This window comes from Streptomyces sp. NPDC102514 (assembly GCF_055584525.1).
The window spans coordinates 115,343-171,170 of the sequence record NZ_JBVJLW010000012.1; the positions used below are offsets into that span (position 1 = coordinate 115,343).

Consider the following 55,828-nt stretch of genomic DNA (forward strand, 5'->3'; position numbering starts at 1 on the left):
GCTCATCGCCGTACTGGGCACGCTCGCCGGAACCGTCGTCGCCGGATTCATGCAGCACCTGACCACGACCCGCACCGCCCGTACGGCCACCGCTGAGCAGCGCCGTAAGGCGCTCGCCGAAGCGATACCGGCGCTGCTCGCCGCGCTGGTCGGCCACCGCGAACAGCAGTACCTGAAGATCGTGGCCCGCCGGGAAGGACAGGCCGACACGAGCGAGACGCGCCAAGCCCGGTACGCGGCCCGCTCGGCTGTCACCAGCGCCATGGACACCCTGTTCATGGCCACGCCGGACAGTCACCTTCTCGCCCTCGCTCAGGAAGCGGTCGACGCCGCGATGGCCCTGGGCGACGCGCCTGCCGAGGAGCTGGACGCAGCAGGCCTTCGAGCCCGCCAGGCACACACAGCGCTCCGCACCGCGGGTGCCCGACACGTCTACGCCTGACCGCACCGCACCACCGCCCCTTCTGAGCAGATCGGGATCTGAGCTGACATGACTTGCATCGACACCTTCGAGACCATCCGCTACACCGCCGATGTCGTCGTCACCACGACCGACGGGTACGTCCTGCTGATCGAGCGCGGCTGGGACCCGTTCAAGGGGCAGTGGGCGCTGCCCGGCGGTCACGTCGACCCCGGTGAGACGAGTCGCGCCGCCGCTGCCCGTGAGCTCGGCGAAGAGGCTGGCGTGTACGCGGCACCGGAAGAGCTGCACCAGGTCGGCACGTTCGACCAGCCCGATCGTGACCCGCGCGGACGGTACGTCACCGTCGCCTACCACCTGACCGTCATCCCCGGAACGATCGTCGAGGCTGGTGATGACGCGACCAACGCCCAGTGGTGGCCCCTGAGCGACCTGCCGCCGCTGGCGTTCGACCACGCCGACATCCTCGACGCGGTCGCTCTGCTCTGACGGGCAAGACCAACCCGCATCCACCTGAAACGGCGCGCGCCCCCGGAGTTACAGCTCCGGGGGCGCTGTTCGGGCCGTTCCACCTGCTAGGGAGACCACGACCCATGAAGCACATCGTCACTGTTCAGGCGGTTGTTACCGCCGATGTTTTCGACCGTGAGCCGACGGCCGCGGAGTTGGACGCGATCGACCTGGAGATGCCCGTCATCACGGCGGACATCGACCTGCTCGACGCGCAGATCATCACGATTGACCGCATCCCCACCGAGCTGGATGCGCGGCGGATCCGCCGGGCCCACCGGCGGTTGCTGGCCGCTCGCCGGACGCTGGCGAACACGGCCGCGACGCATGCGGCGGGGGTGTCCGCATGAACGCCAAGACCGTTCTTCCCGCCGTCGCGATGACGGCGGTGTCCATGGTCCTCACTCTGGCCGTGGTCGTGATGTGGCTGGGCACGGCGATGCCGTGGCCGGTCGCTCTGGTCGTCGGTCTGGGGATCGACGGCGGATGGCTGGCCACCCTCGCCTACGAACGCCGCCTGGCCGCGCAGGGCGACCACAGCAACCCCGTCACCGCCGTCGGCTGGTCCTTCGGCCTCATCGCCACCGGCGTCCTGATCGCCCACGCCCTCACGGGTGAGGAGAACACCGGCGCGTGGCTGGCCGTGGCGTGGCTGCCGATCGCGGCCAAAGCCTTGTGGCTGGTCCACGGACTGTGGGAGCGCACCGCCCTCACCTCCAACGCACTCGGTGCGATCCGGGGAATCCAGCAGGAAGCCCGTGATGAGGCAGCCGTGGCCCGCGCCCGGCTGCGGGCCGAAGCGTCCACCGAGGAGACCCGGCTGACGGCCGTGACCGAGGCTGGCGCCCGCGTCGCCCGCGTCCAGGCCAGGACCGCACAGAGCCTGTCGCGGGCATGGTCGACACTCGAAGCGGCGCGCGAGGGCGAGGAGACCGGCAGGGCGCTCACCAGCGTGACGGCCCGCGTCACACCCGACGTCACGCCCCGCTGGGACCTGCCCCTCTGGGGCCCCATCGAGCCCGTCACCGCGCTCCGGCTCGAAGCGGCATCCGCCCTCACCGATGCGGCTCTGGATGCGCTGGTGGACGAGATCCGGCACAGCGAGGTCCCCGCCCTGTCGTACCGGGAGATGGCCAGCCGCTTCCGCGCGGCCGGTCACTCCGCATCCGAGGTCCGCCTGCGGGCGGCATGGAAGCGGCTGGTCGCCTGATGTCCGGGGTCTACGGCAAGTGCTACGACCCCACCGGCGCCCGCCACGGCCTGCCCACCTACCCGTGGCGGTACGCCCCCGACGGCTACGCCACCCTCCGGCAACTGAGGGCGCGCGGCCTGCGCCCCGGCGGACAGCCGATCCAGGCGCAGGTGCTGCGCCCGCGTTACCGGCGGGGCCCGCTGGTCGCCTACCTGTACCGGCTCGACTGCGCCAAGCCCGTCCGGCCCATGACAGCGGCCCGGTGGGCGGCCCTGGCCAAGGCCAACACCGCCCGCCGCACCTGCCCCGCCTGCCGACGCAATGCCGGATACATCATCCCCACCTCGCTCGGCATGTGCGTGCCCTGCGCCTACCCCGACCCGCCCGAACCGGAAGGGACCACCTGATGGGCAACTCCGAACTGCGCCGCCTGGAACGCGAGATCGAGAAGACGAGCAAGAAGGTGGAAGCGGTCCGCCGGGGTGAGTGGTGGCCGCTGAACAGCCGAGAGCGTCGCGCCATCGCGGGCGCCCTGGTCGGCGGCTCCTACCAGGCCGCCCGGGGCCGGAGCACCGGCCGCGCGGACCGGCAGTTGGAAACGGCCGGCACGGCTGCGGAGATGCGGCTGAACGCGGAACTGACCGCCCTGCACGGCGAGCGTCAGCGCCTGATCACCGAGGCCGCCCGCGCCAAGGCCAAGAAGAAGGCTTCCGGCTGGTTCTGACCAGCCTTCCTTGTGCGCCGGGGTGTCCGGGACTTTCCACGGACACGGCCACCCCGGCTCTCCCACGAACTTCCGCCCCCGCGGGGGCAGTCAGGAGCAGTTCCAGCATGTCTGAGAACGTCGTTCACCTCCACAAGCACACCGACCCGCCCACCGACGACGCGGCACCGACCGTGCTGACCGTGGTCCCGGACGCCGTCGCCACTCCGGCGCCGCTCGTGCCGTTGTGGGTGCGCTCCGGCCGCGCCGTGAAAACCGCAGCCACGCACGAGACCACCAAGACCGCCGCACGGGCCATCGCCCGGCACAGCCTCTACACCTTCAACGGCGGCCGGATCGTGGCCCGCCGGACGTGGGACGGGAAGACCGGGGCCCGCTATGAGCGGATGATCCGGGCGGCTGAGGTCGCTGGGAACCTTGAAGTGGCGGAGGAGTGGGAGGAGCGGTTGCAGCGCTTCCGCGACGCCCGCCACCGCCGCCGCATGGACCTCCTCCACTCACCGGTAGAGGCCGCCAAAGGCGTCGCCGTCGGCACGGGGATGGGGATCGGTGCACTGGTCGCGCTCGGAGTCGTGATGGCCATCAACAACGGCGACATCGCCGACGTCATCACCCCACTCGCCGCCACCATCAGCTTCATCGCCACCGTGATCCGGATCGTGCAGATCGTGTGGGGACCGGCGCTCACGATCGGCCCGTTCCTGGTCCTGCTCGCGCTGTGGGCGGTAGGCAGCAAGCAGCAGGCTGCCCCGGCATGGTCGATGCCTGACCACGTCCGATCGGGCGAGGGCGAACCGATCACTCCCTCGATCGTCGTCAAGGCCCTGCGCGACCTCGGAGTGCCCGCCCTGCGCAACGCCATCAAGGAGATGGGCGACGCGGGCGCGTCGATGCTCGGGCCGATCCGGATCGCCGGATGCGGTGTGGAGGTCGACGTGACGCTGCCCTCGGGGGTGTCGACGAACGAGGTGCAGAACCGGCGCCGCAAGCTCGCGGAGAACCTGACCCGGCACGAGCACGAGGTGTTCGTCACCATCCCCACCGCCGCGCGGACGGTGCGGCTGTGGGTGGCCGACTCCGGCGCTCTGGATGAGCCGATCGGCCCGTCTCCGCTGGTCACGGACGAGACGATGACCGCCGACTACGGCAAGGGCCGCGCCCCCTGGGGGCAGGACCTGCGCGGCGACGCCGCCGCCATGAGTCTCTACCAGCGCCACCTCCTCATCACGGGCCTGTCGAACCAGGGCAAGACCGTTGCCCTGCGCTCGCTCGCCCTGTGGCTATCGCTGGACCGCTCCGTGCAGTTCCTCATGGGCGACCTCAAGGGCGTGGGCGACTGGGCCATGTTCGACGGCCTCGCCACGACCCTCATCCAGGGTCCGACGGATGAGCACGTGATCCAGGTGACCGAGATGGTGGAAGGCGCCGCTGAGGAGATGAACCGCCGCATCCAGGCCCCGCCCGGCACCGTCTTCCCACCGCTGATCGTGCTGGTAGATGAAGCGCAAGTGGCGTTCATGTGCCCGGCCAAGGACGAGGACAAGCGCCCGTATGGCGGGTCCAAGGCCAACTCCCGGTACTACATGGCCGTACGGAAGATCCACAACCAGGGGCGAGCGGTGAACGTGCTCATGTGGCAGGGCACCCAGGACCCGACCAACGAGAACCTGCCCAAGCTCGTGCGCGAGGGCGCCCACACCCGCGCCTCCCTCGCGCTCGGTACTGAGTCGCAGGCGCGTATGGCGCTGGGGGACAAGGCCGTGGACGGCGGGGCGGCCCCGAACCTGCTGCGTCCGGGGCTGGACCGTGGAACCCTGGTCGTCGCCTCCGACGGCATCACCATTCCGGCCGGTCAGGCGTCCCTCACGGTGCGCACGCACTACATCGACGACGACGCGGCCACCGCCATCATCGAGCGGGCCAAGGCCCTGCGCGACGGCGTCACCACCCTCCACGCCATCGACCGCGTCCCCAACCGTGACCCGCTCGCGGACATCGCCACCGTGGTCGGCACGGCAGAGCGCGTGCGCACCAAGGACGTGCTGTCCCGGCTCGGCACCCTCAACACGGACGCGTATGGCGGCTGGTCGTTCATCGACCTCAAGCGCGTGTTGGACGGGACCGGGGCCGAGCCGTACAAGTCCGACGGCGTCATGGTCGTCGGCCGTGACCGGCTCGCCCGCGCCCTCGCCAACCGCAGCGACGAGAGTTCCGCTTCCGCCGAAGGATGACAGGGAGTTGACCGGTGGCGGGTCAGGGAGACAGGGAGAACTCCCTGAACCCCTCCCTGACCCGCCTCCCTCCACCTGACCTGCACAAATGATCGTTCAGGGAGGCAGGGAGGCCCGCAGGTCAGCCCCTGGAGACCCCCTCCACAGCGCACCCCTGAGGGGGTGCCGCATCCTCCCTGACCCATTGCCGGAAGGGATTCCGCATGTACCCCGAGCACCCCGGTCACCTGCCCGCCGAACGGGCCGTGACCGTCCACCAACCCACCCCCATACCGCCCGCCGTCCACACTCCGGCGCCGCTCGTGCCCGTCCAGCCGGGCACCGTCCCGGCCGTGGCGTCCGTCGTCCTGCCGGACGGGCGGGTCGTCACCGGCTACGCCATCAGCCCCACGCAGCCCGAACCCCTCGCGCCCAAACCGGCCGTCTCCCGGACGGCCGTGAACGTCGCGCTGGGCGGGGTCGGGTTCCTCGCCGTGTGCGGCGGACTGCTGCTCCTCACGTCGTTCATCGCAGCGTTGACCGCGTTCATCACCCAACTGATCACCCTGGCCGCCGTGATCTTCGGCGGCTGGATCGCCGTGCAGATCTTCGGTCACGGCTCCGGCGGCGGCACCACGGTCAACATCCGCAAAGCGATCTTCAAGCGCAACCACTTCCACGGCTGAACACTCAGGCAGGAGAACCATGCTCACGACGCGTACCCCCTGGCCGACGGCGGAGCAGGCATACGCCGACGCCCCCAGCATCCTCAGCGAGATCGGATGGACGGCCCGCGCCCTCGCCGCCCTCCCGTGCTTCACCGCGCTGGACCGGGAGTTCTACCTCCGCAAGGCCGCGCTGCTGGACCGCATCGCGCTCCTGGACGAGCCCGACACCCCCGGCGACGTCACCGACACCGCCGTGGCGGCGGCCGTGTTCCTGATGAACCTCGACCAGCCGGGCGTGACCTGCGACCCACGCGCCTACGTCCGCCAGCAGTACACCCACAGCCTCACCACCACCGGCCAGTAGCTACGCCAAGGGCGGCCCCCGTCTCGCCAAAGTCCGGGGCCGCCCTTGTCTCCAGTCCTCAACAGACCTGTGGAGGTCTCCCAGCATGACGCAACCGACCGAGAACAGGCGAGCGTCCCTGATGGACGCCGCTCTGAACGCCGCCGCACGCGGCTGGCATGTGTTCCCGCTCCGGCCCGGCACCAAGCGCCCCGCCCTGCACGGCGAGGCCGCTTGCTCCCGCACCGGAGTCTGCGCCAGCGGGCACCGCAAGTGGGAGCAGCGCGCGACCACCGACGCGGACCGCGTCCGCGCCGCATGGACGCACGCCCCGTTCAACGTCGGCATTGCTACCGGCCCGTCCGGGCTGCTGGTCGTCGATCTGGATATGCCCAAGGCCAACAGCAGTGAGGGCACGCCTGACGGCGTGACGACCTTTGGGGCGCTCTGTGAGCGCGCCGGCCACCCTGTCCCGGGCACCTACCGGACGCGGACCGCGAGCGGTGGGGCGCATCTGTACTTCGCTGCGCCGGAAGGCGTGCGGCTGGCCAACACGGCAGGCACGATCGCTCCGTTGGTCGACACCCGCGCCCGGGGCGGGTACGTCGTCGCTGCGGGCAGCACGACCCCCGCCGGACCCTATGAAGCCGTAGGCGGCTCTGTGGCGGCCCCGGTGCCCGGATGGCTGCTGAGCATCCTTCAACCGGCCCCCAAGCCCGTACAGGCGCCTACAGGGGTCGTAGCGGGGCAATCTCGCCGATACGCGGATGTAGCACTCACCGGTGAGGTGCGGAACGTGGCCACCGCCGCCGACGGCACCCGCAACGCCACCCTGCTACGGGCCGCCCGCGCCCTGGGACGGTTCATCGCATCCGGCGACCTCAGCCGACCTGTGGTTGAGCAGGCTCTTAGGGGAGCGGCGGGGGCCAACGCCACACAGCCACAGCGCTACTACGACGACGTGATCCGCCGCGCACTGGACTGGTCCATCACCCACAACCCGCCCCGGGGCAGGGCCGCATGACCAGCCCTCTCCCCTCTAAGAGCCACACCCGGCACCCCACCGGCGCGCGCATCGCCGAACCCACCGAACCCACTGTCGGCCGTAGCGCGCTGAAGGGCGTCGCCGAAGGCGTCCCCACTGCTGTTCTCCCTGGCCAGCACCGGGGCGACGGCCAGTACCCCGTCGCGTGGCTGCGCATCACCGCCCCGCGCGGCACGACTCCGACCGCGACGTCAGCGTGCCTGTGCGGGTGGGACCGCAGCGCCGTAGGACACCGGCGAGTGCTCGCCCTGATCACCGCCCACACCGAACACCGTGACCTCTGCCCGCTCCGCAGCCCCCAGGAAGGGAGGGCCGCCGCATGACGGACCCGAGCACGATCGAGGGCGAGGAACTGCCCGCGCCCTCGAACCCCCTAGCCGTCGCCCGCCGTCTGCTGCCCGACTGGCAGACCCAGGACGGACAACTCGTCTGCCGCCGCTGGCGCGCCTCCTGGATGCGCTGGAACGGCTCCAGTTGGCGGGAGCTGGACGAGGCACAGATGCGCGCCGCGATGTACCGGCGCCTGGAACACGCCGTGTTCTACGTGCCCGGCAAGGACGGCCAGCCCGAAGCGCGGGAGTGGGCACCAACCAAGCAGAAGATCAGCAACCTGCTCGACGCGCTCGGAGCCATCACCCTGCTGCCCACCGGCACCGACGCGCCGGTCTGGCTCGACACCGACGGCGAGGTGAGCCAGCAGGACGGCGGACCGATCGTGGCGTGCGCGAACGGCCTGCTCAGGATCAGGGACCGTGCGCTCCTCCCCCACGGCCCGCACTTCTTCAACCTCGTGTCCGTCCCCTTCGCCTACGACCCCACCGCCGCGGCCCCGACGTGGGAAAGGTTCCTGGCACAGATCTGGCCCGATGACCCCGACGCGATCCACGCGCTTCAGGAGTGGTTCGGCTACGTGCTCTCCGGGCGGACCGACCAGCAGAAAGTCATGCTGATCGTCGGCCCTTCCCGATCCGGCAAGGGCACCATCGCCCGCGTCCTCAGAGAGCTGGTCGGCAAGGAAAACCTTGCCGGACCCACGCTCGCCGGACTCGGCACGAACTTCGGACTGTCCACCCTGATCGGCAAGCCGCTCGCGGTCATCTCCGATGCCCGGCTGTCCGGCAGCGACAACAGTCAGGTGGTCGAGCGGCTGCTGACGATCTCCGGTGAGGACACCATCGACGTGGACCGCAAGTACCGCGAGCAATGGACCGGGCGGCTGCCGACCCGGTTGATGCTGCTGTCCAACGAGCTGCCGCACTTCGGAGACTCCTCCGGCGTCATCGCCAAACGGTTCATCCTGCTCAACATGCGCGTCTCCTGGCTGGGCAAGGAAGACACCACCCTCACCGACCGCCTCGCAGCCGAGATGCCCGGCATCCTCAACTGGGCCCTCGACGGCATCGCCCGACTCCAACGCACAGGCCGGATCACGGAACCCAAGTCCAGCCGTGAAGCCGTCACCACCATGCAGGACACCGCCTCGCCGACGAGCGCGTTCGTCCGCGAGCGCTGCGCCACCGGACCCGCGTGCAGCGTGCCCGTGGACGCCCTGTGGAACGTGTGGCGCGAGTGGGCCGAGGACAACGGCGTGCGCCCCGGCACCAAGCAGGTGTTCGGCCGCAACCTGCTCTCCGTCGTCCCCCAGCTCAACCGCACCCGGCCCCGCGATGAGTACGGCCGACAGGTGGTCACCTACAACGGGATCACCCTCACCCAGCGCGAACCACATTTGCCTGAGTCGCGACTCATCGCCTCTCAAAACCCCTCTGAGTGCCGATGAGTGCCGATGAGTGCCGATGAGTCGCGACTCAGAGCAATGTATTTCCAACTCGTGGAGGACGCAGTGAGCGCACCTGCCCCCGTCCGCGCCGATCCCCGCGCCACCCTCCGGCGCGGCCTCCCGGACCAATACCTCACCCCCGACGACATCGCCGTGATCTTCAAAGTGCCCAAAGAGACCGTCTACCAGTGGCACAAGAAGCGCACCGGACCACCCGGATTCCGCATCGGCAAACACCTCCGCTACGACCCCGCCGATGTGCTCGCCCACGTGGCCGAACGCAAGAGCACCGACCAAACCGCCGCCTGACCCAGCACCCACCGCAGACAGCAGGGAGAGCCGCTACCCGGCGGCTCTCCCTGCTGCGTGTTGAGAGGACCGCCGCCACATGGCAGGCCACACCCAAGACCGCTGGTTCAAGACCGAGACCACCCCCGACGGCAAGACCGTCCGCGTGAAGACCGACCGTCACGGCTCGGGCATGCGCTATCGCGCCCGCTACGTCGGCCCCGACGGCACCGAGAAATCCAAGAGCTTCCCCGATGGACAGAAGCGGCTCGCTGAGAAATGGCTCACCAACACCGCGTCCGACATGTCTCGCGGCCACTACATCGACCCGAAGGCCGCCCGGATCACCTTCAAGACCTACGCCGAGAAGTGGCTCAAGTCCCACAGCGCGGACTTGTCGAGTCAGATCGTGGCCGAACAGAGGTTGCGCCTGCACGCGCTTCCGGTGGTCGGTTCGCGACCGCTGGACTCATTTCGCCCGGAGCACGTCCGCGAACTCGTAAGCGCTCTGGAAATGAACCCCGCTGTCAGCGGGTCGTACGCGCGGAACATCTACGGCGACGTACGGGCCGTGCTCAGTGCTGCTGTAGACGATGGCCTGTTGCCCCGAAACCCGTGCGGCGCGAAGTCCGTGCGCCCGCCGGCCGTTGAGAAACGACGCGTCGTCCCGTGGCTGCCCTCGCAGGTTCACGCGGTCCGCGCGGCACTCCCCGAGCGGTACCAGGCCATGGTGAACCTTGGCGCGGGGTGTGGGCTCCGTCAGGGAGAGATCGTCGGACTCGCTGAAGACGCGCTCGACTCCGACGGGGCCACGCTGCACGTGGTCCGGCAAGTGAAACTCATCCGAGGAAAGGCCGTGTTCGCGCCCCCGAAGTGTGGCAAGGAGCGAGACGTACCGCTGCCTCCCTCCGTGGCCGAAGCCCTACGCGCTCACATGGACGCCTACAAGCCTGTTGAGATCACCCTTCCGTGGCGGAAGCCCGACGGTCCGAAGGTGACGGCTCGCCTCCTGTTCACGAACACCGCGAGCGGGGTCGTCTGGCGGAGCAACTTCAACGTGCAGGAGTGGAAGCGCGCCCTCGCCGTTGCTGGTCTGATCGCGGCAGTCGAGAAGGGCGGCAAGTACGAGTCCGCGCGCGAGCACGGCATGCACGCGCTGAGGCACTTCTACGCCTCGGTTCTGCTTGACGGCGGGGAGAGCATCAAGGCCGTCAGCCAATACCTAGGGCACACCGATCCAGCGTTGACGCTGCGGGTGTACGCGCACTTGATGCCTTCGAGTCAAGAGCGGACAAGAACGGCAGTAGATAGCGTGCTCAAGACAAACCGTGGTGAGTGACAGAAGCTCGATGACGGACAAGGAAGCAGCTTGCTACCCGAGTTGGCTATGAGCGAAGACTACGCAGCGATCACCGTCACGGTGATCGCGGGCGTGGTCGTGGTCGGTTTCATCGAGATCCACGCCCTCATGAGGTGGCTTGTCGTTGGGGCCAAAGCTGTGCACTCAGAGGAAGAACTAGCCATCGCGGCCAATGTCTGGGCCATGCGAGCTGGCGTAGGCCCCGCTCCTCAACACCTCAGCTACCTGGACCAGGTGAGAGGTAAAGCAGCGGCCCGCAGACGTATGGCCCGGGTATCAGTACCTGTCATCGTTTGGCTCGTATGGACCGGTATCTGCATACAGCTCACTTTAGTTCTATGTAAGGTCATCCTCTGGACTGCTACAGACGACCACGGCAAGAGTCCCGCCTTGGCGGCGGAAGCTTTCGTGTACTGCTGCGTAGGAGTCTTTGCCCTACTCGCGGCAGCGTTCGCACGAGCCCTGGCCCACCTCGCAGCCGAGATGGTGATTCCCGTCAACCCGGCCCAGGTCACCGTGAACGAGTATCAGGAGCTTCGGACGCGTCTCGATGCATTTCGAGCCTCGCAGGGCAGACCGCCGTGGCAGCCCTGGGGACCACCAGGACTCGGCTGGCTAGCAAGGTGGCTAGAGCGCTTATGAGGCTCCACACCTAAGCATGCAGCTGACACCTACTGCTGATCATGTCCAGAGAGACGGCCCAGAGACGGCCCAACGCGCGGCATCGAGCCCCCTGCAGGCTTGAATCCGCAGGTAGGGAGCTTGATCATGAATTGCGGCTGCCAGTTCTCCGGGCTTAGGCATGGCTGTACCAGTGTCGCAGATCGATTCGTGTGACCTGAGCCGCGAGGTTTCGGGGACGCACGGCTGTGCGGCTGTGCGGGATGGTCGCCGCATCTTCGCGGCTCCTCACCCCTTCAGCGCCCTCTTCCGGCGGTCGCGTTGCCATCTAGGCCACATTAGGACCTAGAATCGAACGCGTGTCCGATAAAGTGCCTCGCCTGGATCGCCTGCGCAGCGTCCGCGAATGGCTGGCCTGGCAGCTGCGCCGCACAGACGACACCATCGCCGAGCTCGAACGTCAGGAGGCAGCCGCTGCCCGTGCCACGCGCACACCGCCCTCGGCAACGCCCGGCTGGAAGCTCGCGTTGCGAAGAGCGGGCGGCAGACCCGCCCCCGACGCCGTCCATACGAGCGACTGCGGCATGGCAGGCAAGAACACCAAACCGCTGCCCCGCGAGCAGGCGCTCCGGGCTCTTACGGAGGACGGCATCAGCGCGTGCCCCTACTGCCGGCCCGACAACGATCTGGGTGTGCTGTGAACGGCGAACGGCCGCAGGACGAGAACACGAGCGGGACGAGCGGGACGAACGCGGCGCCCATCGTCGTGCACCGCATGACGGGCGCCCGCGGGCGCCGGGTCACCATCCACGGCCAGGTCTTCGGGCTCGCCCACAGCGACACCGACCTGGTCGAGTTCCTGCGGAGGGCGGGCCTGCCGGACGACGCCTGGGAGCTGCTGGACGACCCGCGGTGGGTGAAGTGGCAGGGCGGCCGGCCGCACGAGTACTCCCCGGCGGGCCCGGACGCCGAAGACCCCCGGCCGTGACCGGCCGGGGGTCCCCCGGGTCATGAGGCGCCCGGTACGGTCAGCCCGATCCGACGAAGAGCACCAGCAGCAGCCACACCACGGGAGCGGTGGGCAGCAGCGAGTCCAGTCGGTCCATGATCCCGCCGTGGCCCGGGAGCAGGGTGCCCATGTCCTTGATGCCCAGGTCCCGCTTGATCATCGACTCGCCGAGGTCGCCGAGCGTGGCACTGGCCGCGACCGCGAAGCCCACGATCAGGCCCTGCCACCAGGTGCCGTCGTCGATGAGGAACTGCATGCACAGCGCGCCCGCCACCATCGCGAAGGCGACCGCGCCGAGCAGGCCCTCGCGGGTCTTGCCGGGACTGATACGGGGGGCGAGCTTGTGCGTGCCGAAGCGCCACCCGACGGCGTACGCGCCCGTGTCGCTGACCACGGCCAGCAGCAGGAACGTGAGGACCCGCCACGCGCCGTCGTCCGCGGTGAGCATCATCGCCACGAAGGTGGCGAGGAACGGGATGTAGAAGGCCGCGAAGACCCCCGCGGTGACGTCCTTGAGGTAACCCTCGGGCGGTTCCGTCATCCGCCAGACGAGGACCGCGAGCGCGGTGAGCGCCATGGCCACCCAGGCGCCCTCGGGCCCGCGGACGTATCCGGCGACGACCATCGCCGCGCCGCCCACCGCCAGCGGCACGAGCGGCGCCTTGATGTCCTTGCGCTCCGCGAGCCTCGACGTGAGCTCCCACAGACCGACCACGACAGCGACCGTTATGACGCCGATGAAGACGGCCTTGACGACGAACAGCGACGCGACGATCACCACGCCGAGCCCGACGCCGACCCCTATGGCAGCACCCAGGTCGCGGCCCGCGCTCTTCTTCTGCGGCGCGGGTGCGGGCTGTGCGGCGCTGGTCATGGGCTCCTGCTGATTCAGCGGATGCTGCGGATGCTGCGGATGCTGCGACGAAGTCTGGAACGGCGGCGGCGGCGTCGACGGTGGCGGCGTCTCGTCGCGGAACAGGGGGCCGCCCGTCCGAGCAGCCCCCCGGTCGTCATCCTGGTCTCCGCCATGCGCGGGTACGTCGGGCACGATGGGCATGGGGCGAGTCTGCTGCGCGTGGTGCGCATCGTACGCGGGACCCGCCGGGGCATCCCCCTGGACAGGCCCTCGGTCGGACGGCCCCCAGTACCCGGCTTGTGGCGGCGCCCCCCAGGAAGAGTCGTTCATCAGACTTCGAGCAGCTCTGCTTCCTTGTGCTTGAGCAGCTCGTCCACCTGCGCGACGTACTTCGCGGTGGTGTCGTCGAGCTCCTTCTCCGCACGGCGGCCCTCGTCCTCGCCGACCTCGCCGTCCTTGATCATCTTGTCGATGCCGTCCTTGGCCTTGCGGCGGACGGAACGAATCGAGATCTTGGAGTCCTCGGCCTTGGTGCGGGCCACCTTGATGTAGTCCTTGCGGCGCTCCTCGGTGAGCTCGGGGAACACCACCCGGATGATGTTGCCGTCGTTGCTCGGGTTGACGCCGAGGTCGGAGTCGCGGATCGCCTGCTCGATGTTGCGCATCGCGCTCTTGTCGAACGGGGTCACCACGGCCATACGCGGCTCGGGCACCGAGAACGAGGCCAGCTGGTTGATCGGGGTCAACGCGCCGTAGTAGTCCGCCACGATCTTGTTGAACATCGCCGGGTGCGCACGGCCGGTGCGGATCGCGGCGAAGTCCTCCTTGGCGACCACGACGGCCTTCTCCATCTTCTCCTCGGCTTCGAGGAGGGTCTCTTCGATCACCACTTGCTCCTGCGTGTCTTGAGTAGGCCCGGCTGCGGTTCCCTGGCGGTTAGGCGGCCGGCTGCGTCGCGTCTTATTCCTGAACGGTTCCCGACCGGCAGGACATTGTCCATCCCCCGGTCAGGCCCGACTGCCCTGGTCACCCACGAGCGTGCCGATCTTCTCACCCTTGACCGCCCGAGCGATATTGCCCTCGGCGAGAAGCTCGAAGACGAGGATCGGGAGCTTGTTGTCGCGGCACAGCGTGATCGCGGTCATGTCGGCGACCTTCAGGTCGCGGGTGATGACCTCGCCGTAGCTGAGCGCGTCGAACTTGACCGCTCCGGGGTTGGTCTTGGGGTCGGAGTCGTAGACCCCGTCCACACCGTTCTTGCCCATCAGCAGCGCTTCGGCGTCGATCTCCAGCGCGCGCTGGGCGGCGGTGGTGTCCGTGGAGAAGTACGGCATGCCCATCCCGGCGCCGAAGATGACCACACGGCCCTTCTCCAGGTGCCGCACGGCTCGCAGCGGGATGTACGGCTCGGCGACCTGCCCCATGGTGATGGCGGTCTGCACGCGCGAGTCGATGCCCTCCTTCTCCAGGAAGTCCTGGAGGGCGAGGCAGTTCATGACGGTGCCGAGCATGCCCATGTAGTCGGAGCGGGCCCGGTCCATGCCGCGCTGCTGGAGCTCGGCTCCCCGGAAGAAGTTGCCGCCCCCGATGACGACGGCGATCTGGGCGCCACCGCGGACCACCGCGGCGATCTCCCGGGCCATCTTGTGCACCACGTCGGGGTCGACGCCGAGCGCTCCGCCACCGGCGAACGCCTCACCGGAAAGCTTCAGCAGAAAGCGGCCGGAGCCCTTGCCGGTGTCGCTCTTTTCGTCCTTGTCGGCGGCCTGGGTGGTGGTCATGGAGATCTCGCCTCTTCTACGTGTCGCACATACGGGTCGCACATACGAAGAAGGCCACTGCCGGTGGGGTGTTGTTCGCATCCCATGCGCGGCAATGGCCTCCTCGTCAGATCTGCTGTCGTCCGTTCACGCCCGCGCGTGACGGTCTGCGCGACCGACACGGACGACTGCTGTCGACCCTAGCGGGATCGCGCGTCGATCGCGGTACGGACTCAGATGCCGACCTTGATGCGCGAGAAGCGCTTCAGGGTGACACCGGCCTCGTCCAGGACCTTCTGGACGGACTTCTTGTTGTCGAGCGCGTACGGCTGACCGAGGAGGGTGGCCTCCTTGAAGAAGCCGTTGACGCGACCCTCGACGATCTTCGGGAGCGCGGCCTCGGGCTTGCCCTCGGCGCGCGTGGTCTCCTCGGCGACACGACGCTCGGACTCGACGACCTCGGCCGGAACGTCCTCACGGGAGAGGTACTTCGGCGCGAAGGCGGCGATGTGCTGCGCGATGCCCTTGGCAAGACCGGCGTCGGCCTTGTCCAGCTCGACCAGGACACCGATCTGCGGGGGCAGGTCGGGCATGGTGCGGTGCATGTACGCGGCCACGTAGGCGCCGGTGAACTGGGCGAAGCGGTCGAGGACGATCTTCTCGCCCAGGTTCGCGTTGGCCTCGTCGACGAACGCCTGGACCGTCTTGCCGGCCTCGATCTCCGAGGCGAGGAGCGCCTGGATGTCGGCCGGGGAGGTCGCGGCGGCGTGCTCGGCGATCTGGTTGGCGACGACCTGGAACTTCTCGCTCTTGGCGACGAAGTCCGTCTCGCACTTCAGCTCGACCAGGACACCGGAGGTGTTGTCGTCGGCGATGATGGAAACCACGGCGCCGTTCTCGGCGGAGCGGCCCTCGCGCTTGGCGACGCCCTTCTGGCCCTTGATGCGCAGCGCCTCGACGGCCTTGTCGACGTTGCCGTCGGCCTCGTCCAGCGCCTTCTTGCAGTCCATCATGCCGGCGCCCGTGAGCTCACGGAGCTTCTTGACGTCGGCGGCGGTGTAGTTCGCCATGATCTGTGAATCTCTTCTCGGAGTTCGAAGTCTCGGAGTCGGCGTCCGCCGCTGATCGGGCGGGCGTCCACCGAAGATCTACGGGCTGGGGGTGAACGGCGGGCGACGCACCAGGCGCCGCCCGCCCTCACTCAACCGTGACGCTGGATCGTCAGGCCTGCTCGGCCGCGGCCGGCTTCTCAGCCTCGGCCTCGGCGGGGGCCTCGGCGGCAGCCGGAGCCTCGGCCTCAGCGGCGGGGGCCTCGGCCGGAGTCTCGGCCTCAGCGGCGGGCGCCTCGGCGTCGGCGGCCGAAGCCTCGGCGGCGGGCGCCTCGGCAGCGGTCTCGTCGGCCTTCTTCTCGCCGCCCTCAAGCAGGTCGCGCTCCCACGCGGCGAGCGGCTCGCCCGCGGCCTTGTCACCCTCGGCGGCCTTGCCGGCACCGGAACGGGAGATGAGGCCCTCGGCGACGGCGTCGGCGATCACGCGGGTGAGCAGGGTGACGGAACGGATCGCGTCGTCGTTGCCCGGGATCTTGTAGTCGACCTCGTCGGGGTCGCAGTTGGTGTCGAGGATGGCGACGACCGGGATGTTGAGCTTCCGGGCCTCACCGACCGCGATGTGCTCCTTCTTGGTGTCCACGATCCAGACGGCGCTGGGCACCTTGGACATCTCGCGGATACCGCCGAGGGTCTTCTCCAGCTTGGCCTTCTCGCGGGAGAGGACGAGCAGCTCCTTCTTGGTGAGGCCGGACGCGGCCACATCCTCGAAGTCGATCTGCTCAAGCTCCTTGAGGCGCTGCAGACGCTTGTAGACGGTCGAAAAGTTGGTGAGCATGCCGCCCAGCCAGCGCTGGTTCACGTAGGGCATGCCGACGCGGGTCGCCTGCTCGGCGATGGCCTCCTGCGCCTGCTTCTTCGTGCCGACGAACATGACCGTGCCGCCGTGGGCGACGGTCTCCTTGACGAACTCGTAGGCGCGGTCGATGTACGACAGCGACTGGAGCAGGTCGATGATGTAGATGCCGTTGCGCTCGGTGAAGATGAAGCGCTTCATCTTCGGGTTCCAGCGACGGGTCTGGTGACCGAAGTGGACGCCGCTTTCCAGCAGCTCCCGCATCGTGACGACGGCCATGGCCGTACTCCTTGGTGTTCTCGGTTGTGCCGCGTCCGCCGGACGGCGGTCGCGCCTGACGCCCGCATTGCGCCTTGCCACGAGGGACCGAGGGGCGCTGACATCGGCTGTTTGACGGCCTGATGTCGGGGCGTGCGAAGTCGACCCGGTGACCCGGATCGCCACAAGAAGTGTACGGGACCCACGGGGTGCCGGGTGACGCCGCTGTCCACAACCGACGGGTACTCCACAGATCCCGGCCATGATCCCTTTTTTCATGCCATTCGAGGCACGGTTCTCGCATGCGAGCAGATCGTTTTCTTCGTACGGGGCCGGTGCCGCGGCCTGCCAGGACGGTGCCGGTCATGAGGGTGCGCGCCCTGACGGTGACCGCCGTGCTGATACTCGGCCTCCTACTGGGCCTGGTCCTCGGCGGCGGCCCCGCGGCCATCGCCGGGGTCGGTGACCCCGGCACGGATGTCGGCATGGGTGCGGACATGCATGCGGACACGGGTGACGGTGCGGGTCCCGGCGGTGCGGACCCGCCGGTCCCCGTCGTCGGTCGCGCCTGGCCGGTGGGGTCGCGCCCGTCGGTGGCGCGCGGCTGGGAGCCGCCCGCGACCGTCTACGGCCGGGGCCACCGGGGCGTCGATCTCACGGCCGCCCCCGGCGCCCCGGTCCGGGCCGTCGCGCCCGGCCGCGTCTCCTTCGCCGGCCGGGTCGCGGGCCGCGGGGTCGTCTCGGTCGAGCTGACCGGCACGGGCACCCCGCCCCTGCGCACGACGTACGAGCCGGTGGCGGCGACGCTGAAGAAGGGCACCGAGGTCGCCGCGGGCGAGGTGGTGGGCGTACTGGAGCTGCCGACGTCCCACTGCCCGATGTCATGCCTCCACTGGGGCCTGCGCCGCGGAGACACCTACCTGGACCCGCTGCCCCTGCTGCCCCCATGGCTGCTGACCAGGGGCCCGTCACGCCTGCTGCCGGTCACGGGCATCCCGGAACCAGAACCGGAGCCGGCTGCGGCGCCGGAAGCGGGCGTGAGATCGGCACCGAAAGCAGGAGCGGGAGCAGCACCGACGTGACGCAACCCCCGTCGGCCGCCGTCAGCCGCTCACGCCTCGCAGAGCCATAGCGACGGCGGCCTCGGTGATCACGCCGGGCTCCTCGGCCGCACCGAGCTCGATCCTGCGCACCGCCGCGTCCGCGATCCCCTGGAGGAGCATCGCGGCCATCCGGGGCTGCTCGTGCCCCATGTCCCGCAACGCCTCCACGATCATCGCGACGAGCCCTCCGTGCGCGGCGCGGATCTTCTCGCGCGCGCCCGCGTCGAGTTCACTCGCGGAGATCGCCACGACGGCCCGGTGCCGCCGGTCTCCCACCAGGGCGAGCTGCCGGCGGACGTACGCCTCGACCTTGCCCTCGGGTGTCCCGGCCAGCGACATCGCGGTTTCGACCTCGGCGGCCCAGAGCGGGAAGTCGACCTCGCAGAGCTCTTCGACGACCGCCGCGCGGGAACGGAAGTACTCGTACACGGAGGACCGCGCGAGCCCCGTCCGCTCGGCGAGCGCCGGGAACGTTAGGGCCTCCGTCCCGCCCTCGGACAGCAGGGACCGCGCCGCGTCCAGCAGGGCGGCTCGCTGCATCGACCGGTGCTCGGCCACGGAGGCCGCTCGAATCCTTGGCACGCCCCCCACTTTACGGACGCCCCGCCCAGGACGGGAGACTCTCGCCCGTGAGGGCTCGGTCGGTCACCGATCGGCGACACCGGCCCGAAGCGATCTCTCCCACCCGGACCACCCGCCCGACACGGCTCCCGCCCGCCCGCGCGAAGTCCCGGCGAGCGACGATTCCCCGAGGTCAGCGGGGCGGCGGGACCAGCTCGCGGCAGAAGCCGGGGGCTGCGGGGTCAGCGCCCGAAGCTCGCCAGTTTCGCCCGGAGCTGGAGCACGGACTTGGTGTGGATCTGACTGACGCGGCTCTCCGTCACGCCGAGCACATTGCCGATCTCGGCGAGCGTGAGGCCCTCGTAGTAGTAGAGGGTCACCACGGTCTTCTCCCGCTCGGGCAGCGTATTGATGGCCCGCGCCAGGAAACGCCGCAGCTCACGGTCCTCCGCGACCTCCACCGGGTTGTCGGCAGCGGTGTCCTCAAGGGTGTCCATCAGGCTCAGCCGGTTGCCGCCCTCACCGCCGACGTGCAGCAGCTCCTCCAGGGCGACGACGTTGGCCAGCGACAACTGACCGAACACCGCGTGCAGTTCGTCGACCGCGATGCCCATCTCGGCGGCCACCTCGCACTCCGACGGCGTACGCCGCAGCCGCGCCTCCAGCGTCGCGTAGGCCCGCTCGACATTGCGCGCCTTCTGCCGCACGGACCGGGGGATCCAGTCCAGTGCCCGCAGTTCGTCGATCATCGCGCCCCGGATGCGCGTGATCGCGTACGTCTCGAACTTGATCTCCCGCTCGATGTCGAACTTCTCGATGGCGTCGATCAGCCCGAAGACGCCCGACGAGACGAAGTCCGCCTGCTCCACGTTGGGGGGCAGCCCCACACTCACCCGGCCGGCGACGTACTTCACCAGCGGCGAGTAGTGCAGGATCAGCTGCTCGCGCAGCCGCCCGTCGCCCGTGGTCTTGTACGACCTCCACAACTCGTCGAGCGTCGAGGGGGCGGGCGGCCGCACGCCGCCGTCACGGGCGGCGGGGGGAACCGCCGCCCGGTCGGACCCGGAGGTGTGCTGGGGCATGCGTCGCCTTGTGCCGTTCTGCAGTGAACTGTGGGTAACTGCGCGAGCTGTCGGTCTGATGTCGAGTTGCCTGTCTGAGTCGGAATCCATATGAGCGTAGCGTGAGTGGAGAGTCGCAGTGTGCGAACAGTGCTGGACTCACCGTGCGCAGATACGTTCCGCCGGACGTCCCGCACAGGCGCGGCCGTCGCCGTGCGTGATCACTGCGGAGCGTCAACTGACGGAAATCCCGGGGACTTCGGGGCGTAGCCCGGACGGCCGAACACTCTCGGTCAGCGTCACCCCCGATCCGTACCGATGGACAGAGTGGCCTGGCGTGTCAACTTCCAGCCGTCGCCGTGTCGTTCGACGAAGCCAAGTGAGCGGAGTTCGTACAGTCTCGCGACCACGTCGTCCTCGGTCGTCCCGGCGTCCCTGGCGATCTCCTGCCGCGACGCCGTCTCCCGGGCCGGCAGCGCGGCCAGTACCCGGGCGGCCTCCGGGTCCAGGAGGTCGCGCGGAAGTACCGGTCCTCGCCGGGCCGGGGCCAGTTCACCCATGTCCCCGATGAGCTCGGCGACTTCCGCGGCGTCGGTGACCAGCACCGCGTCCCCGCGCAGGAGTTCGTGCACGCCCGCCGAGAGACTGCTGGTGGCCGGCCCCGGTACTCCCATCGTGAATCTGCCCAGCCGCTGGGCGGCCCGGGCGGTCGCCAACGCACCGCTGCGGTACGCCGCCTCGACGACCACCGTGCCGCGCGTCAACGCCGCGATGACCCGGTTCCGCAGGATGAACCTGCTCGGGGTCGGATGGTCGCCGGGCGGCAACTCCCCGATTACCAGTCCCTGTTCGGCGATCCTGGTGATCAACTGCGTGTGACCGCGCGGATAGGGCCGGTCGACCCCGCAGGCGAGCACGGCGACGGTGGCTCCGCCCGCCCCGAGAGCGCCCCTGTGGGTCGCGCCGTCCACGCCGTAGGCGCCTCCCGACACCACGACCCACCCCCGCTCCGCGAGCCCCGCACCGAGCGCCGACGCCATATGGGCGCCGTACTCGGTACAGGCCCGTGCGCCCACCACGGCGACGGAGCGCAGCGCCCATATCCGCAGACTGGGCAGCCCCCGCACCCACAGCCCGACGGGCCTGGCATCCCCCAGGTCGTCCAGTTGCGCGGGCCACTCGGGATCGCCGGGGCACACGAACCGTGTCCCGCTGTCCCGTGCCACCGCGAGGTCCCGTTCCGGGTCCGCCCGCTCGGCCCGGGCCCGCAGACCGGCCCATCGCACGTCCGTCACCCCCGGCAGCTGCGGCCCTCCCCCGGCGAGGCGCCGGACCACCTCCTCCGCTCCGCACTCACGAAGCCATCGCCCGCACACCTCGTCCCCCGGTTCGACGACCCGTGCGAGGAAGGCCCGGTGCAGCCGCTCCCCCTCCTCGCCCGCTCCACCCACCGGGAAGCGTTGATTCACCGGGAGGCCCCGATCGCCATCGGCACCCCCCGGGGAACCCCGGTGCGCAGTTGCAGCGCGAGGGTCACGTCCGCCACCCCCGGCCGGTCACGGCCTGCGAGGTCCGCGACGGTCCAGGCGACCCGCAGGACACGGTCGAGTCCCCGGGCGGTGAGCACACCGCGCTCCAGGCTGCGCTCCGCGTCGTCCATGGCGCCCGGGGACGCGTACCACCGGCTGCGGAGCTCGCGGCCCGGTACCTCGCTGTTCGTGCGCCATGGGGTGTCCGTCAGGCGTGCGGCGGCCCGCGCCCTGGCCTCCCGGACCCGGCCGGCGACCGTCTCGGTGGTCTCGCCCCGCGCGCCCCGCTCCGTCAGCTGGGCGCGGGTGACGCGGTCCACCTCGACCCGAAGGTCGACGCGGTCGAGCAGTGGTCCGGAGAGCCGGGCCTGGTAGCGGCGGATCGTGGAGGGCGAGCACTCGCACAGGGAGTCCCGCTGCGAGAAGCGGCCGCAGGGACAGGGATTGGCCGCGAGGACCATCAGGAACCGTGCCGGGAAGCGCACGACACCCGCACTGCGGGCGATCACCACGTGCCCGGACTCCAGAGGCTGACGCAGGGCGTCGAGGGCCCGGCTGCTGAACTCCGGCGTCTCGTCCAAAAAGAGAATTCCTCTATGGGCGAGCGACACCGCCCCCGGCCGTGCCACCCCTTGGCCGCCACCGACCAGGGCCTGCATGGTCGCCGAGTGGTGCGGGGCGCAGTAGGGGGCGACGTCGACCAGGGGTTTGCCAGGTGGCAGCAGGCCCGCGACCGAGTGGACGGCCGTGACCTCCAGGGACTCGCTCCGGCAGAGTCGCGGCAGGATGGCGGGCAGCCGCTCGGCGAGCATGGTCTTGCCCGCTCCCGGCGGGCCCTCCAGGAACAGATGGTGGCCGCCGGCCGCGGCGACCTCCACCGCGGTGCGTGCCGAGAGCTGGCCCACGACGTCGGCGAGGTCGTGTTCGTGGTCGTAGTGCGCGGCTCCCATGCTGTGCATTCCGGTGGCCGCGCCCGTGCCCGGCATGCGCAGGCCCGCGAGCGGATCGGTCCGGCCCTGCTCGTCCGGGTCCTCGTCGGGCACCGGTTCGTCCGTGAGGACCGCGATGAGCTGGCGGAGGCTGCGGACTCCGAGCACGGACACCCCGGGCACCAGGGAGGCCTCGGCTGCCGCGCTCTCCGGCACCACCACCTGTTCGTATCCCGCCTCGGCGGCGGCCAGCACGGCCGGCAGCACGCCTCGTACGGGCCGGACCCGGCCGTCCAGGCCCAGTTCTCCGATCATCACGATGTCGGCGAGCACACGGGGGTCGATGCGCTCGGAGGCGCCGAGGGCCGCGCAGGCGATGGCGAGGTCGAATCCGCTGCCGCCCTTGGGCACCGAGGCCGGGCTGAGGCCCACGGTGAGCTTCTTCTGCGGCCACTCGCCGCCGGAGTTGACCACGGCCGCCCTGACGCGGTCCTTGCTCTCCGTCAGGCTCTTGTCGGGCAGTCCCACCAGGGTGAACGCCGCCACTCCTGGCTCCAGATCCGCCTGGACCTCGACGACGACACCGTCCACGCCCACGAGGGCCACCGAGCACGTACGCGCGAAGCCCATCAGGCCGCCCCTCGCACGTGCTCCACGACGGGGGCGCCGCGGTCGGGCAGCAGGACACCCACGACGTCGATACGGACGCCGCCGGGTGGAGCCCCTCCGTGTTCCTGCAGCCAGCGCTCGGCGAGGCCGCGCAGACGCCGGGCCTTGACGGGGGTCACGGCGGCCATCGGGTGCTCGAAGGGCCCCGCTCGGCGGGTCTTGACCTCGCAGACGACCAGTGCGTCGCCGTCGCGGGCCACGATGTCGATCTCGCCGGCCCGGCCCGCGCGCCAGTTGCGCTGAAGGACCGTCATGCCGGCCTCGGCCAGCCGTCGCGCGGCCAGGTCCTCGCCGTACCTGCCGAGTGCGTTGCGTGCCTTGGACACGTTGGGCGTCTTGGACACGTCGGGCACGTCGGGCGCCCCGGAAACCTTGGATGCCTCGGATGCCTTGGACGTCTTCATGTCGGCACCACCTCCGGCGCCAACACTGAGCCCACCGCGATCCACTGTTGGATCTTGGTGGACGGCCGCTCGACTGTGGACAACTCAGTCACCCGTACGAGCGGCCGCCGTAGAACTCCCGGGACCGTCCCGGCCGTCCCGACTGCCCCGTTCTAGCTGCTGGGCAGTTCGAGGTCGCTCTTGTTCAGCTCCTCGATGTTCACGTCCTTGAATGTCAGAACACGCACCTGCTTCACGAACCGAGCAGGTCGGTACATGTCCCACACCCAGGCATCCGCCATGGACACCTCGAAAAACACCTCGCCCTGAACCGAGTGCACCTGCATCTCGTAATCGTTGGTGAGGTAGAAGCGCCGTTCGGTCTCGATCACATATTTGAACAGACCGACGACATCGCGGTACTCCCGGTAGAGCTTCAGCTCCATCTCGGTCTCGTACTTTTCGAGGTCCTCGGCGCTCATGGCATGTTCCCCTTCAGCCGTGCGTCCCCCTATTGTGCGCCAGCCCCGCGAGCCCCTAGACGATTTCCGTGTCGAGGGTCTCGGGCCTGGCCGGGGGCCCTTCGTCGAGCAGCCTGAGCAGCAGCTCGGCGAGTCTGGTCGGATACACCGTCTCATGTGCCCGGGCAAGTTCCCGGCACGTCCACCAGCGCGCTCCGGCGACACTGCGCCGTTCCAGCTCGGTCAGCCCCGTGGGCTCGGTCGCCGTCTGCGTCGTACGGCCCAGGAAGTACCACTCGTCCTGGTCCCAGCGACGCCCCGCGAACGGGAACGAACAGGTCCGCCGCCACAGCACCGGACCCAGCTCGACCTCGGTGATGCCGGTCTCCTCCGCGACTTCCCGCAGAGCGGCCTCTTCGCGTGTCTCGTCGCCCTCCACACCGCCGCCCGGCGTGAACCACCAGTCGTCCGAAGGGTCCTCGGGCTCATGTCCGTGCAGCAGCAGGATGCGGTCCTGCGGGTCGAGCAGCACCACCCGGGCGACCTTCCGCAGCTCGCCGAGGCCACCGCCCGCCGGCGACGACGCGTCAGCCGGCAAGAGCCCGCTCCCCCGCCCCCGTACGGCTGCGGCGGCGTGCCGACCGGTTGGCGACCGGCCCGTACGCGGCCCCGCCGAGGACGAGCACCGCGCCCGCCACGACCGCGGTGAGGACCAGGCGCAGGGGACCCGGCTCGGAGGTCGCGCCGAGCGTCTCGAAGCCGGTGGGGCGGGCCAGCATGCCGTTCATGGGCCAGGCCACCGCGTCGACGCGCGCGTTCACCGCGCTGCGCGGCACCGTGCCGTTGCCGGCCTCCGTCAGGTGGGCGGTGGAGTCCAGTGAGCCGCTGCGCTCGTCGCCGAGCAGGAAGAGCCGGTCCTTGGGCACCTCGATGGAGGGGATCGTGGACGACTCGGCCGCGCTGCCCTTGGGCAGATACGGTTCCTCGATCTTCTTGCCGTTGACGGTCAGCTTGTCCTGCGTACAGCAGGCGACCGTGTCCCCGCCGACGGCGACGACCCGCTTGACCATGGGCATGTTGCCCCAGGTGGACTGCTTGAAGACGACGACGTCACCGCGCTGCACCTCGGAGCCGTCGATCCGCTCGGCGAGCACCCGGTCGCCGCCCGCGATGGTGGGCGACATCGAGTCGGTCGGCACGGTGTACGGCTGGTAGACGACCGCTCCCCAGGCGAACCCACCGAGGAAGAGCACACAGCCGAGGGCCACGGCCAGCCCCGACAGCTTGCTGCCGAGCCGTCCGTGGCCCTCGTCCGTACGACTTGTCCCGCTCATCCCAGTGCTCCCCAACTCGGAGAATCGACCTCGCGGCCCAGGTCGGGCCACGGAAGATCGGCGTCTGGGACGGCACCCTACCCGGCGGTACGCGACCCAGAAACCCTGGTGTTCCCGACGGTAAGGCGACGCCTGCGCCACAGCACCAGCGGCAGCGCGCCCGCGAGCCCGAGCGCACCCGGAGCGGCGGCGGTCAGGTTCTGGTCGAAGGTGTCCGGCACCGGAAGCGTCGACCAGCGGGTGGGCGGCCAGGCGACGACGATCGCGCGGCCCACCACGTTGTCCACGGGTACGAAGCCCTCGTGCTTGTCCTGCTGGTGATAGCGCGAGTCCAGCGAGTTCTGCCGGTGATCGCCCATGACCCAGATTTTGCCTTCGGGAACCTTCACCTTGAACTGGCCGCCGGCGTCGTCCACCGTGCACGGGGTGTTGCCCGGGTACACGTAGGAAGTCTCGTTCAGCGCCTTGCCGTTGACCTTCAAGGGGCCGGTGCCCTTGCACTCGATGGTGTCGCCCGCGACTCCGACGACCCGCTTGATGAGGTCCTTCTCCTCGGCGGAGGGCATCAGGCCGATCCAGCTGAGAGCTGTCTGGATCGCGTTCGGACTGGGCGTCGGCTCGCCCGCCAGCCACTTGTCGGGGTCGTTGAAGACGACGACCTCGCCACGCTCGGGCTCCGAGCCGAACCACGGGGTCAGCTTGTCGACCAGGACGCGGTCACCCTGCTGAAGGGTGTTCTGCATCGAGTCCGAGGGGATCGAGAACGCCTGCACCAGGAAGGACTTGATCAGCAGCGCGAGAACCAGCGCGATGCCGATGAGCAGGGGGAGTTCCTTCCAGAAGGACCGCGGCTTCTTCGGCGCCGGGGCGGTCCCGTCGGAGTCCCGCTCGTCCCCGCCGTTGCCGTCACCCGCGTCGTCTCCGGGGGCCACGGCGTCCTCGCCGGCCGGCGGGACCGACTCTTCGGATCGTCCCGGTCGTTCCTCGGGCCCCTCGTGTCCGGATCGTGCGCCGACCGCCAAATCCCCCACATCCACTCCTCACTCCGTGCCGCCGCCCGCGTCGGATACGACGCAGGCCCACCACTCCCATAACGAGCGGGAGTTCCGCAGGGGTCGGGAGCGGGATCAATCCGTATCGATCCGCGGTGGCCACCCTATGCGACGTGTCGAGTGCGGTGGTCGCTCCGCCGGCCACGTCGGGCACGGACGCGTAGGTGTCGGGTTCCTTGAGCTGAGTCCAGTGACCGATGGGCCAGGCGATGACCATGGCACGGCCCACGACGTCCTCGGAGATGGTGCCGCTGTACTTCTCCGTACGGTGGAACCGGGAGTCGGCGGAGTTGGACCGGTGGTCGCCCATCACCCACAGGCGCCCCGCCGGCACCTTGACCTCGAAGACCAGCGAGGAGGGCTTGTCGCCGGGGTTGATGTAGGGCTCGTCGAGGGGCATGCCGTTGACGGTGACGCGGCCCTGGGTGTCGCAGCACTTGACGGTGTCGCCGCCGACCGCGACGACCCGTTTGATCAGGTCCCGGTCGTTGTCGGAGGGCAGCAGGCCGATGAAGGTCAGCGCCTCCTTGACCTGCTTGACGACGATGGGGTCTTCCTTCTTCGCCGTCGGCTGTTCGTCCTCCAGCCATCCGCCGGGGTCCTTGAAGACGACGACGTCACCGCGCTCGGGCTTCGAGCCGAACCACGGGGTCAGCTTGTCGACCAGGACGCGGTCGCCGATCCGGATCGTCTGTTCCATGGAGCCCGAAGGGATCACGAAAGCCTGGACGAGGAACGTCTTCAGGACGAGCGCGATGAGCAGCGCGACGCCGATCAGGAGGGGTATCTCCTTGACCGCGGAGCGCTGCCTGCGCCGCTTGACCCGCCGGGCCAGCTTGCGCCGGTCCGCCCGGCCGGGCATCACGGGGCCGCCCGTGCGCCGGGAGCCCGTGGGCAGGAGGTCCTCCGCGGCACTGTGGGTGCCGCGGGGCTTGCCGCGGTTACCCATGGACACCGTCCACGGCTTTCCGCCCGCTCGTCCCTGCCAGGGGCGCCCGGAGGAGCGGGCCCGCGGCGTCGGGCACGCGCGCGTAGCCGCCGGCCCGTTCGAGACCGGTCCAGTGGCCGAGCGGCCAGGCGATCCAGTCCGCTCTGCCGATCACGTCGTCGACGGGGATCATGCCGCCGCCCGGGGAGCCGAGGTGGTCGCGGGAGTCGCTGGAGTCGCCGCGGTGGTCACCCAGGACGAAGAGGGTGCCGTCGGGGACGGCCACGTCGAAGCGCACTTCGGACGGCTCGTTCCCCGGGTACAGAAACGTCGACTCGTCGACCGAGCGGCCGTTCACCTCGATCCTCCCCTGCCTGTCGCAGCAGACCACATGGTCTCCCCCCACGCCCACCACACGTTTGATGTAGTCGGCGTCGCCGAAGTAACCGGTGCCGTCGAACACGACGACGTCACCGCGCCTCGGCTCAGCACCGAAACGGTACGCCAACTTATTTACGAGAACGCGGTCCCCGATCCTCAATCCCGGCTCCATCGAGCCACTGGGAATTTCGAACGGCTGGATCACGAACCGGGTGAGCAGCAGCAGGGAGAACAGACAGAACAGCACGGTCAGGGTGATCCGGCCGCCCGGCAGCCAGTCGGCGGCCCGGGCCACCAACGCGAAACGCGACCGTTCCTCCGCCCCCTGTGTGTCCGAGATCTCCTCGGACACGACGGGCTGGGAGGAGCGGTCGCGCTCCGTGTGCTGTGCTTCGGCGTCCATGTGGGCCAGATGCTATCCGGCCCTACCGAGGGACCCGGAGTGAGCTCAGTTGTCGCGCTTCTCCTTGATCTTCGCGGCCTTGCCGCGCAGCTCACGGAGGTAGTAGAGCTTCGCGCGACGGACGGCGCCGCGGCTGACGAGCTCGATCTTCTCGACGATCGGGGTGTGCACGGGGAAGGTGCGCTCGACGCCGACGGAGAAGGAGACCTTGCGGACCGTGAAGGTCTCACGGACACCGGCGCCCTGGCGGCGGATGACTACACCCTTGAACTGCTGCACACGCGAGCGGTTGCCCTCGATGACGCGGACGTGGACGTTGACGGTGTCACCCGGGCGGAAGGCCGGGACGTCGCTGCGCAGCGACGCTGCATCGACGGACGCGAGCAGGTTGGACATGATCGTCTGCTTTCTTCGCCGATGCCACAGGTCATCGACGGAAGTCGGTGTTTCCAGAAGGTGGGCTGTTCTCGTCGGGGCGGGCGTCGTGTCCCCCTGTGGCAGGGGCGCACGCCGGACGACGTACAGCAGCGGCCTATTCTTCCACGGTGTCGGGCCTGCGCCCAAATCGGCCGTCGGGTCCGGGCTGCCAGCCCAGGATCGAGAGCATTTCGCGGTCCTTCTTGTCGAAGGCGGCGGGGTCGCAGCGCTCGATGAGGTCCGGTCTGTTGGCCGTGGTGCGCCGCAGCGCCTCGTCCCGGCGCCAGCGGGCGATCTTGCCGTGATGGCCGCTGACCAGCACGTCCGGGATCTCCCGGCCGCGCCACCGGGGCGGTTTCGTGTAGACCGGCCCCTCCAGGAGGTTCGCCATGGCTCCCGGCGCGAACGAGTCGTCCCGGTGCGACTCGGCGTTGCCGAGGACGCCGGGCAGCAGCCGTGCCACGGCCTCCGTGACGACCAGGACGGCCGCCTCGCCGCCGGCCAGCACGTAGTCGCCGATGGACACCTCGTACACGGGCATACGGGTCGCGTACTCGTCGATGACACGACGGTCGATGCCCTCGTAGCGGGCGGGTGTGAAGACCAGCCAGGGGCGCTCGGAGAGCTCGACGGCGAGTTCCTGGGTGAAGGGCCGGCCGCTGGGCGTGGGGACGACCAGGACGGGTCCCTGGGAGCCCGTCTCGTAGCCGTCGGCGAGGACGGAGTCCAGTGCGTCGCCCCAGGGCCCGGTCTTCATGACCATGCCGGGGCCGCCGCCGTAGGGGGTGTCGTCGACCGTGTTGTGCCGGTCGTAGGTCCACTCCCGCAGATCGTGCACGTGCACGTTCAGCTGTCCACGCGCGCGTGCCTTGCCCACGAGGGAGACGTTCAGGGGGTCCAGGTACTCGGGGAAGATCGTGAGGACGTCGAGCCGCATCAGGCGTCGGCCCCGCCGGAGGAGTCGGTGTCCGTGTCCCTCGAGGAGGCGATCTCCGCGCGGTCGTCGATCAGTCCGGGCGGCGGGTCGATGACGGCCCGCTGCTTCTCCAGGTCGATCTCGACGACGATCTCCTCGACGAACGGGATGAGCACCTCGGTGCCGTCCGGCCGCTCGACCACGAAGAGGTCCTGGGAGGGCAGGTGCGAGATCTCGGTGAGCCGCCCGACCTCGGTGCCGTCCTTCAGGACGACGTCCAGGTCCATGAGCTGGTGGTCGTAGTACTCGTCCGGGTCCTCCGGCACCTCGTCCGGGTCGACGTCGGCGATCAGCAGGGTGTTGCGCAGCGCCTCGGCGCCGTTGCGGTCGCGTACCCCCGCGAACCGCAGCAGGAGGCGGCCGCTGTGCACCCGTCCCGTCTCGATGGTCAGCGGACCGGCCGAGGCGGGGTCCGTGGCCAGGACGGCGCCGGGCGCGAGCCGCAGCTCCGGCTCGTCGGTGCGTACCTCGACGGTGACCTCGCCCTTGATGCCATGGGCTCGGCCCACCCGCGCGACTACCAGCTGCACTTGCTTGATCTCCTGTCGTGTGTCCACGGTTTCACCGCGTGGACGACTACGGGCCGGGGACGGCCCGAAGGCCCTCCCCGGCCCGAGCCGGTGCTGCGAATTACGTCAGCGGACGTGATCCACGTCGACGAGGTCGACGCGGACTCCACGGCCACCGATGGCGCCTACGACGGTACGCAGAGCGCGCGCGGTGCGGCCGTTGCGGCCGATCACCTTCCCGAGGTCGTCGGGGTGAACCCTGACCTCAAGAACGCGTCCGCGGCGCAGGTCACGCGAGGCGACCTGCACGTCGTCCGGGTTGTCGACGATGCCCTTCACGAGGTGCTCAAGAGCCTCCTCAAGCATGCTCAGGCCTCGGTCGACGCGGACTCGGCGGCAGCCTCGTCCTTCTTCTCAGCCTTCTTCTTCTGCGTGATGGCCTCGCCCTTGCTGTCGTCGTCGCCACCCAGGGCGTCGAACAACGGGCGCGCGGCCTTCGGCTCGGCGACGAGCAGCGGCGCCGGGGCCGGCAGGCCCTTGTGCTTCTGCCAGTCGCCGGTCAGCTTGAGAATGGCGAGCACGGGCTCGGTCGGCTGCGCGCCGACACCCAGCCAGTACTGCGCACGCTCGGAGTCGACCTCGATGCGCGACGGGTTCTGCACCGGGTGGTACAGGCCGATCTCCTCGATGGCCCTGCCGTCACGGCGGGTACGGGAGTCGGCGACGACGATGCGGTAGTGAGGCGCGCGGATCTTGCCCAGACGCTTCAGCTTGATCTTGACTGCCACGGAAGTGGTGTCTCCTGGTCTTGACGGGGTTGGGCACGGCGAGATTGCCGCGTGGGGTTGCGGTACCCGAGTGCCCGATGGACGCGTCAGCCGGAGGAGAGAGGGGTCCTGTGCGGCTGCGAGTACAGCTGACCATTCTGCCACACCCGGAAGGGCGCCTCGACCCGGGCAGTCCGGGGGCAGCCCTGGGCCGGCCCGCGGTCCCGCCGGGGCCGGTACGGGTGTCGCCGTCGAGGTGGGCCATCGCACGAGCCGGCACCCACGAAGTGCCGCCGCGCTCTCCCGCACCACCCCGGCGGGACGACGGCCCGCCGCCGTGTCAGCCGTCCGCTCAGCCCGCTGCCGCGCCGACCACCTCCGGGATGCGGAACGGCTTCCCGCACCCTCCGCACACGATGGGCGCCTGCGCGAGGACCGACGGGACGACGCGGACGTTGCGCCCGCAGTCGCAGACCGCCTTCACGCGCACGCCCCCTCCGGAGGAGCCGTGCCGGGCGGCCGGGCCGCGGAAGCTGCGGGCCGTGTCGGCGGCTGTCGCGACCGTGTGCGCCTTGAGGGCGCGCTGCAGCCGCTCGATCGTCGGGCGGTAGCGGCGCTTCGCCTCGGGGTTGAGCGTGACCAGGGAGAAGCCGCTGCTGGGATGCGGTTCCTCGGGGTGGTCCAGTCCCAACTCCTCGGCGATCGCGAGGAATCTGCGGTTGTGGTACCGGCCGGCGCGGGAGGTGTCGCGGACACCTCGGGCGGCGGCGATGCCGTGGACTGCCTCGTGAAGCAGTCGTTCGAAGGAGAGTTCGTGTCCGCAGGCGGACGACGACTCCCCGATCAGGGACTCTGGCGCGGCAAGATCGGGCAGCTCGGGGTGGTGCCGCTGAATGTCGGCCCACGCCCCTGCCAGCTCTGCGGCGAGAACAGGTGGTGTCGTGCTCACGTAATGACAACGAGCCGAGGTGCCTCTGTGTTCCTATTCCGGGGCATCCCAAATATTTTGCACGTACCCGTCAGTTGCCGCTGATGCGTCCTGACGAGGGCGGGTGCGCTGATCTGCGGAGAAGCCTCACAGTTCACACCCAGCCGGTACGTAGTGACGTTACGTCCGGGCCAGTAGGCGCTGTCTGCGCACCGGGGCACCTGGGGTCGGCGGATGCGCAAGAGGCGTTTCGGTCCTTCTCGCGGCGGAATGCCGGGGCCCGGTCGACGCGGGCCACGACGGCGACGTTACCGGGTGCGTCATCGGCGCGGGGCACCGGCCCGTCCCCGGTCACCAGACACCGTACGGTCCCGCGCGGCGGCCGGGCGACGGGTTCGTGGACCTTGGCCGGAACCGCTTCACGGCCTCCGGCGGCGGGAACCACGCATTGCGGGGGCCGGGCCCGTCGACGCGCCCGCAACCCACTGTCATCGCCGGACGGCACGAACAGGCCATCCAGTGTGCGGGCGCGTCCGCGACGGCCGGATATCCGCCCACTGATCGGCAAGGAGTGGTAGGCGCACATGTTGCCGGTATGTGAATTCTCCCGGCGCGCGCCGATGGTACGCAAACCGGGCTCCGCAACCCCTGGACGCCACGACGAGCGCGGAGTTTCCTGGCATACGGGGGGAGTGCGAGCGCACTGCACGGGGGTGGACGAACGGGGCACAAACGCAACTCTCGGCGGATTGGGGCACTTTCGATGACACCTACGCTCGTGCGGCAGCACCTACCTCACTCGGGGGCTGCGCCCCAGGTGGATCAGTGGGCACGCGCGCGTGACTGGGCCGAGATTCAGGAGCGGATGCTCGTACCGCTCTACGAGGCCGTCTACGAGCGACTCGAAGTGGGCTCCTCGACCAGGCTGTTGGGGCTCGGCTGCGGGTCCGGCCTGGCGCTGCTGATGGCCGCGTCGCGGGGCGCGTCGGTCACCGGTCTGCAGGCCCACGCGCCGGAGCGGCTGGCTCTCGCGCGGGAGCGTCTGCTCCCCGAGACATGGGGCACGCGTGCGCGTGCCGGCGCGCGGCTGACGGACGGGGAGCCCACGGACATCGACGACGTGGCGACGGCCGCGTACAACCTGGTGACCGCTTTCGAGCCGGTCGGGTGTGTGGCCGGTGACTCCGAAGGCCTCACCGAGGCGCTGGCGGCGGCGAGTCCACTCGTCGGACGAGGGGTTCCCGTGGTTCTCGCGGGCTGGGGGCCTCCGGAGCGGTGTGCCACGTCCTCGGTGCTGCGGGTCGCCGCGAAGCTGGCGGATCCCCTGCGTGGTGCGGGCAGTTGGCGCCCGGCCCTCCGTGACGACCTGGAGGAGGTCGCCCAGCGGGCCGGCCTGCGGCCCGACGGGTCCGGGCGGGTCGCGTGCCCCTTCGGGTACGCGGACGTGGACAACGCGGTCCGTGGGCTGCTGTCCACGGGGCTGTTCGACGCGGCCGTCGCCGCCACGGATCCCGATCAGGTCGACAAGGAGGTGCGGGAGGCTCTGCATCCGTACAAACGGCGGGACGGGACGGTGTGGATGCCGAACGTCTTCCGCTACCTGGTGGCCCGGACGGCCTGAGGGCTTTTTTCGCCCCCGCCGCCCCTACCCTCCCCGTCACTGCATGGGAACTGCGCAATCCTTAGGGCCCGCCCCCACCGGGGCAGCACACAAATGGGGCCCGGGGGCAGTGCCCCCGAGGTCGTTCAGCCCATGAACTTCTTGAACTCGTCGGGGAGTTCGAAGTTCTGGGGCTGCTGCTGGCCGCCCGGCAGGCCGAGCGCGCCGCCCGCCTGCTGCCCGGCCTCACGCCGAGCCGCAGCCTCTTCCTCCTGCTGCTTGCGCTTCATCGGGTTGCCGGACCGCTGCTTGCCCTTGCTCTTCTTGGGCTGCTTCTTCGTCCGGCCGGCCCCGCCGCCCATGCCCGGCATCCCGGGCATCCCGGGCATACCGCCGCCCTGGGCCATGCGGGACATCATCTTGCGGGCCTCGAAGAACCGCTCGACCAGGCCCTTGACCGCGCTGACCTCGACACCGGAACCCTTGGCGATACGGGCGCGCCGCGAGCCGTTGATGATCGTCGCGTCCTGGCGCTCGGCCGGGGTCATCGACTTGATGATCGCGGCCGTACGGTCGACGTCACGCTCGTCGAGGTTGCTGATCTGGTCCTTGATCTGCCCCATGCCGGGCAGCATGCCGAGCAGCTTGGAGATGGAGCCCATCTTCCTGACCTGCTCCATCTGGGCCAGGAAGTCGTCGAGCGTGAAGTCCTCGCCCTTCTTGGAGGCGAGCTTCGAGGCCATGGCCTCGGCCTCCTGCTGCGAGAAGGTCTGCTCGGCCTTCTCGATCAGCGTGAGCATGTCGCCCATGCCGAGGATGCGGGACGCCATGCGGTCCGGGTGGAACGCGTCGAACTCGTCCAGCTTCTCGCCGTTGGAGGCGAACATGATCTGGCGGCCGGTGACGTGCGCGATGGAGAGCGCCGCACCACCGCGGGCGTCGCCGTCGAGCTTGGAGAGGACCACGCCGTCGAAGCCGACGCCGTCGCGGAAGGCCTCCGCGGTGTTGACCGCGTCCTGGCCGACCATCGCGTCGACGACGAAGAGGATCTCGTCCGGCGAGACGGCGTCGCGGATGTCGGAGGCCTGCTGCATCAGTTCGGCGTCGATACCGAGGCGGCCCGCGGTGTCGACGATGACGACGTCGTGCTGCTTCTGCTTCGCGTACTCGATGGAGTCCTTGGCGACCTGGACCGGGTCACCGACGCCGTTGCCCGGCTGGGGCGCGTAGACGCCGACGCCCGCGCGCTCACCGACGACGCTCAGCTGGTTCACGGCGTTGGGGCGCTGGAGGTCGCAGGCGACCAGCAGCGGAGTGTGTCCCTGGCCCTGCAGCCACTTGCCGAGCTTTCCGGCGAGCGTGGTCTTACCGGCACCCTGCAGACCCGCGAGCATGATCACGGTCGGCGGCTGCTTCGCGAAGCGCAGTCGGCGGGTCTCGCCGCCGAGGATGCCGACGAGCTCCTCGTTGACGATCTTGATGACCTGCTGGGCGGGGTTGAGGGCCTGCGAGACCTCGGCCCCGACGGCCCTCTCCTTGACCTGCTTGATGAAGGCCCGGACGACCGGCAGCGCGACGTCCGCTTCCAGCAGGGCGATACGGATCTCGCGCGCGGTGGCGTCGATGTCCGCCTCGGACAGGCGCCCCTTGCCGCGAAGGTTCTTGAATGTCGCTGCGAGGCGATCGGAGAGAGTGTCGAACACGGCGGTCGCGAATCCTCAAGTAGGGGGCAGGGGGGCAGGTCCGCCCTCCAGAGTATCTGCCCGCGCCAGAAAGGGTCTCCACCCCGTCGTCACGGGCTTCCACCCCGCGCGGGGAACTGCGCGCCCGGCCACAGCGGACCCGCAGACAAAGAACGACCTGGTCCCCGTGGGACATCTACTCCCGCAACGTATCCTCCAGCGCCCGCGCCAGCGACGCCGCCTGCTCCCCCGGCAACGGCACCCCCTCGGGCCCGGTCACATAGAACGCGTCCACCGCGTTCGCGCCCAGCGTGGACACATGCGCACTGCGCACCCGTACCTGCGCGCTCTCCAGCGCACGCCCGATCCGGTGCAGCAGCCCCGGGGCGTCATGGGCGCGCACCTCGATGACCGTGGCGTGCCGGGACGCGGCGGAGGCCACGCTCACCCGGGCCGCCGGCGCCACGATGCCCCGCCGGCGCGGATAGGCGGCGTCCCGCTCGGCCAGCCGCCCGGCGATGTCGAGGGACCCGTCGAGGGCGCGTACGAGATCGGCGCGCAGCCGGGCAGCCTGCGGCAGGGAGCCGTACTCGGCGGCGACCCGCCAGTCGAGCAGCAGGACGGAGCCCGAGACGCCGTCGGGCAGCTCCAGGGCCCGCAGTTCCGCAGTCCGCACGGTGAGCCGGTGCATGGCGAGGACGCCCGCCACGGCGGGCAGGACGCCCTTCTGGTCCGGTACCGCGATGACCAGTTCCACGCCGAGGGGCTCGGGATCCCGGTCCTCGGCGGGTTCCTCGGCGGGCGGTTCGGTCTGGGCGCGCAGCGCGAGTACGGGGCCGCCGGTGCGGAACGCCTCGATGGCGAGCCGTTCCTGTTCGGCGGTGGGCGCCGCGGCCTCGGGCTCCTCGGGCTCGTCCCCGGCGAGCGCGGCGGAGACCCGCTTCACCAGGTCCGTGACGAGGGAGGCGCGCCAGGAGGACCAGGCGGCGGGCCCGGTGGCCAGCGCGTCCGCCTCGGTGAGCGCGTGCAGGAGTTCCAGCGTGCCCTGCGAGCCGACCGCCTCGGCGACCGAGCTCACGGTCGCCGGGTCCTCCAGGTCGCGTCTGGTCGCCGTCTCGACGAGGAGCAGGTGATGGCGTACGAGCGTGGCGAGGGTCGCCACGTCCGTGCGGTCGAAGCCGATGCGGGCCGCCACGTCGCGGGCGATGATCTCGCCGGCCACGGAGTGGTCGCCGGGCCAGCCCTTGCCGATGTCGTGCAGCAGGGCGGCGACCAGGAGGAGGTCGGGGCGGTGGACGCGCCGGGTGAACTCGGCGGCGCGTACCGCCGTCTCGATCAGATGCCGGTCGACGGTCCAGATGTGGACGGCGTTGCGCTGCGGCCGGCAGCGCACGCGCTCCCAGTCGGGCAGCAGCCGGGTGATCAGCCCCTCCGCCTCCAGTGCCTCCCAGACCTCGATGGTCGAGGGCCCGGAGCCGAGCAGGGTGATGAGCTGCTGGCGGGCCTCGGCGGGCCACGGTGTGGGCAGCGGACGGGCCGCGGCGGCCATCCGGCGGACCGCGTGCAGCGAGAGCGGCAGGCCCGCCTGGGCGGCAGCGGCGGCGGCGCGCAGCGGCAGTACGGGGTCGCGGTCGGGGCGGGCCGCACGCGCGAGGACGACCTCGCCGTCCTGCTCGACGACGCCCTCGGCCAGCGGGGAGCGTTCGGGAGCGGGTTTGCCGCCGCCCAGCGCCCTCCCGTCGCCCACCACCGCCCTTCTGAGGAAGTCGCTCCGCTCCCTTGCCAGTTTGCGCAGCCGCGGGCGCACGGCGCGCGACCGCAGTACGCGCCCCACCTCGCGCCAGGTGACATCACTGGCGTACGAGACGACGCGGGCGGCCTCGTACACCTGGCGGAGCAGGGTGTCGGCGTCCAGCAGGCCGAGTTCCGCGGCGACCTGGTCCTGTTCCTGGAGGGCGAGGCGGTCGGTGGCGCGGCCGGTGGCGAGGTGCAGGGCGTCACGGACGTCGAGGAGGCTCTTGCGGGCGTCGGCGAGGCCTTCGCGCGGGGCGTCGGCGAGCCAGGAGGCGGCGACGGCCCGCAAGGCGGTGGCGTCGCGCAGGCCGCCGCGGGCCTCCTTGAGGTCGGGTTCGAGGAGGTACTGCAGTTCGCCCTGGCGTTCGGCGCGCTCGGCGCACAGTTCCTGGAGTTCGGGGAGGCGTTTGGGCGCCTGGTTCCGCCAGTCGGCGAGGACGGCCGTACGCAGTCCTGCGGTGAGGCCGAGGTCGCCGGCGATGTGGCGGGCGTCGAGCAGCCCGAGCTGCACCTTGAGATCCTCGCCCGCCGTCCTGCGCGCTTCGGCGGGCGTGCGGACGGAGTGGTCGAGGTCGAGGCCGAGGTCCCAGACCGGGTACCAGATGCGGTCGGCGAGGGAGGCGATCGCGCCCGAGTCCGCGCCGCCGTCGTGCAGGAGCAGCAGGTCGAGGTCGCTGCGCGGGGAGAGTTCGCCGCGGCCGTAGCCGCCGACGGCGACGAGGGAGACGCCGCGCAGTTTCTCGGCGCCGGCGTCGAAGAGACCGGTGAGCCAGTCGTCGGTCAGTTCGGCGAGGGCCGAACGGCGCGGCGGCCCGGACCGCGCCCCCTCCTGGAGGAGGCGCAGCCGGGCCGCCGCGTAGCCGCTGGGTCCCGAGTCCTCTGCTTCTGTACGCATGTCCGTACTCGTCACCCAGTGGCTCCTGTTCGTCTGCTGACTACAGCGCGTCGGGTCCGCGCTCGCCGGTCCGGACCCGGACCGCCGTCTCGACCGGGACGGACCAGACCTTGCCGTCCCCGATCTTGCCGGTACGGGCCGCCTTCACGATGACGTCGAGCAGCTGCTCGGCGTCGTCGTCCTCGACCAGCACCTCGATACGGATCTTGGGAACGAGGTCGACGGTGTACTCGGCACCGCGGTAGACCTCGGTGTGGCCCCGCTGACGACCGTAACCGCTCGCCTCGGTGACCGTGAGGCCGTGGACGCCGAAGGCCTGGAGGGCCTCCTTGATCTCGTCGAGCCGGTGGGGCTTGACGACGGCGGTGATGAGCTTCATGCGTCCACCTTCTTGCTCGCGGTCTCGACGGCCGGGCCCGTGGCCGAGCTGCGTGCGGAGCCGCCGCCGGCGCCGCTGAAGTCGTATGCGGTCTCGGCGTGCTCGGCCTGGTCGATGCCCGCGATCTCGTCGTCCTCGGGGACGCGCATCCCGATCGTCTTGTCGATCAGGAAGGCGAGTACCGCGGAGGCCACGAGGGAGTAGGCGAGGACACCGAAGACACCGGCGCACTGCTTCCAGAACTGGTCGAGGCCGCCGCCGTAGAAGAGGCCCGCGACGTCGGACTGGCCGCCGCCGGTGGCGAAGAAGCCGATCAGCAGGGAGCCGGCGACACCGCCGACGAGGTGGACGCCGACGACGTCGAGCGAGTCGTCGTAGCCGAACTTGTACTTGAGGCCGACGGCCATGGCGCACAGCACACCGGCGATGGCACCCACCGCGATCGCGCCGAGCGGGGAGATCGCACCGCCGGACGGGGTGATCGCGACCAGCCCGGCGACCGCGCCGGAGGCGGCACCGAGGGTGGTGAACGCGCCGTGGCGGATCTTCTCGTAGGCGAGCCAGGCAAGCATGGCGGCGGCGGTGGCGACCTGCGTGTTGACGAACATCAGCGCGCCGACGCCGTCGTCGTTGCCGAGCCAGGAGCCGGCGTTGAAGCCGAACCAGCCGAACCACAGCAGACCGGCGCCGAGCATCACCAGCGGGAGGCTGTGCGGGCGCATCGGGTCCTTCTTGAACCCGACGCGCTTGCCGATCACGAGGATCACACCGAGCGCCGCGGCACCCGCGTTGATGTGGACCGCCGTACCACCGGCGAAGTCGATGACGCCGAGCTCGAAGGCCCAGCCGCCGGTGCCCCAGACCCAGTGGGCGACCGGGAAGTACACGACCGTGGCCCACAGGGCGATGAACAGGGACCAGGCGGTGAACTTCACGCGGTCAGCGAGGGCGCCGCTTATCAGTGCGGGCGTGATGATCGCGAACATCAGCTGGAAGACGGCGAAGACGTAGATCGGGATGGTGTAGCCGTCCCAGAGCTCCATCTTGCCGATGCCGCTGAGGCCGACGAAGTCCGAGGACCAGCCGACGACGCTGCCCGAGTCGGTACCGAAGGCCATGGAGAAGCCGTAGAGCACCCACAGGATCGTGATGATCCCCATGCTGATGAAGCTCATCATCAACATGTTCAAGGTGCTCTTGACCCTGACCATGCCTCCGTAGAAGAAGGCGAGTCCGGGAGTCATGATCAGCACCAGGGCGGAACAGATGAGCATGAACCCGGTGTTGGCGGCAGACAGCGTGGGAGCGTCTGCGGCAAGCGTGATGGCTGGTGCCATCGGCGTCTCCTCGTCGTTGGTACGGCCCCGTGCGGGCGAAGCCATGAGCGGTTGTGAGGGGTGGGCCGGTTATGTGCCAGAGATTGGCGCAGCGCCGTTTCGACCGGAGCCCCTGCATGTTTCGCCCGGGTGACGAAGAGAACGTGCGTGTTACGCGTCGATGAACCGCCGGATTGTGGCGGTCCCGATCGTTATCGTGGCGCAACCTTCGGCGGACGTGACCTCAGCCGTCACCGGTCGCGGCCTCAGCCATCAATCAAGCACCCCTCGCGGCCCCCTGCCACTCGGGCGGGAGCGGGCGTCCTGGGCGGCGCGTGAAGCCGGACCGGCCGCGGCCTCCGTCCGATGACCTGGCATGGGGGAGCCGAGTCGGGCAGTTATGGACGGTGGCCGCGGCCGGCGTACTGGGGGTCAGACCGCCTCTGCGGTCTCGGGCAGGTCGATGGCCAGCTGATCGGTCAGCTCGATGACGGCGGCGAGGTCGCCGAAGTCGCGTACGGCCGTGTCGACTGTTTTTCGGATACGAGTGTTGACCCGCTCCGAGCGCACTTTCTTGGCGATCGTGAGGGCTTTGCGCACCAGGACCGTGCTCTGCTCGGGTTCCCGGCGCAGGAGGTGCACCGTGCCCATTCCGACGAGGTTGAGGGCGTATGAACGCTGGTGTTCGGTGTCCTTCTCGAAGAGGTCGACGGCCTTCTGCATGACGGGCTCGGCCAGCGACGCGTACGCGGGACTGCGGCCGGCGACGTAGGCGAGGTCGCGGAAGGAGTGGCTGTTCTCGCCGTGCAGCTCGGCCTCGGAGAAGAAGCGGATCCAGTCGGCCTCGGGCTCGTCGAACTCCTCCGCGTCCTCGAAGGTGTCCTCCGCCATCCGGACGGCCCGCTTGCACTTCCCGGGCTGCCCCATGTTGGCGTAGGCGCGGGCCTCCATCGCATACAGCATGGACTGCGTACGAGGGCTCGCGCAGTCCCGGCTGCCGTACTGGGCGAGGTGGATCAGCTCCAGCGCGTCGTCGGGCCGCCCCAGGTGGATCATCTGGCGGCTCATGCTGGAGAGGATGTACGAGCCCAGCGGCCGGTCGGCGGCCTCCTTCGCGGCGTGCAGGGCGAGGACGAAGTACTTCTGGGCGGTGGGCTGGAGTCCCACGTCGTAGCTCATCCAGCCGGCCAGCTCGGCCAGCTCGGCGGCGACCTTGAACAGCCGCCTGGTGGTGGCCTCGGACTGGGGCTCCTGGAGCAGGTCGGTCACCTCGTGCAGCTGGCCGACGACCGCCTTGCGGCGCAGACCTCCGCCGCACTGGGCGTCCCACTGGCGGAACATGACGGTGGTGGACTCCAGGAGGTCCAGCTCGGGCTGGGAGAGCCGGCCGGGGCGGCGCGAGGCGGCGGCGGAGAGGGCGGGCTCCGCGCGCGGGGTGGTGGGGCTGGGCACCAGCCAGCGCTGCATGGGTTCGATGAGCGTGGGTCCCGCGGACAGGGCGAGGGACGTGCCGAGGAAGCCGCGGCGCGCCAGCATCAGGTCGCTGCGGGAGAACTCGCTGATCAGGGCGACCGTCTGCGGGCCGGTCCAGGGCAGATCGACGCCCGACACGGACGGTGACCGGTGGGCGGCGCGCAGGCCCAGGTCCTCGACGGCGACGACACAGCCGAAGCGCTCGGAGAACAGCTCGGAGAGGATGCGCGGGATCGGCTCGCGCGGATTCTCCCCGTCGAGCCAGCGGCGGACGCGCGAGGTGTCCGTCGAGATGTGGTTGGCGCCCAACTGGCGTGCTCTGCGGTTGACCTGGCGCGCCAGCTCGCCCTTGGACCAGCCGCTGCGCACGAACCACGAGCCCAACAGTTCATTGGGGCGTTTGTCCGTGCCAGTCGCGGTCGTGCCGCTTCCGCCGTTGCCGCCCACTGGAACGCCCCCATCCCTGAACCCACTTGCGCGCTGTATGCGCCAAGCCCTACCAGAATGCCGGTAAACAGGGCCGCCCGTCCGGCTGTTCTCACCCATCGAACGGGAAGCCGGGTTGCCTCCGGCATACCCACGAGTGCATGCGTCCCCAGGACCTGTGCACTCACAGTAATCCTACGATCACCGCCCCAGCCATGGCGATCCCGGAAACGCCACCATTCGCCACCCCTTCGAATGAACTCGCGGTGGCCGACGCGCGATTCACTTGACACATGACGGCCGGAAGTGGGCGCAGCGATGCACATCGGGGCGCGCGAAGCCGGGCGCACCACCCGCGATACAACCGGGCGCCGCATTCGGACCGCGCGCGGAGGGGAACTCAGAGTACGAATGACAACTGAGAGTCACGAACTGATTTCATGACGTAACCACGGACACGCTGGACCCGTTGGAGGGGGCATGGGTTTCACCATCGGCGGCATCCGCGAAATTCGGTCCGGCTCGCGTCGCCGCGGCCGCTCCTCGGAGTGCACGGCCGTGGCCGAGTTCACCGGGCTGTGGGGCTGGGACGTGGTGCCCGGCGCCCGGGCGGCCGCGGGTGCCTGCTCGTGCGGCCGGGCGGACTGCTCCCGACACGGCGCGCATCCCCTGGACTTCGCGCCCGTCGTCCCGGCGCGGGCCACACTGGACGAGGTGACGGAGGCCTGGGGCGAGTTCCCCGGCGCCGCGGTGATGCTCCCCGTGGGCCGCGCCTTCGACATCATCGAGGTCGCCGAGTCCGCGGGCCGCCGTGCCCTGGTCCGGCTCGAACGCATGGGTCTTCCGCTGGGCCCCGTGACCGTCACCCCCGAGGGCCGCGCCCACTTCTTCGTCGCACCCGGCGCGGCGGCCGAACTGCCCCAGCTGCTCTACCGCATGGGCTGGGACGACGCCACGCTCGACCTGCACGGCCTGGGGTCCGGTACGTACATCACGGCGCCGCCCTCCGACCGCGGCGGCCTCGGCCCGGTCCGCTGGCTCCGCTCCCCCGCGCTCGACTCGGCGACGAAGCCACCGGCCGCGCGCCTGCTGCTCGGAACGCTGGCGTACGTGGCCCACCGCTCCCGCGCCTAGACCGGACGACACGGACCGGGCCGCCCGACCTCGGCCGTACAGAGCTGTCGGCACAGGCTTCCTCGACAGAGGCCTGCCGATACGGAAGGGCCCCACTCCATCTGCACCATGGAGCGGGGCCCTTCATCACGCGCGTACGGGTCGTACGCGTTCTCACTCTCCGATAAGGGCATCCACGAACGCTTCCGGCTCGAACGGCGCCAGGTCGTCCGCGCCCTCGCCCAGACCGATGAGCTTGACGGGGACGCCCAGCTCGCGCTGGACGGCGATGACGATGCCGCCCTTGGCCGTGCCGTCGAGCTTGGTCAGGACGATGCCGGTGATGTTGACGACCTCGGCGAAGACGCGGGCCTGCACCAGACCGTTCTGACCGGTGGTGGCGTCCAGGACGAGCAGCACCTCGTCGAGCGGGGCGTGCTTCTCGACGACGCGCTTGACCTTGCCGAGCTCGTCCATGAGGCCGGTCTTGGTGTGCAGCCGGCCGGCCGTATCGATGAGCACGACGTCGGCACCCTCCTGGATGCCCTCCTTGACCGCGTCGAAGGCGATCGAGGCGGGGTCGCCGCCCTCGGGACCGCGTACGGTACGGGCGCCGACGCGCTCGCCCCAGGTCTGCAGCTGGTCGGCGGCGGCGGCCCGGAAGGTGTCGGCCGCGCCGAGCAGCACGTGCTTGCCGTCGGCGACCAGCACACGGGCGAGCTTGCCGGTGGTGGTGGTCTTGCCGGTGCCGTTGACCCCGACGACCATCACGATGCCGGGCGTGTCCAGCGGCGACTCGGTGTGCACCGTGCGGTCGAAGTCGGGCACCAGGAGCGTGAGCAGTTCCTCGCGCAGCAGGCCGCGCAGCTCCTCGGGCGTGCGGGTGCCGAGCACCTTCACGCGCTCGCGCAGCCGCTCGACCAGCTCCTGGGTGGGCTGCACGCCGACGTCGGCGGTGAGCAGCGTGTCCTCGATCTCCTCCCAGGTGTCGTCGTCGAGGTGCTCGCGCGCGAGGAGCGTGAGGAGCCCCTTGCCGAGCGCGTTCTGCGAGCGGGAGAGCCGGGCGCGCAGCCGCACCAGGCGACCTGCGGTCGGCTCCGGGACCTCGATCTCGACCGGGGGTGCTTCGACGACCGGGGCGGTCGCCGAGGCGTCCGGAAGATCCACCTCCTCTATCGTGCGGCGCGCTTCGTCGCGCGGCGTCTCGGCCTCGTCGCCGACGTGCGGCTCGGCCGGCGGAGCGGTGATGTCGGGGGCGGCGGGGGGCGGCGGGGGCAGCTGCCTGCGCCGGCGGCTGCCGACGACCAGGCCGCCGAGCGCGCCGATCACGACCACGGCGATGACTACAGCAAGGATGACGATTTCCATAACGGCACCAGTATGCGCGACCACCCCCTCCGACCCTCCGACCGTCGCCCCCGCCGCCCCTGCCCGTTCCCGTCGCGCTCTCGGGGGCGCTGCCCCCGAACCCCCGGTCCTCAAACGCCGGACGGGCTGAAAGCATTTCAGCCCGTCCGGCGTTTGAGGACGAGCGCGCAGCGCGATCAGGGGGCGAGGGGGCGCAGCCCCCATGCAGTGACGGGAAGGGTAGGGGCGGCGGGGGCGAGAACCCTGGCCAGCTGACGACCCGTCAGCTACCGTCACCCCCACCAAAGCCACCGCCACCCCACCCGCTCGGCGAAGGGGGACCCTCCCATGCCCGTAACGGTCGTACGTTTCAACCTCGTAGAACCCGCCGCCACACCCCCCTCCCTCAGCGAGCGCTACAAGGCCGCACTGGAGATGGCCGCCTACGCCGACGACCGCGGCATGACCACCGTCCAGACCGAGGAACACCACGGCGCGGCCAACAACTGGCTGCCCTCCCCGTTCACCTTCGCGGGCGCGGTCTTCGGCGCCACCCGCAAGATCGCGGTCACGGTCTCGGCGATCATCGGCCCGCTGCACGACCCGCTGCGCCTGGCCGAGGACATCGCCGTGCTGGACCTCCTCAGCGGCGGCCGGCTCGTCACGGTCGCGGGCATCGGCTACCGGCCCGAGGAGTACGCGCTCTTCGGCGTGGACTACAAGCGCCGTGGCGCCCTCCAGGACGAGCTCCTGCAGACCCTGCTGAAGGCCTGGACCGGCGAGGACTTCGAGTACCGAGGCCGTACCGTACGGGTCACTCCGCGGCCCTTCTCGGACCCGCACCCCCTGCTGCTGGTGGGCGGCTCCTCGAAGGCCGCGGCCCGGCGCGCGGCACGGCTCGGACTGCCGTTCTTCCCCAGCGCGCATCTGCCGGACATCGAGGCGTACTACAAGGAGCGGCTCGTCGAGTACGGGACCGAGGGCTGGACCATGATGCCCGCGGCGGTGACCCCGCTGCTGCACCTCGCCGAGGACCCGGACCGCGCGTGGGCGGAGCACGGCGAGCACTTCCTGCACGAGGCCAGGACGTACGCCTCCTGGCAGTCCTCCGACATCCGCTCGGCGGTGAAGTCGGGGGCCACGACGGTGGAGGAGCTGCGCGCCGAGGGCGTCTACCGGATCGTGACGCCGGAGGAGTGTCTGGCGCTGGGCCTCGACAGCTACGTACTGCATCCGCTGTCGGGTGGGGTGTCCGTCGACGAGGGCTGGCGCAGCATGCATCTGTTCTGCGAAAACGTGCTGCCCCGGCTCAAGGCCCTGTAGGCCCGGGAACCGGGGCGGCACGCCCTCTTACGAGTACGGGGAGAAGGACAGCGGGGACTTGGCCCCTCCCCCCGGGTTCATGCGCCGGGGACGGCGGACGAGTGCTAGCCCATCTCCTCCAGCGTCTTGCCCTTCGTCTCCTTGACGAATTTGAGGACGAAGGGGATGGAGAGCGCGGCGAAGACGGTGTAGATGATGTAGGTCGCGGAGAGGTTCCAGTCGGCCAGGGACGGGAAGCTCGCGGTGATGGCCCAGTTGGCGATCCACTGTGCGGCGGCGGCGACGCCGAGGGCCGCGGCGCGGAGCTTGTTGGGGAACATCTCGCCGAGGAAGACCCAGACCACGACACCCCAGGAGAGGGCGAAGAAGAGGACGAAGACGTGGGCGGCGATCAGGGCGACCCAGCCCTGGGTGGCGGGGAGCTTGCCGTCGACGAGGTCGTAGGAGAAGGCCCAGGCCTCCAGGCCGAGTCCGATGACCATGCCGACCGAGCCGATGAGGGCGAGCGGGCGGCGGCCGATGCGGTCGACGAAGATCATGGCGATCACGGTGCCGACGATGTTGATGATCGACGTGGTGAACGAGTAGAGGAAGGAGTCCGTCGGGTCGACGCCCACCGACTGCCACAGGGTGGAGGAGTAGTAGAACGCGACGTTGATGCCGACGAACTGCTGGAACACCGACAGTCCGATACCGATCCACACGATCGGCTTGAAGAAGAAGGTGCCGCCCAGCAGGTCCTTGAAGGACGACTTGTGCTCGCTCTTCATGGCGTGCTCGATCTCGGCGACGCGGGCGTCCAGGTCGATGTCGCCCTCGACCTCCCGCAGTACCTCACGGGCCCGCTTGTCGCGGCCCGCGGAGATCAGGAAGCGCGGTGACTCGGGGATCGCGAAGGACAGCAGGCCGTAGATGACGGCCGGGATGACCATCACGCCGAGCATGACCTGCCAGGCCTCCAGGCCCATGACCTTGCCGCGCTGGTCGCCGTCGGCGGCGTTGAGGATGCCCCAGTTGACGAGCTGGGAGATGGCGATGCCGATGACGATGGCGGCCTGCTGGAACGAGCCGAGCCGGCCGCGGTAGGCGGCCGGGGAGACCTCGGCGATGTAGGCGGGGCCGATGACCGAGGCCATACCGATGGCGAAGCCACCGATGACCCGCCAGAACGCCAGGTCCCACAGGGCGAAGGGCAGGGCGGAGCCCACCGCGCTGACGGTGAACAGCACCGCCGAGATCTGCATGCAGCGGATCCGGCCGATGCGGTCCGCGATCCGGCCCGCGGTGGCGGCGCCGATCGCGCAGCCGATCAGGGCGATCGCGATGACCTGGGCCAGGGCCGCGGAACCGACCTCGTACCGGTCACGGATGGCCTCGACCGCGCCGTTGATCACGGCACTGTCGTAGCCGAAGAGGAAGCCACCCATCGCGGCCGCCGCCGCGATGAAGATGACGTGCCCGAGATGCTCGGGATGAGCCGCTCGGGCTCCGGACTGGGGTGGCTGCGCTGTGCTGGTCACGTGTAACTCCTCGGGCCACCGGCCTCACTGCCGGGGGTGGGGGCGAGCCCTTCCGGACGGTGTCTCAAGTGGCGCACACGTTTACGCCACCCACCACCTGAAGGTAAAAGCAACGAAGCAGAGACTATGCCTTCAAGTTTCGAAGTCAAAAGGGGGTCCCGTGGAGAGCAGGCACCGAGAAACCACTCCATGTGACGGATTAGCGTTCAAGACTTGAAGAGAAAGGGGCTACGTAGCTACGGATACCCCGTAAGCGGCGCGGGGAACGCCACAACCGCCGCCGGTCGCGTACGGCTGTTCTCCGGCGCCCGGCACGACCGGTACCGCCGTTCGGGCGAGGGCCGCGCGGGTGCCGGACGGGGCGGGGTACCGGACGGGGCGCGGGACCGGCTTGGGCGGACGTACCGGCCGTGAGGGACGTGCCGGCCGAGGTGGGGCTGTCGGCCGGGGCGCGGGTCAGCGCAGTCGCTGGCTGATGACCTTCGACACTCCGTCGCCCTGCATGGAGACGCCGTACAGCGCGTCGGCGACCTCCATCGTCCGCTTCTGGTGCGTGATCACGATCAGCTGGGAGGCCTCCTGCAGCTCCCGCATGATCCCGATCAGCCGCTGCAGGTTGGTGTCGTCGAGCGCCGCCTCGACCTCGTCCATCACGTAGAACGGGCTGGGCCGTGCCTTGAAGATCGCCACGAGCATCGCGACGGCGGTCAGCGACCGCTCACCGCCGGACAGCAGCGAGAGCCGCTTGACCTTCTTGCCGGGCGGCCGGGCCTCGACATCGACGCCCGTGGTGAGCATGTTGTCGGGATCGGTCAGGATCAGCCGTCCGTCGCCGCCCGGGAACAGCCGCCCGAAGACCCCTTCGAACTCCCGCGCCGTGTCCCGGAACGCCTCGCTGAAGACCTGCTCGACCCGCTCATCGACCTCCTTCACCACCTGGAGGAGATCGATACGCGTCTTCTTGAGGTCCTCCAGCTGCTCGCTGAGGAACTTGTGGCGCTCCTCCAGCGCGGCGAACTCCTCCAGCGCCAGCGGATTGACCTTCCCGAGCTGCTGGTAGGCCCGCTCGGCCGCCTTGAGCCGCTTCTCCTGCTCGGACCGGTGGAAGGGGCGCGGCTGGTTGCGCGGATGCTCCGGGTCGTCCGGCAGTTCCTCGCCCTCGGCGGGCAGGGAGGGCGGGACGGGCTGGGTGGGCCCGAAGTCCGCGACCAGGCCCGCCGGTTCGACGCCCAGCTCCTCCAGCGCCTTCGCCTCCAGCTGCTCGATCCGCAGCCGCTTCTCGGCCCCGAGCACCTCGCCGCGGTGCACCGAGTCCGTGAGCTTGTCCAGCTCGGCCTTGAGATCGCGGCCCTGGTTGCGGGCGACGACGAGATCCTGCTCCCGGCGCGCCTTGGCGCTCTCCGCGGCCGTACGCTCCTCGTCCGCGCGGGCGAGCGAGACCTCGACGTGCGCGAGCAGCTGCCGGGCGCCGGAGGCGACCGCCCCGGCGACCGCGGCCTCGTGCCGCAGCCGCGCCCGGCGCTGCTCCGCGCGGGCCCGCGCCTCGCGTTCGGCGCGCGCGGCCCGGTCGAGCGAGTCGGCCCGCCCGGCGAGCCCCTTGACCCGTTCCTCGTGCGTACGCACCTGGAGCCGGGCCTCCATCTCGGTCTGCCGCGCGTTGGCCCCGTCGGCCGCGAGCCGGTCCCGTACGGAGGTGTCGGGCTCCTCCTCGACCGGCATCTCCTCGGCGACGACGAGCCGTTCGGCCAGTTCCTCCGCCTCCTCCACGGCCCGGTCGAGCGCGTCCTGCGCACGGGTGGCCGCGGCGGTGCTCCGCTCGGCCTCTCCCACGGCACCCCGCGCCTGCCCGGCCAGCCGCCCGAGCTGCTGCGCGACCTGGGACCTCTCCCGCTCCCCGGCGCGCCGCCGCTCGCCCAACTCCTCGACCAGAGCGGTCCGTTCCCTGCGCAGCTCGGTGGCGTGCCGCTGGGCCGCGCCCAACTCCTCGCACAGCACGCCCAACTCCTCCAGCTCGGCCGCCGCCTCGTCGACCGACGCCTGCACTTCGAGCAGACTCGGCGCCCCGGCGGAACCGCCCTGCGCGAAGTGCGCCCCGAGCAGATCCCCCTCGGCGGTCACGGCGGTCAGCTCGGGCCGCGCGTAGACCAGGTCCTCGGCGTCCTCCAGGGTGCCCACCACGACGATCCCCCGCAGCAGCCGCCGTACGGCAGGCATGAGTTCGGAGGGCGCACGGACGAGATCGGCGGCGTACGGGGGGTTGCCGGGGGGCGTCCGGGGGTGTTCGTGGCCTGTGCCGAGGGAATCGGCGTGGCCGGCCGGACCGCTCCCCTCCCCCTCCCTGTCCCCGTCCCCGTCCCCGCCGTCGGTGGCATCGCCCGTCGCGGACGTGCCGCCGGGAGCCGTCACGGGCCGGGGGTCTCCGGCAACGAAGGCCGCCGCCTCCGGGGTGGGCGTCGGGGTGTGCTCCGGGGTGGGCGTCGGTTCCGCGGTGGGTGTCGGCTCCGGTGCGCCCGCCAGCAGCAGCGCCGCCCGGCCCGCGTCCTGTTTGCGGAGCAGGCGGATGGCCTCCGCCGCCGAGGCGGGGGTGGTCACCGCGATCGCGTCCGCCGCCGCGCCGAAGGCCGCCGCCAGTGCCACCTCGTGGCCCGGGGTGACCGTGAGCAGTTCGGCAGCGGGGCCGAGCAGGCCCGACAGCCGGTCCTTCGCCGCGAGCAGCGCCCCGGTGCCGTCCTTGCGGCGCAGGCCCAGGGCGAGTGCGTCGCGCCGGGCCTGGGTGGCCGCGCGCCTGCGTTCGGCGGAGGTGGCCGCCTCACGGGCCGCGGTCAGCGCGGACTCGGCGTCGGCGAGGTCCCGCCTGGCCGCCTCGTGCTGTTCGGCGAGTTCCTCGTCGCCCGCGTCCAGCCCGTCGACCTCCGCCTTGAGCTGCTCGTACTCCTCCTGGGCGGCGACCGCGCGGTCCTGCGCCTCGTCGCGGGCGGCGGCGAGCCGGTCGATCTCGGACTGGGCGGAGGCGGCGCGTGAACGGGCCGCGTTGACCTGGCCGCTCAGCCGGGCCAGCCCCTCGCGGCGGTCGGCGATGGCCCGGGCCACGTCCTTCAGCCGCCGTTCCTCCACCGCCAGTTCGCGCTCCAGGTCGGCCCGGTGGGCGACCGTGTCCTCCAGGGCGTGCTCGGCGGCCTCCAGGGCCGCTTCGAGTTCGGCCTCCTGCTCCCGTACCCGCGCGGCCTCGCGCTCCATGTCCTCGGGGTCGCGTCCGCGCCGCTCCTCAGGCGGCTGGGCGGTGGCGCTCTTCACCCGGGCGTCCGCCAGCGAGACCGTGCCGCGCACCCGCTCGGCCAGCTGCGACAGCTCGTACCAGGTCTGCTGGGCGCGCTGCAGCCGCGGGGCGAGCCGACGCACCTCGTCCTCCAGCGTCGCCTCCCGCTGGAGGGCCCTGCGCAGCTCGGCCTCGGCGGCCTCCTTGCGCTCCTTGAGCGCGGCCTCGTCGGCGACCTCGGCCTGGAGCGCCCCCCGCAGCCGTACGAGATCGTCGGCGAGCAGCCGCAGCCGGGCGTCCCGGAGGTCGGCCTGGATGACGGCGGCCCGGCGTGCGACGGCGGCCTGCCTGCCGAGCGGCTTCAACTGCCGCCGCAGCTCGTCCGTGAGGTCCTGCACGCGCGCGAGGTTGGCCTGCATCGCGTCCAGCTTCCGCAGCGCCTTCTCCTTGCGCTTGCGGTGCTTGAGGACGCCCGCGGCCTCCTCGATGAAGGCGCGGCGGCCCATCGGATCGGCGTGCAGGACGGAGTCGAGCTGGCCCTGTCCGACGATGACGTGCATCTCGCGGCCGATGCCGGAGTCGGACAACAGCTCCTGGATGTCCAGCAGTCGGCAGGTGTCGCCGTTGATCTGGTACTCGCTGCCGCCGTTGCGGAACATGATCCGCGTGATGGTGACCTCGGCGTACTCGATGGGCAGCGCGCCGTCGGAGTTGTCGATCGTCAGCGAGACCTCGGCACGGCCGAGCGGGGGCCGCCCGGTGGTGCCGGCGAAGATGACGTCCTCCATCTTGCCGCCGCGCAGCGACTTGGCGCCCTGCTCCCCCATGACCCAGCTGAGGGCGTCCACGACATTGGACTTGCCGGAGCCGTTGGGCCCCACGACGCAGGTGATACCCGGCTCGAACCGCAGCGTGGTGGCCGAGGCGAACGATTTGAACCCGCGCAGGGTCAGAGCCTTGAGGTGCACGCAGCCGGACTTTACCTTCCGGGTCGGTCGAAATGGTCGGTCTCACTCCACGAACGCTCGGTTTCACCCATGAACGTGCAGGGCACACCAGACGTTAAAGAGGGTGAACAGCGAGCGATCAGCGATGGAGTACCGGGGGAAAGAAAGAAGGGACGCCGAAGCGTCCCTTGCAACTCTGTTAGCGGCTGACACAGTCAGCCTGTTCACTGGTGGTGGTGAGGGTGCTCTTCAGCGATCAGGTGAGCGCAGGCTCCGCCTGGGGTACGTCGATGCTTTCGAGAAGCGAGTCGTGAGAAGCGGCAGCCGCGAGCGCGTCGTTCTCGGCCTGGATTCGTCCGAGCTCGGATTCCAGGTCCTGGACGCGCTGCTGGAGCCGTCGCATCTCGGCAATGAGTCGCGGGTCGGAGCCGCCGACGTAACCGAGAAGCGCCTTTGCCATGATGGATGGTCCTCCACACTGAGTGACCGACCGAAGCGGTGTGGGTCGTGAGGGAATCGCACCCGCGATGCTTGGCGATCTTGTGTTCTTGCTGCCGCTCTTACATGCCAAACAGCTAAGGTGCGCGGGGACTTTCAGCGTCTCACCAAAAAGTTTGACGGTCAACACGATCACGCCCCGTATTGGCGGGCAACCCTCGGCGCGCGGCCCGGGACCGGGCGGCGCTGCCTCTGCGCAGGGACCCCTGGGGCGACGAGATCATCCTTGCCACGGGAGCCTGCCACGAGTGGTGCTTTCTTGGCAACCACCTGGTGCTTTCCCTCCGGAGCAGGCACCCGGCGCACGCCCCGCGCTCGCCTCGGAGGGGGCCGCGGCCGTCGTCTCGGAGTGGATCTCACCGGATGGCGAAGCCGTCGTAGCCGCCACGGGGCGTGTCCCAGATCTCAGTGACTCCGTCGACCCTGCCCGGCGTGTCGTCTCCCGTGAGCCACTCCAGCAACCCCTGACACCCCTCGCGGGGGCCCTCCGCGACCACCTGGACCCGTCCGTCCTCCAAATTGAGAGCAAAACCACTCAGGCCGCCGATCTCCAGGGCCCTGGCTCGCGTGTACCAGCGGAAACCCACGCCTTGCACGCGCCCGCGTACCCACGCAACCAGCCTCGTATGCTCGCTCATGGCTGCACGCTAACCGGCCAATTGCTCTCGGAGCACTTCCTCCCCTTGCGCCATGGGGTACCGTCCCGACCCAATGAGCCTCACTCGTTCGGGTGAGGAACGTTGACCGCAAGGATGAGGGAAGGCCAAAAGATGGGACGCCACCGACGCTCCGCCGCCGGCCGCGCCGCCACAGGCCGCGCCGCCGGGGGCACAGACACGTACGAGACGTACACGGGCGGCCACGCGACGGATGACGCGAGCCGGTACGCGAGCCTGAGCGACTACCCGAGCCTGGGCGACTACGCCACCGCGGGCGACCACCGCACCGCCGGGGACTACCTGACGGGCGGCCCGTACTCGACCGCCGGCATGTACGACTCGCCCGGCGGTATCCACGAGACGGGCGACCTCTACTCGAAGAGCGACGCCTACCTCTTCACCGACGACGAGCCCGTCGGCCACGGGTCGGGCGACTACACCCCTGACCGGGGTGCCCGGCGAGGGGGCCAGCGCCGCCGCAGGAAGGGCGCGACGCCCGTACGCACCGGTCTGCTCGGCGTCTCGGCCGCCGTCGCGATGGGTGCCGTCGCCGTCGCCTCCGGGGTGATACCGGGCAGCGACTCCCTCTCCATAGGGGGCGGCGCGGACAAGGTGCGCGCCCAGGACACCCCGAGCGACGTGGAGACCCAGGGCGGCACGAACGGGTCCGCGGACGACCGCGTCGACCCGGGCACGAGCCGCGACCTGGAACGCTCCCCCTCTCCGTCGGTCTCCCCGACGAAGGCTCCGGAGAAGGCCGCGAAGAAGCCTTCCGCGAAGCCGTCGACGAAGGCCCCGGCCACCGAGGAGTCGAAGACGGAGGAGCCGGCCGCGAAGGCTCCGGTGACGAAGGCTCCCGAGACGACTCCGTCGAAGGCCGCGTCCACACCGTCCACGGCCGAGGCCACCGTCCTCTCGCTGGTCAACGACGAGCGGGCCAAGGCGGGCTGCAGCCCGGTGACCGCGTCCAGCTCCCTGGCCGCGCTGGCCGAGTCCTTCAGCGAGGACATGGCCGCACGCGACTTCTTCGACCACACGGACCCGGACGGGGCCTCCCCCTGGGACCGGGCGGAGAAGCTCGGCATAGCGAACCTGGGCGGCGAGAACATCGCCCGCGGACAGGCCGACGCCGCCGCGGTGATGGAGGCCTGGATGAACAGCCCCGGCCACCGCGCGAACATCCTGAACTGCGACTTCAAGACCCTGGGCGTCGGCGCGCACTTCGCGTCGGGCGGCCCCTGGTGGACGCAGGACTTCGGCTACTAGCCGGAACAGACGGAAGCGGGCACTAACCACTGGTTAGTGCCCGCTTCCGGTTAGTGCTCACCTCTGGTCAGTGCCCACTTCTGGTGAGCGCTGCATCGGAGTACGCTCACGAGGTGGACCTCACCGAGACGCCGGACCTCGCGTACGACGTGTTCTCCAGGGCGTGCCCTTCCAGGGGCACTCTGGAGCACGTCACGGGACGCTGGGGCGCGCTCACGCTGGGGGCACTGGCAGCGCTGCCCGAGGGATCGCTCCGCTTCAACGAACTGCGCCGGCGCGTCGACGGCGTGAGCGAGAAGATGCTCTCCCAGACCCTGCACGCGCTGGAGCGCGACGGGCTGGTGCACCGCGACGCACAGCCGACGAACCCGCCGCGGGTGGACTACGAGCTGACGCCGCTGGGACGCGAGATCGCCGAACGGCTGCTGGCCCTCATCCACTTCGTGGAGGGGCGCATGGACGACGTCCTGGAGGCGCGCGAGCGCTACGACACCGCGCGCGGCGGACGCTGACAGCGCGGGCAGAAGTAGCTGGACCTGTTCATCCAGGGCCTGCGCCGCATCGCGGTGCCGCATCGCCGACACGGCTCGCCCTCACGTCCGTACGCGTCGAGTGAGCGGTCGAAGTAACCCGACTCGCCGTTCACGTTGACGTAGAGGCTGTCGAAGCTGGTGCCACCGACGGCGAGCGCCGCGTTCATCACATCCCGTACGTGGCCCAGGAGTTCGGCCGTGCGCGGGCGCGTGAACCCGGTGGTGGGGCGTTCGTAGTGGAGCCGCGCACGCCACAGTGCCTCGTCCGCGTAGATGTTGCCGACGCCGCTGATCAACGACTGGTCGAGCAGGGCGCGTTTGACGGTCGTACGCCGGCGGCGCAGCGCGTCGTGGAACGCGTCGTCGTCGAACAGCGGGTCCAGGGGGTCGCGCGCGATGTGCGCGATGACGTCGGGGAGTCCGTCGGGCGAGGTCTCGTGCAGGGAGAGCCCGCCGAAGGTGCGCTGGTCGACGAAGCGGAGTTCCGTGCCGAGGTCGTCCTCGAACCGGACGCGGATGCGCAGGTGCTTCTCGTCCGCCGCGTCCTGCGGCTGGACGAGGAGCTGGCCGCTCATGCCGAGGTGGGCGAGCACGGCGGTCTCGGAGTCCGCGAGCGGCAGCCAGAGGTACTTGCCGCGGCGCTGGACCAGTCCGATGCGGTGCCCTTTGAGGCGGGCGCCGAAGTCCTCGCCGCCTGCGATGTGGCGGCGGACGGCTCGGGGGTGCAGGACCTGGGTGTCCGCGACGGTTCGGCCGCTCACCCAGCGTTCCAGGCCTCGCCGTACGACCTCGACCTCGGGCAGTTCTGGCACGGGCTCCTCCGGAGGGGGGCGGTTCCATGTTCGGGTGCGGGTGGGTGGGGCTGGTTGCGCCGTTCCCCCGCGCTCCTGGGAGGCGGGAGGCTCACGATTGCGCCGTTCCCCGCGCCCCTGAGGGTGTGGGGGCGAAGGCCAAAGACTGCGCCGTTCCCCGCGGCCCCAGATCGTTCCCAGAGCCCCCGGAGGGGAAAAGACTTCGCCCGCCCCCGTTCGTCGGGGGCGGGCGAAGGGGTGGGTCAGGCTGAGGCCGGGTCGGTCGTGGGCGGGGAGGAGGCGTCGGGCGTCTCCTCCGCGACCGCGGCCGTCGGGGCCTCCGGTTCGGCGGTGGCGGCTGCCGCGGCACGTTCGTCCGCGGCGGCGCGGATGGCCCGCCAGGCGGACTCCGCGGCCTGCTGCTCCGCCTCCTTCTTGCTGCGGCCGGTGCCGGTGCCGTACGAGACGCCTCCGACGCGGGCAGCAGCAGTGAAGGTCTTCTCATGATCGGGGCCGGTCTCGGTGACCAGGTACTCGGGAACCCCGAGCCCCTCGGTCGCCGTGAGTTCCTGGAGACTGGTCTTCCAGTCCAGGCCCGCACCCAGATTCGAGGATTTCTCGATCAGGGGATCGAAGAGACGGTGGACGAGTTCGCCCGCCGCACCCAGACCCTGGTCGAGATAGACAGCGCCGATCACCGCTTCAAGGGTGTCGGCGAGGATGGAAGCCTTGTCCCGGCCACCTGTGCCCTCTTCGCCCCGGCCGAGCCGGATGAAGGAGCCGAGGTCGAGCTCACGGCCCACCTCCGCAAGCGCACGCGAGTTGACCACCGCGGCCCGCAACTTGGCCAGCTGGCCTTCGGGCAGGTCGGGGTGGGTGGTGTACAGCGTGTCCGTGACCACGAGGCCGAGTACGGAGTCCCCGAGGAACTCCAGACGCTCATTGGTCGGCAGACCGCCGTTCTCGTACGCGTACGAACGGTGGGTCAGTGCACGCACCAGAAGGGCGGACTCAAGTTTGTACCCGAGCCGCCCTTCCAGAAGGGTGTGGGACGAGGCTGTGTTCTCCGCCTTTTTCTTGGCGCCGACTTCCGCCTTGGCGTCGTCCGCCTTCTTGGGGCTAGACACAGTGCCTCTCACCAGCCGCTCAGACCTCGAGGACCTGGCGCTTGTTGTAGGTGCCACAAGCAGGGCACGCGATGTGCTGCAGCTTGGGCTCGTGGCAGCGCTCGCACGCAACCAGGGTGGGGACCGCAGCCTTCCACTGCGACCGGCGGTGGCGCGTGTTGCTGCGCGACATCTTCCGCTTCGGAACAGCCACGGCTACTTCTCCTGCTTCTCGTCGACGGGCGCTGATGGAAGCGCGCCGCCGGCCAACTCGTCCTTCTCGCCATCTTCGAGTGAACCGGCGAGTCCTTGCAGTGCCGCCCAACGGATGTCGACGGCGTCATGATGGTGGTCCGGGTCGTCCGCGAGCCGGGCTCCACACTGGGAGCACAGACCCGGGCAGTCGTCCTGGCACACCGGCTGCATCGGCAGTGCGAGCACCACCGCATCACGCAGCACGGGTTCGAGGTCGAACAAGCCGTCCTCGATGAAGAGCGTGTCCTCGTCGTCCTCGGCGTCGTCGGCCGGCTCCGCTTTCACACGGCCCCGGTCGTCGGCGTCAGGGT

At 70.2% G+C, this 55,828-nt stretch carries 58 protein-coding genes (2 of these 58 cut by a window edge); 22 read left to right on the plus strand and 36 right to left on the minus strand.

The genetic code is table 11. The features are described from left to right. The 16 genes from ACZ60E_RS28015 to ACZ60E_RS28090 all read left to right on the plus strand — a co-directional run. Positions 1–442, plus strand: the 3' portion of a protein-coding gene (locus ACZ60E_RS28015; RefSeq protein ID WP_469444028.1) for a hypothetical protein. The gene continues 11 nt to the left of window position 1, outside the view; only the last 442 of its 453 coding nucleotides appear in the window; its start codon lies off the left edge, out of view; it ends in the stop codon at positions 440–442. A 48-nt stretch (positions 443–490) separates the two neighbouring features. After that, a complete protein-coding gene (locus ACZ60E_RS28020) occupies positions 491–910 on the plus strand; it encodes an NUDIX domain-containing protein (RefSeq protein ID WP_469444031.1) in 420 nt (139 codons plus the stop codon). Positions 911–1,014: 104 nt separating this feature from the next. Further along, positions 1,015–1,281 carry a DUF6284 family protein gene (locus tag ACZ60E_RS28025; protein ID WP_469444034.1) on the plus strand — a complete coding sequence of 89 codons (267 nt, stop codon included), beginning with the start codon at positions 1,015–1,017 and terminating at the stop codon, positions 1,279–1,281. Beyond that, positions 1,278–2,141: a protein spdB gene (locus ACZ60E_RS28030; protein ID WP_469444036.1), complete on the plus strand. Its 864-nt coding sequence runs from the start codon at positions 1,278–1,280 to the stop codon at positions 2,139–2,141. The genes ACZ60E_RS28025 and ACZ60E_RS28030 overlap by 4 nt, the downstream gene beginning before the upstream one ends. After that, on the plus strand, positions 2,141–2,530 hold the full coding sequence (locus ACZ60E_RS28035) for an RRQRL motif-containing zinc-binding protein (RefSeq protein ID WP_469444037.1): 390 nt from the start codon (positions 2,141–2,143) through the stop codon (positions 2,528–2,530). The genes ACZ60E_RS28030 and ACZ60E_RS28035 overlap by 1 nt, the downstream gene beginning before the upstream one ends. Next, entirely contained in the window at positions 2,530–2,847 is a 318-nt protein-coding gene (locus tag ACZ60E_RS28040; protein ID WP_469444039.1) for a hypothetical protein, read from the plus strand. The genes ACZ60E_RS28035 and ACZ60E_RS28040 overlap by 1 nt, the downstream gene beginning before the upstream one ends. A gap of 107 nt (positions 2,848–2,954) precedes the next feature. Beyond that, on the plus strand, positions 2,955–5,078 hold the full coding sequence (locus ACZ60E_RS28045; protein ID WP_469444041.1) for a P-loop NTPase family protein: 2,124 nt from the start codon (positions 2,955–2,957) through the stop codon (positions 5,076–5,078). Between the two features lie 203 nt (positions 5,079–5,281). Further along, positions 5,282–5,743, plus strand: a complete 462-nt coding sequence (locus ACZ60E_RS28050) for a hypothetical protein (protein ID WP_469444042.1) — start codon at positions 5,282–5,284, stop codon at positions 5,741–5,743. Between the two features lie 19 nt (positions 5,744–5,762). After that, the gene (locus ACZ60E_RS28055) at positions 5,763–6,089 is read left to right on the plus strand and encodes a hypothetical protein (protein WP_469444044.1); all 327 of its coding nucleotides are present in this window, start codon (positions 5,763–5,765) and stop codon (positions 6,087–6,089) included. A gap of 85 nt (positions 6,090–6,174) precedes the next feature. Continuing rightward, positions 6,175–7,092, plus strand: a complete 918-nt coding sequence (locus ACZ60E_RS28060) for a bifunctional DNA primase/polymerase (RefSeq protein ID WP_469444046.1) — start codon at positions 6,175–6,177, stop codon at positions 7,090–7,092. Further along, entirely contained in the window at positions 7,089–7,436 is a 348-nt protein-coding gene (locus ACZ60E_RS28065) for a hypothetical protein (RefSeq protein WP_469444049.1), read from the plus strand. Before ACZ60E_RS28060 ends, ACZ60E_RS28065 begins: the two co-directional genes overlap by 4 nt. Further along, a complete protein-coding gene (locus tag ACZ60E_RS28070; RefSeq protein WP_469444050.1) occupies positions 7,433–8,893 on the plus strand; it encodes a DNA primase family protein in 1,461 nt (486 codons plus the stop codon). Before ACZ60E_RS28065 ends, ACZ60E_RS28070 begins: the two co-directional genes overlap by 4 nt. A gap of 36 nt (positions 8,894–8,929) precedes the next feature. Further along, complete coding sequence (locus ACZ60E_RS28075; protein ID WP_469444264.1) at positions 8,930–9,202, plus strand: helix-turn-helix domain-containing protein; 273 nt, start codon at positions 8,930–8,932, stop codon at positions 9,200–9,202. A 79-nt stretch (positions 9,203–9,281) separates the two neighbouring features. Beyond that, positions 9,282–10,520, plus strand: a complete 1,239-nt coding sequence (locus ACZ60E_RS28080) for a tyrosine-type recombinase/integrase (RefSeq protein WP_469444051.1) — start codon at positions 9,282–9,284, stop codon at positions 10,518–10,520. A gap of 1,001 nt (positions 10,521–11,521) precedes the next feature. Continuing rightward, a complete protein-coding gene (locus ACZ60E_RS28085) occupies positions 11,522–11,863 on the plus strand; it encodes a DUF6233 domain-containing protein (RefSeq protein WP_384813419.1) in 342 nt (113 codons plus the stop codon). Between the two features lie 74 nt (positions 11,864–11,937). Next, on the plus strand, positions 11,938–12,150 hold the full coding sequence (locus ACZ60E_RS28090; protein WP_210890556.1) for a hypothetical protein: 213 nt from the start codon (positions 11,938–11,940) through the stop codon (positions 12,148–12,150). A gap of 40 nt (positions 12,151–12,190) precedes the next feature. Here ACZ60E_RS28090 and ACZ60E_RS28095 read toward each other — a convergent pair whose 3' ends face one another. From ACZ60E_RS28095 to rpsB, 5 genes are all read right to left on the minus strand, one after another. Next, positions 12,191–13,357 (minus strand): phosphatidate cytidylyltransferase, encoded by a 1,167-nt coding sequence (locus ACZ60E_RS28095; protein ID WP_469444053.1) that lies wholly within the window; start codon positions 13,355–13,357, stop codon positions 12,191–12,193. Then, positions 13,357–13,914 carry a ribosome recycling factor gene (gene frr, locus ACZ60E_RS28100; protein WP_107021830.1) on the minus strand — a complete coding sequence of 186 codons (558 nt, stop codon included), beginning with the start codon at positions 13,912–13,914 and terminating at the stop codon, positions 13,357–13,359. Before frr ends, ACZ60E_RS28095 begins: the two co-directional genes overlap by 1 nt. A gap of 120 nt (positions 13,915–14,034) precedes the next feature. Then, positions 14,035–14,808, minus strand: a complete 774-nt coding sequence (gene pyrH, locus ACZ60E_RS28105; RefSeq protein ID WP_384813412.1) for a UMP kinase — start codon at positions 14,806–14,808, stop codon at positions 14,035–14,037. 212 nt (positions 14,809–15,020) lie between these two features. Continuing rightward, entirely contained in the window at positions 15,021–15,857 is an 837-nt protein-coding gene (gene tsf / locus ACZ60E_RS28110) for a translation elongation factor Ts (protein WP_469444056.1), read from the minus strand. A gap of 151 nt (positions 15,858–16,008) precedes the next feature. Continuing rightward, a complete protein-coding gene (gene rpsB, locus ACZ60E_RS28115) occupies positions 16,009–16,968 on the minus strand; it encodes a 30S ribosomal protein S2 (protein ID WP_469444058.1) in 960 nt (319 codons plus the stop codon). Between the two features lie 464 nt (positions 16,969–17,432). Between rpsB and ACZ60E_RS28120 the strand changes: the two genes are divergently transcribed. After that, positions 17,433–18,029 carry a peptidoglycan DD-metalloendopeptidase family protein gene (locus tag ACZ60E_RS28120; protein WP_469444266.1) on the plus strand — a complete coding sequence of 199 codons (597 nt, stop codon included), beginning with the start codon at positions 17,433–17,435 and terminating at the stop codon, positions 18,027–18,029. Between the two features lie 21 nt (positions 18,030–18,050). Here the strand turns inward: ACZ60E_RS28120 and ACZ60E_RS28125 are convergent, their stop codons facing one another. From ACZ60E_RS28125 to ACZ60E_RS28205, 17 genes are all read right to left on the minus strand, one after another. Next, a complete protein-coding gene (locus tag ACZ60E_RS28125) occupies positions 18,051–18,608 on the minus strand; it encodes a TetR/AcrR family transcriptional regulator (RefSeq protein WP_384813471.1) in 558 nt (185 codons plus the stop codon). Between the two features lie 245 nt (positions 18,609–18,853). Continuing rightward, entirely contained in the window at positions 18,854–19,693 is an 840-nt protein-coding gene (gene whiG, locus ACZ60E_RS28130) for an RNA polymerase sigma factor WhiG (RefSeq protein ID WP_210889477.1), read from the minus strand. A gap of 278 nt (positions 19,694–19,971) precedes the next feature. Then, complete coding sequence (gene dprA / locus ACZ60E_RS28135; RefSeq protein ID WP_469444059.1) at positions 19,972–21,141, minus strand: DNA-processing protein DprA; 1,170 nt, start codon at positions 21,139–21,141, stop codon at positions 19,972–19,974. Then, positions 21,138–22,760, minus strand: a complete 1,623-nt coding sequence (locus tag ACZ60E_RS28140; RefSeq protein WP_469444060.1) for a YifB family Mg chelatase-like AAA ATPase — start codon at positions 22,758–22,760, stop codon at positions 21,138–21,140. The genes dprA and ACZ60E_RS28140 overlap by 4 nt, the downstream gene beginning before the upstream one ends. Continuing rightward, a complete protein-coding gene (locus ACZ60E_RS28145; RefSeq protein ID WP_384813469.1) occupies positions 22,760–23,125 on the minus strand; it encodes a YraN family protein in 366 nt (121 codons plus the stop codon). The genes ACZ60E_RS28140 and ACZ60E_RS28145 overlap by 1 nt, the downstream gene beginning before the upstream one ends. A gap of 230 nt (positions 23,126–23,355) precedes the next feature. Next, positions 23,356–23,664 (minus strand): DUF2469 domain-containing protein, encoded by a 309-nt coding sequence (locus tag ACZ60E_RS28150; RefSeq protein WP_055510545.1) that lies wholly within the window; start codon positions 23,662–23,664, stop codon positions 23,356–23,358. 55 nt (positions 23,665–23,719) lie between these two features. Then, positions 23,720–24,241 (minus strand): NUDIX hydrolase, encoded by a 522-nt coding sequence (locus ACZ60E_RS28155; RefSeq protein ID WP_385836912.1) that lies wholly within the window; start codon positions 24,239–24,241, stop codon positions 23,720–23,722. Continuing rightward, positions 24,231–24,977 carry a signal peptidase I gene (lepB, locus tag ACZ60E_RS28160; protein ID WP_384813397.1) on the minus strand — a complete coding sequence of 249 codons (747 nt, stop codon included), beginning with the start codon at positions 24,975–24,977 and terminating at the stop codon, positions 24,231–24,233. The genes ACZ60E_RS28155 and lepB (ACZ60E_RS28160) overlap by 11 nt, the downstream gene beginning before the upstream one ends. A gap of 77 nt (positions 24,978–25,054) precedes the next feature. After that, the gene (lepB, locus tag ACZ60E_RS28165) at positions 25,055–25,999 is read right to left on the minus strand and encodes a signal peptidase I (protein ID WP_384813466.1); all 945 of its coding nucleotides are present in this window, start codon (positions 25,997–25,999) and stop codon (positions 25,055–25,057) included. Beyond that, a complete protein-coding gene (gene lepB / locus ACZ60E_RS28170; protein WP_384813395.1) occupies positions 25,884–26,978 on the minus strand; it encodes a signal peptidase I in 1,095 nt (364 codons plus the stop codon). The genes lepB (ACZ60E_RS28165) and lepB (ACZ60E_RS28170) overlap by 116 nt, the downstream gene beginning before the upstream one ends. Further along, complete coding sequence (gene lepB, locus ACZ60E_RS28175) at positions 26,971–27,741, minus strand: signal peptidase I (protein WP_469444063.1); 771 nt, start codon at positions 27,739–27,741, stop codon at positions 26,971–26,973. Before lepB (ACZ60E_RS28175) ends, lepB (ACZ60E_RS28170) begins: the two co-directional genes overlap by 8 nt. Before the next feature lie 45 nt (positions 27,742–27,786). Beyond that, positions 27,787–28,137: a 50S ribosomal protein L19 gene (rplS, locus tag ACZ60E_RS28180; protein WP_107021806.1), complete on the minus strand. Its 351-nt coding sequence runs from the start codon at positions 28,135–28,137 to the stop codon at positions 27,787–27,789. A 136-nt stretch (positions 28,138–28,273) separates the two neighbouring features. Beyond that, a complete protein-coding gene (trmD, locus tag ACZ60E_RS28185; protein ID WP_384813388.1) occupies positions 28,274–29,095 on the minus strand; it encodes a tRNA (guanosine(37)-N1)-methyltransferase TrmD in 822 nt (273 codons plus the stop codon). Continuing rightward, entirely contained in the window at positions 29,095–29,664 is a 570-nt protein-coding gene (gene rimM / locus ACZ60E_RS28190) for a ribosome maturation factor RimM (protein WP_469444064.1), read from the minus strand. Before rimM ends, trmD begins: the two co-directional genes overlap by 1 nt. 105 nt (positions 29,665–29,769) lie before the next feature. Continuing rightward, entirely contained in the window at positions 29,770–30,009 is a 240-nt protein-coding gene (locus ACZ60E_RS28195) for an RNA-binding protein (protein ID WP_005479813.1), read from the minus strand. A gap of 2 nt (positions 30,010–30,011) precedes the next feature. Beyond that, positions 30,012–30,431, minus strand: coding sequence for a 30S ribosomal protein S16 (gene rpsP / locus ACZ60E_RS28200; RefSeq protein ID WP_107021809.1), 420 nt, complete (start codon positions 30,429–30,431; stop codon positions 30,012–30,014). Between the two features lie 331 nt (positions 30,432–30,762). Then, complete coding sequence (locus tag ACZ60E_RS28205) at positions 30,763–31,359, minus strand: hypothetical protein (protein ID WP_107021810.1); 597 nt, start codon at positions 31,357–31,359, stop codon at positions 30,763–30,765. A 742-nt stretch (positions 31,360–32,101) separates the two neighbouring features. Here ACZ60E_RS28205 and ACZ60E_RS28210 point away from each other — a divergent pair. Continuing rightward, positions 32,102–32,959 carry an SAM-dependent methyltransferase gene (locus ACZ60E_RS28210; RefSeq protein WP_469444066.1) on the plus strand — a complete coding sequence of 286 codons (858 nt, stop codon included), beginning with the start codon at positions 32,102–32,104 and terminating at the stop codon, positions 32,957–32,959. 125 nt (positions 32,960–33,084) lie between these two features. On the opposite strand, the gene ffh is transcribed toward ACZ60E_RS28210, so the two are convergent. The 5 genes from ffh to nsdA all read right to left on the minus strand — a co-directional run bounded on the left by ffh (position 33,085) and on the right by nsdA (position 40,924). Further along, positions 33,085–34,641, minus strand: coding sequence for a signal recognition particle protein (gene ffh, locus ACZ60E_RS28215; RefSeq protein ID WP_384816350.1), 1,557 nt, complete (start codon positions 34,639–34,641; stop codon positions 33,085–33,087). 175 nt (positions 34,642–34,816) lie between these two features. Continuing rightward, entirely contained in the window at positions 34,817–37,324 is a 2,508-nt protein-coding gene (locus tag ACZ60E_RS28220; protein ID WP_469444069.1) for a [protein-PII] uridylyltransferase, read from the minus strand. Between the two features lie 25 nt (positions 37,325–37,349). Further along, on the minus strand, positions 37,350–37,688 hold the full coding sequence (locus ACZ60E_RS28225) for a P-II family nitrogen regulator (protein ID WP_055510557.1): 339 nt from the start codon (positions 37,686–37,688) through the stop codon (positions 37,350–37,352). Beyond that, positions 37,685–39,025 carry an ammonium transporter gene (locus ACZ60E_RS28230; RefSeq protein ID WP_469444072.1) on the minus strand — a complete coding sequence of 447 codons (1,341 nt, stop codon included), beginning with the start codon at positions 39,023–39,025 and terminating at the stop codon, positions 37,685–37,687. The genes ACZ60E_RS28225 and ACZ60E_RS28230 overlap by 4 nt, the downstream gene beginning before the upstream one ends. Positions 39,026–39,436: 411 nt before the next feature. After that, positions 39,437–40,924, minus strand: a complete 1,488-nt coding sequence (nsdA, locus tag ACZ60E_RS28235; RefSeq protein ID WP_469444073.1) for a transcriptional repressor NsdA — start codon at positions 40,922–40,924, stop codon at positions 39,437–39,439. Positions 40,925–41,383: 459 nt separating this feature from the next. Here nsdA and ACZ60E_RS28240 point away from each other — a divergent pair, with 459 nt between their 5' ends. Beyond that, complete coding sequence (locus tag ACZ60E_RS28240) at positions 41,384–42,037, plus strand: bifunctional DNA primase/polymerase (protein WP_384816360.1); 654 nt, start codon at positions 41,384–41,386, stop codon at positions 42,035–42,037. 153 nt (positions 42,038–42,190) lie between these two features. On the opposite strand, the gene ftsY is transcribed toward ACZ60E_RS28240, so the two are convergent. Further along, a complete protein-coding gene (ftsY, locus tag ACZ60E_RS28245) occupies positions 42,191–43,384 on the minus strand; it encodes a signal recognition particle-docking protein FtsY (protein ID WP_384816363.1) in 1,194 nt (397 codons plus the stop codon). Between the two features lie 327 nt (positions 43,385–43,711). On the opposite strand from ftsY, the gene ACZ60E_RS28250 reads away from it, so the two are divergent. Then, positions 43,712–44,686 (plus strand): LLM class flavin-dependent oxidoreductase, encoded by a 975-nt coding sequence (locus ACZ60E_RS28250; protein ID WP_469444076.1) that lies wholly within the window; start codon positions 43,712–43,714, stop codon positions 44,684–44,686. Positions 44,687–44,790: 104 nt separating this feature from the next. Here the strand turns inward: ACZ60E_RS28250 and ACZ60E_RS28255 are convergent, their stop codons facing one another. The 4 genes from ACZ60E_RS28255 to ACZ60E_RS28270 all read right to left on the minus strand — a co-directional run bounded on the left by ACZ60E_RS28255 (position 44,791) and on the right by ACZ60E_RS28270 (position 51,545). Continuing rightward, positions 44,791–46,206, minus strand: a complete 1,416-nt coding sequence (locus tag ACZ60E_RS28255; protein WP_469444078.1) for a sugar porter family MFS transporter — start codon at positions 46,204–46,206, stop codon at positions 44,791–44,793. 456 nt (positions 46,207–46,662) lie between these two features. After that, positions 46,663–50,430 (minus strand): AAA family ATPase, encoded by a 3,768-nt coding sequence (locus ACZ60E_RS28260; RefSeq protein WP_469444080.1) that lies wholly within the window; start codon positions 50,428–50,430, stop codon positions 46,663–46,665. 235 nt (positions 50,431–50,665) lie between these two features. Next, on the minus strand, positions 50,666–50,869 hold the full coding sequence (locus tag ACZ60E_RS28265; protein ID WP_107021972.1) for a hypothetical protein: 204 nt from the start codon (positions 50,867–50,869) through the stop codon (positions 50,666–50,668). Positions 50,870–51,263: 394 nt separating this feature from the next. Further along, positions 51,264–51,545: an acylphosphatase gene (locus ACZ60E_RS28270; protein WP_107021912.1), complete on the minus strand. Its 282-nt coding sequence runs from the start codon at positions 51,543–51,545 to the stop codon at positions 51,264–51,266. Between the two features lie 132 nt (positions 51,546–51,677). On the opposite strand from ACZ60E_RS28270, the gene ACZ60E_RS28275 reads away from it, so the two are divergent. Further along, positions 51,678–52,832, plus strand: a complete 1,155-nt coding sequence (locus ACZ60E_RS28275; protein ID WP_469444082.1) for a CAP domain-containing protein — start codon at positions 51,678–51,680, stop codon at positions 52,830–52,832. Positions 52,833–52,945: 113 nt separating this feature from the next. Then, a complete protein-coding gene (locus ACZ60E_RS28280; protein ID WP_469444083.1) occupies positions 52,946–53,344 on the plus strand; it encodes a winged helix-turn-helix transcriptional regulator in 399 nt (132 codons plus the stop codon). On the opposite strand, the gene mutM is transcribed toward ACZ60E_RS28280, so the two are convergent. The 4 genes from mutM to ACZ60E_RS28300 all read right to left on the minus strand — a co-directional run. Beyond that, the gene (gene mutM / locus ACZ60E_RS28285) at positions 53,317–54,177 is read right to left on the minus strand and encodes a bifunctional DNA-formamidopyrimidine glycosylase/DNA-(apurinic or apyrimidinic site) lyase (RefSeq protein ID WP_384816099.1); all 861 of its coding nucleotides are present in this window, start codon (positions 54,175–54,177) and stop codon (positions 53,317–53,319) included. The genes ACZ60E_RS28280 and mutM overlap by 28 nt on opposite strands. A 242-nt stretch (positions 54,178–54,419) precedes the next feature. After that, on the minus strand, positions 54,420–55,295 hold the full coding sequence (rnc, locus tag ACZ60E_RS28290) for a ribonuclease III (RefSeq protein ID WP_384816096.1): 876 nt from the start codon (positions 55,293–55,295) through the stop codon (positions 54,420–54,422). Between the two features lie 7 nt (positions 55,296–55,302). Then, entirely contained in the window at positions 55,303–55,476 is a 174-nt protein-coding gene (gene rpmF, locus ACZ60E_RS28295; protein ID WP_006139588.1) for a 50S ribosomal protein L32, read from the minus strand. A 2-nt stretch (positions 55,477–55,478) separates the two neighbouring features. Further along, positions 55,479–55,828 carry the 3' portion of a YceD family protein gene (locus tag ACZ60E_RS28300; protein WP_469444087.1) on the minus strand. Its footprint extends 304 nt past the window's final position, so 350 of the gene's 654 nt are visible here — the last part of the coding sequence; its start codon lies off the right edge, out of view; its stop codon occupies positions 55,479–55,481.

Coding starts and splice junctions, on each gene's coding strand:
- ACZ60E_RS28050 (WP_469444042.1), top strand. CDS start 5,282: ATGTACCCCGAGCACCCCGGTCACCTGCCCGCCGAACGGGCCGTGACC.
- ACZ60E_RS28045 (WP_469444041.1), top strand. CDS start 2,955: ATGTCTGAGAACGTCGTTCACCTCCACAAGCACACCGACCCGCCCACC.
- lepB (WP_384813397.1), bottom strand. CDS start 24,977: ATGAGCGGGACAAGTCGTACGGACGAGGGCCACGGACGGCTCGGCAGC.
- ACZ60E_RS28120 (WP_469444266.1), top strand. CDS start 17,433: ATGGGTGCGGACATGCATGCGGACACGGGTGACGGTGCGGGTCCCGGC.
- trmD (WP_384813388.1), bottom strand. CDS start 29,095: ATGCGGCTCGACGTCCTCACGATCTTCCCCGAGTACCTGGACCCCCTG.
- ACZ60E_RS28095 (WP_469444053.1), bottom strand. CDS start 13,357: ATGAACGACTCTTCCTGGGGGGCGCCGCCACAAGCCGGGTACTGGGGG.
- ACZ60E_RS28250 (WP_469444076.1), top strand. CDS start 43,712: ATGCCCGTAACGGTCGTACGTTTCAACCTCGTAGAACCCGCCGCCACA.
- whiG (WP_210889477.1), bottom strand. CDS start 19,693: ATGCCCCAGCACACCTCCGGGTCCGACCGGGCGGCGGTTCCCCCCGCC.
- tsf (WP_469444056.1), bottom strand. CDS start 15,857: ATGGCGAACTACACCGCCGCCGACGTCAAGAAGCTCCGTGAGCTCACG.
- ACZ60E_RS28080 (WP_469444051.1), top strand. CDS start 9,282: ATGGCAGGCCACACCCAAGACCGCTGGTTCAAGACCGAGACCACCCCC.
- ACZ60E_RS28070 (WP_469444050.1), top strand. CDS start 7,433: ATGACGGACCCGAGCACGATCGAGGGCGAGGAACTGCCCGCGCCCTCG.
- ACZ60E_RS28275 (WP_469444082.1), top strand. CDS start 51,678: ATGGGACGCCACCGACGCTCCGCCGCCGGCCGCGCCGCCACAGGCCGC.
- ACZ60E_RS28150 (WP_055510545.1), bottom strand. CDS start 23,664: ATGAGCGCCGAGGACCTCGAAAAGTACGAGACCGAGATGGAGCTGAAG.
- ACZ60E_RS28240 (WP_384816360.1), top strand. CDS start 41,384: ATGGGTTTCACCATCGGCGGCATCCGCGAAATTCGGTCCGGCTCGCGT.
- ACZ60E_RS28020 (WP_469444031.1), top strand. CDS start 491: ATGACTTGCATCGACACCTTCGAGACCATCCGCTACACCGCCGATGTC.
- ACZ60E_RS28075 (WP_469444264.1), top strand. CDS start 8,930: ATGTATTTCCAACTCGTGGAGGACGCAGTGAGCGCACCTGCCCCCGTC.
- ACZ60E_RS28210 (WP_469444066.1), top strand. CDS start 32,102: ATGACACCTACGCTCGTGCGGCAGCACCTACCTCACTCGGGGGCTGCG.
- lepB (WP_384813395.1), bottom strand. CDS start 26,978: ATGGGTAACCGCGGCAAGCCCCGCGGCACCCACAGTGCCGCGGAGGAC.
- ftsY (WP_384816363.1), bottom strand. CDS start 43,384: ATGGAAATCGTCATCCTTGCTGTAGTCATCGCCGTGGTCGTGATCGGC.
- rplS (WP_107021806.1), bottom strand. CDS start 28,137: ATGTCCAACCTGCTCGCGTCCGTCGATGCAGCGTCGCTGCGCAGCGAC.
- ACZ60E_RS28055 (WP_469444044.1), top strand. CDS start 5,763: ATGCTCACGACGCGTACCCCCTGGCCGACGGCGGAGCAGGCATACGCC.
- ACZ60E_RS28030 (WP_469444036.1), top strand. CDS start 1,278: ATGAACGCCAAGACCGTTCTTCCCGCCGTCGCGATGACGGCGGTGTCC.
- ACZ60E_RS28065 (WP_469444049.1), top strand. CDS start 7,089: ATGACCAGCCCTCTCCCCTCTAAGAGCCACACCCGGCACCCCACCGGC.
- ACZ60E_RS28270 (WP_107021912.1), bottom strand. CDS start 51,545: ATGAGCGAGCATACGAGGCTGGTTGCGTGGGTACGCGGGCGCGTGCAA.
- ACZ60E_RS28195 (WP_005479813.1), bottom strand. CDS start 30,009: ATGCTTGAGGAGGCTCTTGAGCACCTCGTGAAGGGCATCGTCGACAAC.
- ACZ60E_RS28090 (WP_210890556.1), top strand. CDS start 11,938: ATGACGGGCGCCCGCGGGCGCCGGGTCACCATCCACGGCCAGGTCTTC.
- rpsB (WP_469444058.1), bottom strand. CDS start 16,968: ATGGCCGTCGTCACGATGCGGGAGCTGCTGGAAAGCGGCGTCCACTTC.
- ACZ60E_RS28265 (WP_107021972.1), bottom strand. CDS start 50,869: ATGGCAAAGGCGCTTCTCGGTTACGTCGGCGGCTCCGACCCGCGACTC.
- ACZ60E_RS28140 (WP_469444060.1), bottom strand. CDS start 22,760: ATGGGCTTCGCGCGTACGTGCTCGGTGGCCCTCGTGGGCGTGGACGGT.
- ACZ60E_RS28040 (WP_469444039.1), top strand. CDS start 2,530: ATGGGCAACTCCGAACTGCGCCGCCTGGAACGCGAGATCGAGAAGACG.
- ACZ60E_RS28230 (WP_469444072.1), bottom strand. CDS start 39,025: ATGGCACCAGCCATCACGCTTGCCGCAGACGCTCCCACGCTGTCTGCC.
- lepB (WP_469444063.1), bottom strand. CDS start 27,741: ATGGACGCCGAAGCACAGCACACGGAGCGCGACCGCTCCTCCCAGCCC.
- pyrH (WP_384813412.1), bottom strand. CDS start 14,808: ATGACCACCACCCAGGCCGCCGACAAGGACGAAAAGAGCGACACCGGC.
- ACZ60E_RS28225 (WP_055510557.1), bottom strand. CDS start 37,688: ATGAAGCTCATCACCGCCGTCGTCAAGCCCCACCGGCTCGACGAGATC.
- ACZ60E_RS28025 (WP_469444034.1), top strand. CDS start 1,015: ATGAAGCACATCGTCACTGTTCAGGCGGTTGTTACCGCCGATGTTTTC.
- ACZ60E_RS28035 (WP_469444037.1), top strand. CDS start 2,141: ATGTCCGGGGTCTACGGCAAGTGCTACGACCCCACCGGCGCCCGCCAC.
- ACZ60E_RS28060 (WP_469444046.1), top strand. CDS start 6,175: ATGACGCAACCGACCGAGAACAGGCGAGCGTCCCTGATGGACGCCGCT.